Origin of the sequence: Pseudomonas sp. GL-R-26, from assembly GCF_019947365.1 — a bacterium.
GTDB lineage: Bacteria > Pseudomonadota > Gammaproteobacteria > Pseudomonadales > Pseudomonadaceae > Aquipseudomonas.
The window spans coordinates 114,484-171,938 of the sequence record NZ_JAGYGI010000001.1 but is presented as its reverse complement, the minus strand read 5'-3'; the positions used below and the strand labels follow the sequence as shown (position 1 = coordinate 171,938).

Genomic DNA, 57,455 nt, shown 5'->3' with positions numbered 1-57,455 from the left:
GTAGTTCCACGCGCCGATACCGGCCACGACGCCCAGCGGCTCGCGACGGGTGTAGACGAACGAAGTGGTGCGCAGCGGAATCTGCTCGCCTTCGATGGCCGGTACCAGGCCTGCGTAGTACTCCAGCACGTCAGCGCCGGTGACGATGTCGACGTAGCGGGTTTCGGAGTAGGCCTTGCCGGTGTCCAGGGTTTCCAGGGCGGCCAGTTCGTCGTTGCGCTCGCGCAGGATTTCCACGGCGCGACGCAGGATGCGCGAACGCTCCATGGCGGTCATGGCGGCCCAGATCTTCTGGCCCTTTTCGGCGCTCACCACAGCGCGTTCGACGTCTTCCTTGGTCGCACGTTGCACTTTTGCGAGGACTTCACCGTTAGCCGGGTTGATGGCTTCGAAAGTGGCGTCGCTGCTGGCGTCGCTGTACGCGCCATCGATGTAGAGTTTTTGCAGTTCGAAACGGGCCATAAAGTCCTCGCAAGAGCATTAAGTGGCTGGCGCGTTCGGTGGTTGAGCGTTTATGTGTGCTCTAACTCACCCGCTTGGCCAGTTGGGTATCCATGTATTCGTAAGCAATCTGTTGCGCCTGCTCGGTGTCGAAAGCATCTCCCGACAGCGCGCCGCGCAACCACAACCCGTCGATCAACGCTGCCAGGCCTCGGGCGGCACTGCGCGCATCATTGAGCGGCAGCACGCGGCGGAACTGGCAGCACAGGTTGGAATACAGACGGTGATCGTTGATCCGCTGCAACCTGTGCAAAGACGGCTGGTGCATGCTGGTGGCCCAGAAGGCCAGCCAGGTTTTCATTGCCGGGCCATTGACCTGGCTGGCGTCGAAGTTGCCTTCGATGATCACCTGCAGATGCGCCCGCGGGCTGTCATCTCTCAGCGCCTGTCGGCGCAGGGTGACGTTCTCGCTCAGGACGGTCATCAGGTACCCCATGGTGGCGGCAATCAGGCCGTTCTTGTCCCGAAAGTAGTGACTGATGATGCCATTCGAGACACCGGCCAAACGGGCGATCAGCGCAATGCTGGCGTCCCCCATTCCGACCTGATCGACGGCCTGCAAAGTGGCTTCGATCAATTGCTGGCGGCGGATGGGTTGCATACCGACCTTGGGCATCTTGCACATCTCCTTAGGCCTTCCGGTGGACGTGGAACGGCTACCGGGTTGAAGGCCAGTCTATTTTGTTTTGATTGAACGTTCAATCAACAAAGAATAAGATCTGCGACAAATCGTCGCTGCCTGTGAATTTTCCTACGTGCAGTGGCGGAAAAAACGACAACTGAAACGGCTCGAAACCTACGCGCTGCGGCGCTCCAGGGGTTTCGGGCTTTTTTCGGGGTGTCTTTATATCACCCGCCGGTCGGCTGCCCACTAATCGATTGGTCGGGTAACACGTTTGTCTTGCGTTCTTCTCTCGCACTGCCCGGAGCATCTGTGCCATGAGTTCTGCCTCGCTAATAAAGACCCCACCCGAGAAGGTGACGGTCAACGGTTGGGTGTTCTACACCTCTACCGCGTTGATTCTGTTGTTGACCGCCATTCTGATCATCGCCCCGCAAGAGGCCGGCAGAATGCTGGGTACGGCGCAAGCCTGGTTGTCCCGCAGCTTCGGCTGGTACTACATGGTGGTGATTGCCGCCTACCTGATCTTTGTCGTCGGCCTGGCGTTTTCGTCCTACGGCAAACTGAAACTGGGCAGCAAGGACGACACCCCGGACTTCAGCTACGGCGCCTGGGCGGGGATGCTGTTCTCCTCAGGTATCGGCATCTCGTTGCTGTACTTCGGTGCGTCGGAGCCCCTGGACCACTACTTCAACCCACCGGAAGGCGTGGCCGGCAGCAACCTTGCCGCCCGTCAGGCGGTTCAGCTGACATTCCTGCACTGGGGCCTGCATGGCTGGGCGATCTACGCGCTGGTGGGGTTGGCCGTGGCGTACTTTGCCTACCGGCATAACCAGCCGCTGGCGTTGCGTTCGGCGTTGTATCCGCTAGTGGGCGAGCGTTGGGTCAAGGGCGCTGCCGGGCATGCGGTGGACGGCTTCGGCATGTTCGTGACCCTGCTGGGGCTGGTGACGAACCTGGGGATCGGTTCGCTGCAAGTGTCGTCGGGGCTGGAAAACCTGTTCGGCATGGAACACAGCAACACCAACCTGCTGATCGTGATCATCGTGATGAGCACCGTGGCGACCATCGCTGCCGTGTCGGGTGTGGAAAACGGCATCCGCCGTCTGTCCAACCTCAACATCGTGCTGTTCAGCGGCCTGCTGATTTTCGTGCTGTTGTTCGGCCCGACCCTGCACCTGCTCAACGGCTTCGTACAGAACGTCGGTGACTACCTGAACGGCGTGGTGCTGAAGACTTTCGACCTCTATGTGTACGAAGGCGACAGTGAGAAATCCGACCGCTGGTTGGGCCTGTGGACCCTGTTCTACTGGGCCTGGTGGATTTCCTGGGCGCCATTCGTGGGCATGTTCATCGCGCGTATTTCCCGTGGCCGCACCGTGCGTGAACTGGTAGCCGGCGTTCTGCTGATTCCGCTGGGCTTCACCCTGGCGTGGCTGTCGATCTTCGGTAACTCGGCTTTGGACCTGGTGATGAACCATGGGGCGGTGGAGCTCGGGAAGACGGCGCTGGAACAGCCGTCCATGGCGATCTACCAGCTGCTTGAGCATTACCCGGCGTCGAAGGTTGTGATCGGCGTGTCGATCTTTGTCGGTTTCGTGCTATTCCTGACCCCGGCGGATTCCGGCGCGGTGATGATGGCCAACCTTTCGTGCAAGGGCGGCAATGTCGACGAAGACGCGCCGCACTGGCTGCGGATCTTCTGGTCGGCGGTGATCACCCTGGTGACCATCGGCCTGCTGTTCGCCGGCAACTTCGAAGCCATGCAAACCATGGTGGTGCTGGCCGGTCTGCCGTTCTCGGTGGTGCTGGTCTTCTTCATGTTCGGCTTGCACAAGGCCATGCGCCAGGACGTGCAGATCGAACAGGAGCAGGCGGAACTGGCGGCACGCGGTCGCCGTGGTTTCAGCGAGCGTTTGACCCAACTGGACCTGCAGCCGAGCCAATCGGTGGTGCAACGTTTCATGGACAAGCAAGTGAGCCCGGCGCTGGAAGATGCGACGGCGCAAATGCGTGCTCAAGGCCTGCAAGTGCAGACACTTCTGGGCAAGTCCAAGCGCTGCATGGGCGTACGGGTTGAGATGGAAGAGGGCAACCCTTTCGTCTACGAAGTGAGCCTGGACGGGTATCTGGCGACGCCAACCGAGTCGGCGCAGGTCGATGAAGCGCGTCAGCGTTTCTATCGCGCCGAGGTGTACCTGCACAACGGCAGCCAGGACTACGACTTGATGGGCTTCACCCAGGATCAGATCACCCGTGACGTGCTCGATCAGTTTGAAAGCCATCGGCAGCTCCTTGGCCGGGTTTATAGCTAAGGTGTGAAGGGGTTGCGGTGCAGTGATTGCACCGCAGTTCTAATTGTGGTGAGGGGGCTTTCCCCCGTTGGGTTGCGCAGCGACCCTAAACCCATACACCGCAGTAGTTCAGATAAACCGCATTATCCGGATTTACGACGGCGGCGCCGCCGAACGGGGGCAAGCCCCCTCGCCACAGGGTTCTCTGTTTACAGCTGAATATCTGCACAAACAAAAACGCCGCGATTCTCTCGCGGCGTTTTTGTGTCTGTTGCCTTACCCCAGGTTCTTGCCGAGCAGTGCGTGATACAGCTCGCTGTCGCCAAGAATCCCCACCACATGGTTGTTATCGTGCAGCACCAGTTTGTTGCCGGTCTGATAACGAATCTGCAGCGCATCGCGCATGCCGATGTTCGAGTCCACCAGGGTTGGTCGACGACCCAGGCCTTCAACGGCCTGACCCGGTACCCAGTTCTGCAAGTCCAGCGCAGACCCGTTCTGGCGAGCGCCCTTGATGGTGTTGCCTTCGGCCAGGTCCAGCCACGAATCGCCACCCGGATCGAGGCATACCGAACCGTTGATGCGTTTGCAGTTGTCCAGGCTGCGCATCAGGCTGCGGCCGCACAACACGTTCAGTGGGTTGGTGTGGGCTACGAAGGTCCGCACGTAGTCGTCCGCCGGGTTGAGGACGATTTCTTCCGGTTTGCTGTACTGGATGATCCGGCCGTCCTTCATGATCGCGATACGGCTGCCGAGTTTCAGCGCTTCATCAAGGTCGTGGCTCACGAAGACGATGGTCTTGTGCAACTTGCGTTGCAGTTCCAGCAGCTCGTCTTGCAGGCCTTGGCGGATCAGTGGATCGAGGGCCGAGAACGGTTCGTCCATCAGCAAAATGTCGGCGTCCATCGCCAGTGCGCGAGCCAGGCCCACGCGTTGTTGCATACCACCGGACAGCTCGTTGGGTTTCTTGTTGCGCCACTGGGTCAGGCCCACCAGCTCAAGCTTGTCGTCCACCAGTTTGCGGCGTTCTTTCTCGGGACGACCCTGCATTTCCAGACCGAAGCTGATGTTTTCGCGAACGGTCAACCAAGGCATCAGGGCGAACTTCTGGAACACCATCGCGATGCGCTTGGTGCGCATCATTTTCAGTTCTGCCGGCGTGCACGAGGCAATGTCGATCTGCTTGCCTTCGTGCTCGACGAACAACTTGCCACGGCTGACGGTGTTGAGGCCGTTGATACAGCGCAGCAGGCTGGACTTGCCGGAGCCGGACAGTCCCATCAGTACGCAGATTTCACCTTTTTCGATGTCCAGGCTGGCTTTTTCAACGCCGACAATCTGCCCGGTCTTTTTCAGGATTTCGTTGCGGGTCATGCCCTGGTCCAACAGCTTGAGGGCCTCGCGTGGATCCTTGGAGAAGATAACGTCAACGTTATCAAAGCGAATAATGCTCATGCATCACCCCCTACTTTGGCGTCGGGTTGTTTGCAGATACGGTCGAGCATGATCGCCAGCAGTACGATCGCCAGGCCTGCTTCGAAGCCCAGGGCGATATCAGCAGTGTTCAGTGCGTTGACCACCGGTTTGCCCAGGCCATCGGCGCCCACCAGTGCCGCAATCACCACCATCGAAAGGGACAGCATGATGCACTGGGTGATGCCGGCCGCGATGCTTGGCATGGCGTGGGGCAGTTCGATTCGTGAAAGCAACTGACGGCGCGAGCAGCCAAAGGCCTTGCCGGCGTCCATCAATTCTTCCGGAACATCGCGGATACCCAGGTAAGTCAGGCGGATGGGCGCGGCAATCGCGAACACCACCGTGGAGATCAGGCCCGGGACCACACCCAGCCCGAAGAGGGTGAGGGTAGGAATGAGGTATACGAAGGTCGGTACGGTCTGCATCAGATCGAGTACCGGACGCATTAAAGTATAGAACATCGGCTTGTGCGCGGCGACGATGCCCAGCGGCACGCCGATGACCACACAGACCAGGGTGGCGAACAGCACCTGGGCGAGGGTTTCCATGGTTTCCTGCCAGTACCCCAGATTGAGGATCAGCAGGAAGGAGGCAACGACAAAGGCGGTCAGGCCCCATTTGCGCTGGATGTAGTGGGCGAGCAGTGCGATCAGGCCGATCAATGCCAGCGGGTTGAACCAGGTCAGCGCAAACGTCACGCCGTGGATCATCGTTTCCAGTGTCACGGCGATTGCGTCGAAGGTGCTGGCGCCGTGTTGCGTCAACCATTCAACGAAGCTCGCGATGTACTGGCCTAGGGGTATTTTCTGATCAATCAGCATGGTAGTGAACGTCCGCATGCAAGGAAATAAACAGCCCGGGCAGGCGAACCTGCCCGGCATAAGCGATTACTGCAGTTTGGCTTTCACGGCCTCCAGGCCAGGTTTACCGTCAATGGTGGTCACGCCAGCGAGCCAGGTATCGAGCACCTGTGGATTCTTTTTCAACCAGGCCTTGGCGGCCGCGTCAGGCTTCATCTTGTCGTCCAGGATGTTGCCCATCAGTTCACTTTCCATGTCGACGGTGAACTCCAGGTTCTTCAGCAACTGACCAACGTTGCCGCACTCCTGCGCGTAACCCTTGCGGGTGTTGGTCGCTACGGTGGCGGCACCGAAGTCCGGGCCGAAGAAGTCATCACCACCGGTCAGGTATTGAATCTTGAAGCGCTTGTTCATCGGGTGCGGCGCCCAGCCCAGGAACACCACGGCGGTGTCGCGTTTCTGCGCGCGGTCGACCTGCGACAGCATGCCGGCTTCGGAGGATTCGACGACTTTGAAGCCGGCGGCCTTCAAGCCGAAGGCATCTTTGTCGATCATGCTCTGGATCAGACGATTGCCGTCGTTGCCAGGCTCGATGCCGTAGATCTTGCCGTCGAGCTCCTTCTTGAATTTGGCGATGTCGGCGAAGTCATGCAGGCCCTTGTCGTACAGCGCCTGAGGGACGGCGAGGGTGTACTTGGCGCCCTTGAGGTTGGTGCGCAGGGTTTCCACGGTGCCGGCATCGCGGTAGGCCTTGATGTCGTTTTCCATGGTCGGCATCCAGTTGCCCAGGAACACGTCCATGTTCTTGCCGTCGGCCAGGGACTTGTAGGTCACGGGCACGGAAATCATGGTGGTCTTGGTCTTGTAGCCGAGGGCGTTGAGCACAACGCTGGTGGTCGCGGTAGTCGCGGTGATGTCGGTCCAGCCGACATCGGAGAAGTTTACGGTACTGCATTGCGCCGGTTCTGCGGCTTGCGCCAGAACCGGCAGACTAAGCATGGCGGCCAACAACAACGACGGGGAACCTTTCATGGATGGACTCCTTGGTGTTTTTTTTGGCAGTGTTCCGACTGGACCACCGCACTTATAGGTTGCGGTTGGATGGCGTTCTGGAGACAGCTCTACCACGTCGCCTTGCAATCGAGTCGATATGATCATGTACCAGTGAAAATCTGACGCCTACAGGGTGCGTCGTATCCAGTACAGGGATGGTCGCATCCAGTGTCGGTGACGTCGTTTACAGATTTTTTCAGCCCGATTTCCCCCTCTGAACCGCAAAAAAACGGCGAAAACACAGCGTAAAAGACACGCGGCGCTGGTGGGCATGAGTGCGTCGGTTAGAGACGTCGAACAACTGGATAAAAGCTTGATGATGCGGTCATCTCGGCGGATTGCAGCTTGAGCGTAGCAGCTCCGTCACCGTGCGCTTTCGCGTGCGCAGTGGGCCCATCCAGGAGTTCGGCAGTAATGGCTATCAGTGTTTTCGACCTGTTCAAAATCGGCATCGGCCCTTCCAGTTCACACACCGTGGGGCCCATGCGGGCGGCGGCGTTGTTTGTGCAGGGCCTGCGCGAGCGCGGGCTGCTTGAGCAGGTGCGGCGTGTCGAAGTCCAGCTGTTCGGCTCGTTGTCGGCCACCGGCATCGGCCACGGCAGCGACAATGCGGTGATCATGGGCCTGATGGGCGAGTGGCCGGATGCGATCGATCCGTCGCAAATCGGCATTCGTATCGCCACCCTGCGTGAGACCGATACTCTGCTGTTCGACGGTCGCCTGCCAGTGCCCTTCATCTGGGCCCGGGACATGCGCCTGATCGACGAGAACCTGCCATTCCACCCCAACGCCATGACCCTGATTGTCGAAGGTGATGACGGCGAGTTGTATCGCGACACCTACTATTCGGTTGGCGGCGGATTTGTCGTCGATGAGGCGCAGGCCTCCAGCGGTGTCGTCGACCTCGACCGCACCGTGTTGCCTTATGACTTTTCCAGTGCGGCCGAGCTGCTGGAGCTGTGTAAAAAGCACAACTTGCGCGTGGCTGAGTTAATGATGGCTAACGAGAGGGTGTGGCGCAGCGAGGAGGAAATCCGCAGCGGCCTGATGAAGCTCTGGCGCGCCATGCAGGATTGCGTCGAACAAGGCCTCAAGCACGAAGGCATCCTGCCCGGCGGGCTGAACGTGCGCCGCCGCGCGGCCAAGCTGCATCGCAGCCTGCAGGAGCTGAACAAACCCAACGTGATCGGCTCAACCTTGAGCGCCATGGAATGGGTCAACCTGTTCGCCCTGGCGGTCAACGAAGAAAACGCCGCCGGCGGGCGTATGGTCACGGCACCGACCAACGGCGCGGCGGGGATCATTCCGGCAGTGCTGCACTACTTCATGAAATTCAGCGAGGTGGTGACCGACGCCAATGTCGTCGATTATTTCCTCGGCGCGGCGGCGGTGGGGATCCTGTGCAAGAAGAACGCCTCGATCTCCGGTGCCGAAGTCGGCTGCCAGGGCGAAGTCGGTTCGGCCTGCGCCATGGCGGCGGCCGGGCTGGCGGAAATCCTTGGCGCCACGCCAGAGCAACTGTGCAACGCGGCGGAAATCGGTCTGGAGCACAACCTAGGCCTGACCTGCGACCCGGTGGGTGGACTGGTCCAGGTGCCGTGCATCGAGCGCAACGCGATTGCCGCGGTGAAGGCGATCAACGCCGCGCAGATGGCTTTGCGCGGTGATGGTCAGCACTTCATTTCGCTGGATCGGGTGATCCGCACCATGCGCGATACCGGTGCCGACATGCATGACAAATACAAGGAGACATCGCGGGGTGGGTTGGCGGTTAGCGCGGTGGAGTGCTGAGACCGTATTGACCCTGTGGCGAGGGGGCTTGTCGGACCGCCGCACCGCCCCGTTGGGTCGCGAAGCGGCCCTAAAACTTTTACGACTGCTTCGCAGCCGAACGGGGGCAAGCCCCCTCGCCACGGACCAGTCAAAACTGCGCGCTAAGTGAACACCCGCTCGAAAACGCGCCACCTTTTAGCGCGTCGCTCACAGATAAATCGTCTTGCCACTGATCGAGGGCCAACCGGCCTTCGACCGCCCGTCACCCGTGCCTGCGGTGACACTCCTTTCCATCGCGGCGCAACGCCGTTCCCACAAGTGCTACCGAATTGCTCACGGCTTGTGGGCCGGGGCGCTTGCCAGTCCTGATGGCCATTTAAATCCCCCCGCCTTGCAAGACATATATAGACACATTCCGACGTCGTTTTTAGGAGTTATTGAACGCGCATTCAAATTTAGGCATGGCAATTGCTCTGTCATTACAAAGCCCGTCTCCCACGCGAGAACGATGGCAATAAAAAGAGCCTCCGCCTGAGGCCATCACCCGCTTTGTGTGAGGAGATACCGCGATGACGACGTTCAACTCCGGGGCCCAACCCCAGAACCGTGCGCCTCAATCCATCGGCTTTCTGCTGCTGGACAATTTCACGCTGATTTCTCTGGCCTCCGCAGTGGAACCCCTGCGCATGGCCAACCAGTTGTCCGGTCGCGAGCTGTATCGCTGGACCACCCTCACCGTCGACGGCGGCCAGGTCTGGGCCAGTGACGGCCTGCAGATCACCCCCGACGCCTCCATGCACAAAGCCCCGCCAATGGATACCGTGATTGTTTGCGGCGGCATCGGCATCCAACGCACTGTTACCCGCGAACACGTGTCATGGCTGCAAAGCCAGGCTCGCCAGTCCCGCCGCCTTGGCGCGGTGTGCACCGGCAGTTGGGCCCTGGCCTGCGCCGGCCTGCTCGACGGGTTTGATTGCAGCGTGCACTGGGAATGCCTGGCGGCGATGCAGGAAGCTTTCCCCCGTGTAGCGATGAGTACCCGCTTATTCACCCTCGACCGTAACCGTTTCACCAGCTCCGGCGGTACCGCGCCGCTGGACATGATGCTGCACTTGATCAGCCGCGATCACGGTCGTGAGCTGTCGGCGGCCATTTCGGAAATGTTCGTCTACGAGCGCATCCGCAACGAGCAGGATCACCAGCGAGTGCCGCTCAAGCACATGCTCGGCACCAACCAGCCGAAGTTGCAGGAAATCGTCGCGTTGATGGAAGCCAACCTCGAAGAGCCGATCGACCTGGACGAACTGGCGGTGTATGTCGCGGTGTCCCGTCGTCAGCTCGAGCGGTTGTTCCAGAAGTACCTGCACTGCTCGCCGTCGCGTTACTACCTGAAACTGCGCCTGATCCGCGCGCGCCAGCTGCTCAAGCAAACGCCGATGTCGATCATCGAAGTGGCGTCGGTCTGTGGCTTCGTGTCCACGCCGCACTTCTCCAAGTGCTACCGCGAATACTTCGGCATTCCGCCGCGTGACGAGCGCGTAGGGTCCAACACCACCCAGCAAGTGGCGATGATGCCGTTGCCACAAGCGCTGGTGCTGTCACCGTTGTCCGGGCCGTTGTCGGCGCTGAGCCAGGCGCGCAATGAGTCGACGTTTGCCAGTGTAAGGCTCTAGACCGGGGCGACTTCATTCGCGAGCAGGCTCGCTCCCACATTTGATCTGTGTTGTTCACAGAACCAATGTGGGAGCGAGCCTGCTCGCGAAGGCGTTTTATCGGGTGGTGTGGTTTTGCTGATACTCCGCCAACGCCGGCAGCAATTGTTTGTCGATGGCCTGGCGCACTGCCGGCAGGATCGTCGCGCTGCTGGTGTACATCTCCTTGACCATCTTGCGAAGTTCATACGCCCGGGCATCGTCCAGGCCCCTTACCACGCACTCGCAAGCCTGCTCGGCAGTGGCTCCATTGGGCACGTTGAATCCCAACGACTTGAGCTGGCCCAACAGGTCTTCCTGGTCTATCAAATCGGCGTGCATCATGACGCAATCCTTCTTCAGGGAACGGTGTCGTGGTTCGATTCTGGTAGGGGTGCCGGGTGTCGGCAAGGACGAATTGTCGCAATGGCTCAATTGGTTATGAACATGTCGTTTTCGGCTAACCTGGCCCGCGGGGGAGTGGGCACACTGGACTCAGCTCGCTTCACGAAGGTTTGGTCACCCTCGCACGGCAGCTCCTCAACAGTACCCTCTGCCTCGATCCTGTCACGGCTTGATCGGGGTTTTTTTTGCCTGTGATTCAGTGGGTTTTGTGTTGATTGATATACCGCCTTCGCGAGCAAGCCCGCTCCCACATTCAGCCGCGTTCCTATGGGAGAATCCGATCAACTGTGGGAGCGAGCCTGCTCGCGAAGAACGATGACGCGGTCTAGCGCTGTAACACCAGAATCCGCGACAACAACTCATCCCGGTCCACATAGCAGCCCTGGAAGTGCCGCGCCCCGGTGGCGGGGTCGAAGGCGTTGCGGGCATGCAGGGTGCGGCGGTTGTCGAAGCACCACAGTTCACCGGGATTGAGCCGCTGCATCAACCTGAACCGAGGCTCGCGGGTCATCGCGATAAAGCGCCGGTAGGCCTGATACAGCTTGGGCATCTGCTCCACCGAGGCATCGAACGGCCCGCGCAGAAAGTTCGCCATGCGGATCTCAGACACCTGCCCCAACGCATCCAGTGCAATGATCGGCGCCAGACAGCGGTAGTCGCTGTGACGGTCCTTGTTGCGAAACTCCACGGGGATTTCGCAGAGGCTTTTGAAGGATTCGGGGGCCTCTCGGCGCAAGGCGTCGGCAATGGCAAAACCGTCGACAAAAATGCTTTCGCCACCCTCGGCGTCATTGACCAGGCAATGCAAAAATTGCAGCCCCGGTTGCAACTCTCGGGTCGGCAAGTCGCTGTGCAGCGGCAGGTTGAAGGCGGTGTAGGCGTTGCTGTCGGCGTCGGCCTTGGATTGCACGTTGAACAGCACGCCGAAATTGCTCTCGCGGATGAAGGAAATTCGTTGGGCGATCAGCTTCAACGAGCCGGGCTCGGTGGGCACGCCACGGACCTGGGTCAATCCCACATCCCGCACCGCCAGCAGCCATTGCAGTAACGCTTGCGAGTCGTTCATCAGCGCCTGGTATTCGAACACTGGCAACTGCAAATCGCTGTGCCAGAGCCTGGCTTTAGGCTTGTGCTGCTGACGCTCGGCGCGGGATTCGTCGTCATAGGCATGGGCGCGCAGCCAGCCAGGGTCGAAACGGCTTGAGTGGCCGTCCTGCCAATCAACCGACAAACAGCCATCGCCGTCGATACTGGCGTTATCGGGCATCAGATCTTGAGCCACGTCGACGATTTCCAGTACTTGCTCGCGGGTCACGGTGTAGACGCATTGCGGGCACGGGCAGTTATCCCGCAGCCATTGATGGTGGAAAGGGCTGACGCGATCGTCGGCCCACTTCACCAGAACACTGTCCGCCAGGGTCTGCACGCCAGCCAGCGCGCTGATCAACGGATAGGTACGGAAGTCGGCAAGTGCAGCGGCGGTATTCATGGCGATCTCCTTGTTATTTTTTTGGGGGTAATGCAATCACTCGGCCAATGTACCCGGGTGTTGGCAGGTCCGCCTGTTCGGCGACGATGGCTTGCAAGCGGCCCAACGACTGTTCGCTGAACGGCGCCGAACGCGGCCCGGCGAGATCCACGTGCAGCAGCATCTGTTCGTTGCCTGCGAGCTCCTGGGCTTCACCGACCAGATGCAGGCTGTGATAGAGGTGCACGCGCTTGCTGTCGTGGGCGATGATTTGGGTGTGCACTTCGACCTGGGTGTCGAGCTTCACTTCGTGCAGGTAATTGAGGTGCAGTTCGAGGGTGAACAGCGAGTTGCCGCTGGCCTCGCGGCTGTTGCTGTCCAGGCCCAGGCGATCCATCAGGGCATCGGTGGCGTAGCTGAAGATCAGCAGGTAGAAGGCGTCGCGCAGGTGGCCGTTGTAGTCGACCCAGTCGGGGATGATTTTGGTTTGGTAAGTTGTCAGGGTGGGCATGGTTCTGGTTCCGAGATTTGTGGTGACTGTACCGGCGCTTTCGCGAGCAGGCTCGCCCCTACATTGGGATGCATTCCCCCTGTAGGAGCGAGCCTGCTCGCGATGGGGCCAGTGCTGCTGGCCCCACAGCCTGGGCTTACTCGCTGAAAGCCATCCCATGCTTCTCTTTGGTGGTCTTCACCGCTTCCAGCACCGCCAGCAGGCAGTCATCACGATAGCGCTCCAGCGCCGAAATGCTGTGTTTGCCCAGTTGATCGCTGGTGCCATCGACCACGTCGTCGATCAGTTTGTCGGTCAGCTCCGGTGCCGGCAGGTAGGTCCACGGCAATTGCAACGCTGGGCCGAACTGCGCCATGAAGTGGCGCATGCCGGCATCGCCACCGGCCAGGGTGTAGGTCAGGAAGGTGCCCATGAACGACCAGCGCAAGCCCGCGCCGAAGCGGATGGCATCGTCGATTTCGCCGGTGGTCGCCACGCCGTCGTTGACCAGGTGCAACGCTTCACGCCAAAGCGCTTCGAGCAGGCGGTCGGCGATGAAACCCGGTACTTCCTTGCGCACGTGCAGCGGGCGCATCCCCAGGGATTCATAGACCTTCATGGCCGCTTGCACAGCTTCCGGGGCGGTGTTTTTGCCACCGACCACTTCCACCAACGGCAGCAGGTAAACCGGGTTGAACGGGTGACCGACCACGCAGCGTTCCGGGTGCGTGGCACTCTCGTAGAACTCGCTCGGCAGCAGGCCGGAGGTGCTGGAGCCGATCAACGCATTAGGCTTGGCCGCCGCGCTGATTTTGCTGTGCAGGTCCAGTTTAAGCTCCAGCCGTTCCGGGGCGCTCTCCTGGATGAAATCGGCATCGCGAACGCACTCTTCGATGGTCGCGACAAAGCGCAGGCGATCCTGCGATGCACCCGGCGCCAGGCCTTGTTTCTCCAGCGCACCCCAGGCATTGGCGACGCGTTTGCGCAAGGCGGCTTCGGCACCGGGGGCCGGGTCCCAGGCCACTACATCCAGACCATGGGCGAGGGCGCGGGACACCCAGCCGCTGCCGATGACACCGCTGCCCAGCGCTGCGAAGGTTTTGATTTCGGTGATGAAGGTCATGGCAATTTCCTGAATTTGGCTCGGAAAAAAAACTGTGGGAGCGAACTCTGTGGCGAGGGGGGCTTGTCGGAATGCCGCACCACCCCGTTCGACTGCGAAGCAGTCGTAAACCATTGAGCTTGGTGTGTCTGAAACACAGCAGTTTCTGGTTTTAGGGCCGCTTCGCGACCCAACGGGGGCAAGCCCCCTCGCCACAAAAGCTCGCTCCCACAGGGGGAAAGTGTGTAAGGGTCAACCGCGCTTGGTCAGGCCCATTTTTGCCCGGCCTTCAGCCGGGGTCAGGACGCGGGCACCGAGGCGGCTGAGGATTTCACCGGCGCGCTCGACCAGTTGGCCGTTGGTCGCCAGCACGCCCTTGTCCAGCCACAGGTTGTCTTCCAGTCCGACCCGTACGTTGCCGCCGAGCAACACCGCTTGCGCCGCCATCGGCATCTGCATGCGACCGATACCGAAGCCCGCCCAGACCGCGTCGGCCGGCAGGTTGTCGACCATGGCTTTCATGGTGGTGGTGTCTGCCGGCGCGCCCCAAGGGATGCCCAGGCACAGCTGGAACAACGGGTTGTCGAGCAGGCCCTCCTTGATCATCTGCTTGGCGAACCACAGGTGGCCGGTGTCGAAGATTTCCAGCTCGGCTTTCACGCCCAGCTCTTGAATGCGTTTGGCGCCAGCGCGCAGCTGGGCCGGGGTGGAGACGTAAATGGTGTCGCCGTCGCCGAAGTTCAGGGTGCCACAGTCGAGGGTGCAGATTTCCGGCAGCAGTTCTTCGACGTGGGCCAGGCGGGTCAGCGGGCCGACCAGGTCGGTGTTCGGGCCGAATTCCATCGGGTTTTCGCCGGCACCGATTTCCAGGTCGCCGCCCATGCCGGCGGTGAGGTTGACGATGATGTCGACGTCCGCCTCGCGGATGCGCTCCATCACTTCGCGGTACAGCGCCACGTCACGGCTGAACTTGCCGGTTTGCGGGTCACGCACATGGCAGTGAACCACGGTGGCGCCGGCCTTGGCGGCTTCCACGGCGGCAGCGGCGATTTGTTTCGGGGTGACCGGCACGTGTGGGCTCTTGGCGGTCGTGTCGCCAGCACCGGTGAGTGCGCAGGTGATGATGACGTCGTGGTTCATTTGGGCGGTTCCTTACAGGCGAGTTTTTGGTTTTGGCCAGGCGTGGTGGTCCCGTTCGCAGCCCGTCGGGGCTGCGAGTCGGTGGTTCTATCGGGTTTATTTACTGGTCAGTTGCAGGTTTTCAGCGGCCGGTTTGCCATCGAAGGTGGTGACGCCTTCAAGCCAGCGCTTTTTGTCCTGCGGGTGATCCTTGATCCATTGCTTGGCCGACTCGAAAGCGTCCTTGTGATCCAGCAGCGGCTGCATCATCCGGCTCTCGTCTTCGGCGGTGAACGTCAGGTTGCTCAGCAGGCGACCGATGTTCGGGCATTGCTCGGCGTATGTCGGTGCAGTGACGGTCCACACCGTGGCCTTTCCTTCGTCCGGCCCAAGGGCGTTTTCACTGCCGGTGAGGTAGGTCATTTTCACGTTGACGTTCATCGGGTGCGGCGCCCAGCCGAAGAACACCACGGCTTCGTTGCGACGTACGGCGCGATCCACGGCGGCGAGCATGCCGGCTTCACTGGACTCGACCAGCTGGAACTTGCCGAGGCCAAACTGGTTCTTGGAGATCATCGCCTTGATCTGGGTGTTGGCGCCCGAGCCAGGCTCGATGCCGTAGATCTTGCCGCCCAGTTCTTTTTCGAATTTGGTGATGTCAGCGAAGGTTTTCAGGCCCTTGTCGGCGAGGTAGGTCGGCACGGCTAGGGTCGCGCGGGCGTCCTGCAGGCTTGGCGCTTCAAGCACCTTGACCTGTTTGGCGTCGACGAACGGGGTGATGGTCTGGGTCATCAGCGGGTTCCAGTAGCCGAGGAACAGGTCCAGACGCTGGTCGCGGATCCCGGCGAAGATGATTTGCTGGGAGGCGCTGGTTTGTTTGGTGCTGTAGCCGAGGCCATCGAGCAATACCTGGGTCATGGCGCTGGTGGCGATCACGTCGGTCCAGTTCACTACACCCATGCGCACGTTCTGGCACGCGGCGGGTTCGGCTGCCATGACACTGGCGCTCAGCAAAGCGGTACCACTGAGTGCAAGAACACAGCTGCTGATCAGTCGTTTCATCTCAGGTTCCTCGGCAGTTCGTTTATTGTGAGTTCCGGTGTCTGATGCGCCGGTGATGCCAAGTTACGCAGCAAAGCACCGATGAAAGCGCACTGCGGCGACCAGCTCTTGCACTGCAGCGACCTGTGCTCTTGAATGCCGCTCGCAACTGGCGTATCAACATCCCTACGCTGCCCGCCCTCTCGTTACCTGGCCTCTTGTTACCTGCTAAGCGAGTGCGCTCCATGTCCCAGGATTTCTACTTCTTGTTGATGCCGGGTTTCTCGGCCATCGGATTTATCTCGGCCATCGAGCCGTTGCGGGTCGCTAATCGATTTCGTGGCGAGCTGTATCGCTGGCATGTGCTGAGCGCTGATGGCGGGGCGGTGCTGGCCAGTAACGGCATGTCGGTCAACGCCGACGCGGCGCTGGAACCGCTCAAGAAAGGCGCGACGCTGCTGGTGGTCGCCGGCTTCGAGCCCCTGAAGTTCACCACCCCGGCGCTGGAGCACTGGCTGCGCCGCCTGGACCACGAAGGGGTGACCCTAGGCGCCATCGACACCGGCAGCTTCATCCTCGCCGAGGCGGGTTTGCTCGACGGTCATCGCCTGACCTTGCACTGGGAAGCCATCGACGCCTTCAAGGAATCTTATCCACAGCTCAGCGTCACCCAGGAACTGTTCGAGATCGACCGCCGGCGCATCACCTCTGCCGGCGGCACCGCTTCCATTGACCTGATGCTGGATTTGATCGCCCAGGCCCACGGTCCGGAATTGGCTATTCAGGTCAGCGAGCAATTTGTGCTCGGCCGCATCCGCCCACGCAAAGACCACCAGCGCATGGAAGTAGCCACGCGCTATGGCATCAGCAACAAGAAACTGGTGCACGTGATCGGCGAGATGGAGCAGCACAGCGAACCGCCGCTGAGCACGCTGGAACTGGCGGAATCGATCAAGGTGACGCGGCGACAACTGGAGCGCCTGTTTCGCCTGCATCTGAACGACACGCCGAGCAATTTCTACCTGCGGTTAAGGCTGGAAAAGGCCCGGCAGTTGCTACGGCAGACGGATATGAGCGTGCTTGAAGTGAGCATTGCCTGCGGGTTTGAATCGCCGTCGTATTTCACCCGCAGTTATCGGGCGAAGTATGAGCGCTGTCCGCGGGAGGACCGGCGTACCGCGAAAGCATAAACACCCGAAAACCCTGTAGGAGTGAGCCTGCTCGCGAAGGCAGTCTGTCAGACACATTCATGTCGACTGATGCACCGCTATCGCGAGCAGGCTCACTCCTACAGTTGTACAGCGGTGCCTGAGATTACTTCTTCACCAACGCCGAACACGCCGCTTTGTAAGCCTCATGCTGATATTTGTTCAGCGTCCCTGGCAGTTCGAAATTGTGCTTCTTGGCCTGGGCATTGATGGTCTGCGGCGACAGCAGGGCTACCTCGCAATTCTCCAGTAACTGGAAAACCCCTTCGATCTTGAAGGTGGTCGGCCCGCCAGCGAACTCGCCTTTCTTGCTGCGCTTCTTGATCGCGATGCGGTCGATGGAATTCTCGCGGACAAACGAGGCGACCTGAGCGGCGAACACTTTGACGTTGGCGGCTTCGTCGTCATCGTCCAGGGCAATTTTCTTGGTGGCGAGCGCGACATGGCCCAGCGCCTGACCGTCCAGCGTGGCCACGGCGATGATCGCTTCGCTGCCTTTGATTTCGATGCCGCAGACTTTCATGTTCAATCCCATTAGTGACAGAGGGTGTGTAGCTTACAGCTCAAGCTGACTGGCGGTGATGCCAAAAGCCGCAGCGATCTTCTCGCGGGTGGCCTTGCGAGGCTTGGCGACAGTCTCTTGCTGGGCGAAGGCCGGTTGAGTGATGCCCATGCGTTTGGCCACTTCTTCCTGGGTAAGGTTCAAGTGTTCGCGCCAGGCGCGGATGGGAGTAGCGCCATCGACGATTCGGCTCACCACCTCATGGGGGATCAAGTCGGGTTCGATTTTCTGCGCCACGTATTGTGCATAGGGAATGACCACGAAGGCTGGATTACCTTCGGCGTCATTGATGATTTGGATGTCAGTAGGTGCGTTCATCTCGGAAAAATATAAGTCTTTTATAAGAATTGCGAATCTTTGCTTATATTTTTATGGTTGGCCATCAACAACATTTGTCGGCATGTTGCGTGAAAAGTCCACAGAACAGCGGCTTTGGACAGAAGCTGTAGGTCAGATCAGAGTACTTTGTGGGAAAAGGGTTTTTGGGCGATTGAAAGCTGGTGGTAGTCCCAGCTTTCACCGGAATTTTCAGGACTACTCCTGCCCAATCGACTCCAAAAACTCCGACCGTTCATCACTCATCCGCGCCACACAATCGTTCTGGGCAATGGTGAACGCCTTGCTGCCAGCGGTAGTCGGGAAGGCTTCGACGGCGCAGTCTGCGTCGCGGGTCTTCAGCCATTGCTGTTGGGCGGCCTTGATCTTGGCGGTGATGTCGGCCAGTTGCGACGGGGTTTTGCCGTACTGCGACTGCATGCGCTCGGCCAGGCCCTGGAGGTTTTCCTTGAGCAGGTCTTCGGCGGTGGTTTTGCTGAAGGCCGAGCATTCCAGGGTCTGGACGTCGTTTTCGACTTTGTCGCACGGGTTGTCGTCGGACACCTCCGCTGCGTGTACGCCGGTCGCAATCAGTGCCATTGCCAGAATGATCGATTTCATTATCGTTGCCGCTCTTGTCCAGTGAAGCATCCAGTGATGCGGCGAATTCTGGCCCAAGCAGGCGGCCTTGAACAGGTCGGTGATTGTGCCTGGCGACGACCCTTTGTCGCGGATTGACGCTTTCGGCAATTCCCCTGTCGTTTTTGCACCCGGCTGCTTAGGCACCGAGGCATATGCTGGCCCCAAAGCGCCGGCAGACGATTCGGCGCATGAATCGCCAACAAGGGGACAGCCTGATGAGCCCAGCCGAATTACACGCCGACAGCATCGTTATCGACGGTCTGATCATTGCCAAATGGAACCGCGAGCTGTTCGAAGACATGCGCAAGGGCGGTCTGACGGCAGCCAACTGCACCGTGTCGGTGTGGGAGGGCTTTCAGGCCACCGTCAACAACATCGCCGCCAGCCAGAAGCTGATCCGCGAGAACAGCGACCTGGTGATTCCGGTCCGCACCACCGCCGACATCCGTAAAGCCAAGGAGCAGGGCAAGACCGGCATCCTTTTTGGCTTCCAGAATGCCCACGCCTTTGAAGACCAGATCGGCTATGTCGAAGTCTTCAAGCAGCTTGGCGTCGGTATCGTGCAGATGTGCTACAACACCCAGAACCTGGTGGGCACCGGTTGCTACGAGCGTGACGGCGGCCTGTCGGGCTTCGGTCGCGAAATCGTCGCCGAGATGAACCGGGCAGGCGTGATGTGCGACCTGTCCCACGTCGGTTCCAAGACTTCCGAAGAAGTCATCCTCGAATCGAAGAAACCGGTCTGCTACTCCCACTGCCTGCCGTCGGGGCTCAAGGAGCACCCGCGCAACAAGTCCGATGAAGAACTCAAGTTCATTGCCGACCACGGCGGCTTTGTCGGCGTGACCATGTTCGCGCCGTTCCTGGCCAAGGGCATCGATTCGACCATCGACGACTACGCCGAAGCCATCGAGTACGTAATGAACATCGTCGGCGAAGACGCCATCGGTATCGGCACCGACTTCACCCAGGGCCACGGCCAGGACTTCTTCGAATACCTGACCCACGACAAGGGCTACGCCCGCCGTCTGACCAGCTTCGGCAAGATCATCAACCCGCTGGGCATCCGCACCGTGGGCGAGTTCCCGAACCTGACCGAGACCCTGCTCAAGCGCGGCCACTCCGAGCGCGTGGTACGCAAGATCATGGGCGAGAACTGGGTCAACGTCTTGAAAGATGTCTGGGGCGAATAAGCCGCCGCACTTCTGAATCCTTTCCCGCTGCCGTCCGTGCAGCGGGCAACACAACAATTTTTCTGGAGTTAAGTTTCCATGGCCAAGATCGCCCCGCAATTGCCAATCGAAGTCGACAGCGAAACCGGTGTCTGGACCTCCGACGCCCTGCCGATGCTGTACGTGCCACGTCATTTCTTCGTCAACAACCACATGGGCATCGAGGAAGTGCTGGGCGCTGAAGCCTACGCCGAAATCCTCTACAAGGCCGGCTACAAGTCCGCCTGGCACTGGTGTGAAAAAGAAGCCGAATGCCACGGCCTGGAAGGCGTCGCAGTGTTCGAACACTACATGAAGCGCCTGTCGCAGCGTGGCTGGGGCCTGTTCAAGATCCAGGACATCGACCTCGACAAAGGCACCGCCAGCGTCAAGCTCGAACACTCGGCGTTCGTCTACGTGTACGGCAAGGTCGGGCGCAAGGTCGACTACATGTTCACCGGCTGGTTTGCAGGGGCGATGGATCAGATCCTCGCCGCTCGCGGCAGCAAGATCCGCACCGTGGCCGAACAAGTCTACGGTGGCTCCGAAGAGGGCCACGAAGACGGCTTGTTCACCGTCAAGCCGTTGTAAGTCGAGGAACCCGCCATGGCTTTCGAAGCAATGTTCCAGCCGATCCAGATCGGCAAACTGACCATCCGCAACCGCGTGCTCAGCACCGCGCACGCCGAGGTCTATGCCACCGACGGCGGCATGACCACCGACCGGTACGTCAAGTATTACGAAGAGAAAGCCAAGGGCGGGATCGGCCTGGCGATTTGCGGCGGCTCCTCCAGCGTGGCCATCGACAGCCCGCAAGGCTGGTGGAAGTCGGTGAACCTGGCGGACGACCGGATCATTCCGCACTTCCAGAACCTGGCCGATGCCATGCACAAGCATGGCGCCAAGATCATGATCCAGATTACCCACATGGGCCGTCGTTCCCGTTGGGACGGCGAGCACTGGCCAACCCTGCTGTCGCCGTCGGGCATCCGTGAGCCGGTGCACCGTGCGACCTGCAAGACCATCGAGCCGGAAGAAATCTGGCGGGTGATCGGCAACTACGCCACTGCTGCGGCGCGGGCCAAGGCCGGTGGCCTGGACGGCGTCGAACTGTCGGCCGTGCACCAGCACATGATTGACCAGTTCTGGAGCCCGCGGGTCAACAAGCGTACCGATGAATGGGGCGGCAGCTTCGAGAACCGCATGCGTTTCGGCCTGGAAGTGATCAAGGCTGTGCGCAAGGAAGTCGGTCCGGATTTCTGCGTCGGCATCCGTCTGTGCGGTGATGAATTCCACCCGGATGGCTTGTCCCATGAGGACATGAAGCAGATCGCCAAGTACTACGACGACACCGGCATGATCGACTTCATCGGTGTGGTCGGCTCGGGTTGCGACACCCACAACACCCTGGCCAACGTTATCCCCAACATGAGTTATCCACCGGAGCCGTTCCTGCATCTGGCGGCCGGTATCAAGGAAGTGGTCAAGGCACCTGTACTGCACGCGCAGAACATCAAGGACCCGAACCAGGCGACCCGTATTCTGGAGGGCGGCTACGTCGACATGGTCGGCATGACCCGCGCCCACATCGCCGACCCGCACCTGATCGCCAAGATCAAGATGGGCCAGGTCGACCAGATCAAACAGTGCGTCGGCGCCAACTACTGCATCGACCGTCAGTACCAAGGCCTGGACGTACTTTGCATCCAGAACGCCGCGACCTCCCGTGAATACATGGGCGTGCCGCACATCATCGAGAAGTCGACCGGTGTGAAGCGCAAAGTTGTGGTGGTCGGTGCCGGTCCTGCCGGGATGGAAGCCGCTCGCGTGTCGGCCGAACGTGGCCACGACGTGACCCTGTTCGAGAAGAAAGAATTCATCGGTGGCCAGATCACGACCGCATCGAAAGCCCCGCAACGGGACCAGATCGCCGGTATTACCCGCTGGTTCCAACTGGAATTGGCGCGTTTGAAAGTTGACCTGCGCCTGGGCGTGGCGGCCGATGCGGCAACCATTCTCGACTTGCGTCCAGACGTGGTGGTGCTCGCCGTCGGCGGCCATCCATTCCTGGAGCAGAACGAACACTGGGGCGCGGCTGAAGGCCTGGTGGTCAGCAGTTGGGACATCCTTGATGGCAAGGTTGCACCGGGCAAGAACGTACTGGTCTACGACACCATTTGCGAGTTCACCGGGATGTCGACGGCCGACTTCCTCGCCGACAAGGGCAGCCAGGTCGAGATCGTCACCGACGACATCAAACCGGGCGTGGCCATCGGCGGTACGTCGTTCCCGACTTACTACCGCAGCATGTACCCCAAAGAAGTGATCATGACCGGGGACATGATGCTGGAGAAGGTCTACCGCGAAGGCGACAAGCTGGTGGCGGTGCTGGAAAACGAATACACCGGCGCCAAAGAGGAGCGGGTGGTCGACCAGGTGGTGGTGGAAAACGGCGTGCGTCCGGACGAAGAAATCTACTACTCGCTGAAGGAAGGCTCGCGCAACAAAGGCCAGATGGACATCGAAGCCTTGTTCGCGATCAAGCCGCAGCCATCGCTGAGCACCACGGGTGACGGCTACTTGCTGTTCCGTATCGGCGACTGCGTGGCTCAGCGTAATACACACGCTGCGATCTATGACGCGCTGCGGTTGTGCAAGGATTTCTAACAGTATCACCATCATCACTGTGGCGAGGGGGCTTGCCCCCGTTGGGCTGCGACGCGGCCCCAAAATCAGTCAATGCGGTCTGTCAGTAAAAAATGCATTTGACCGATTTACGACTGCTTCGCAGCCGAACGGGGGCAAGCCCCCTCGCCACAGGTCGGTGTCAGGCCTTTAACGGCAAGCACATGAACCCTTGCAAGACCCGAGGTCTTTGGGAGCTTCACCATGTTGAACACCCTTCTTCCAATCCTGTTGTTCGCAGCCCTGGGCCTTGGTGTCCTGGGCGCGTTGCGGCGGGTGGCCATGTGGCGCCGGGGCCGGGCTTCGAAAGTCGACCTGATCGGCGGCCTGTTCGCCATGCCCAAGCGCTACATGGTCGACTTGCACCATGTGGTCGCGCGGGACAAATACATTGCCAACACCCACGTCGCCACGGCCGGCGGTGCGGTGGCGTCCATCGTGCTGGCGATCCTGGTGCATGGTTTCGGCCTGCATAACCGCTTCCTCGGCTATGCGTTGCTGCTGATGACAGCGGTGATGTTCGTTGGTGCGATCTTTGTTTACCTGCGTCGGCGCAACCCGCCGTCCCGTCTGTCGAAAGGCCCGTGGATGCGCCTGCCGAAAAGCCTGCTGGCGTTCTCGGTCTCGTTCTTCCTGTTGACCCTGCCGGTGGCAGGGATCCTCCCGGAAAACTTCGGTGGCTGGCTGTTGGCGGCGATTCTCGGGGTTGGCGTGTTGTGGGGCGTGTCGGAGCTGTTCTTCGGCATGACCTGGGGCGGGCCGATGAAACACGCCTTCGCCGGTGCGCTGCACCTGGCCTGGCACCGTCGCGCAGAACGCTTCGGTGGCGGTCGTTCCACGGGCCTCAAGCCTCTGGACTTGAATGACCCGACCGCGCCACTGGGCGTGGAAAAACCCAAGGATTTCACCTGGAACCAATTGCTCGGCTTCGACGCCTGCGTGCAGTGCGGTAAATGCGAAGCGGCGTGCCCGGCGTTCGCCGCCGGCCAGCCGTTGAACCCGAAAAAACTGATTCAGGACATGGTCGTCGGCCTGGCCGGTGGCACTGACGCCAAGTTCGCCGGCAGCCCGTATCCGGGCAAGCCGATTGGCGAACACGCGGGTAATCCGCATCAACCGATCGTCAACGGCCTGGTGGATGCCGAGACCCTGTGGTCGTGCACCACCTGCCGCGCCTGTGTCGAGGAGTGCCCGATGATGATCGAGCACGTCGATGCCATCGTCGACATGCGTCGCCATCTGACCCTGGAAAAAGGCGCCACCCCGAACAAGGGCGCCGAGGTGCTGGAAAACCTGATCGCCACCGACAACCCGGGCGGTTTCGCGCCGGGAGGGCGGATGAACTGGGCAGCAGACTTGAACCTCAATCTGCTCAGCGAAAAGAAATCCACCGACGTGCTGTTCTGGGTTGGCGACGGTGCCTTCGACATGCGTAACCAGCGCACCCTGCGTGCGTTCGTCAAAGTGCTGAAAGCGGCGAAAATCGACTTCGCGGTGCTCGGCCTCGAAGAACGCGACAGCGGTGACGTGGCTCGGCGCCTGGGCGACGAAGCGACCTTCCAGCTGTTGGCCAAGCGCAACATCCAGACTCTGGCCAAATACAGTTTCAACCGCATCGTCACCTGCGATCCGCACAGTTTCCACGTGCTGAAAAACGAGTATGGCGCTTTCGATGGCAACTACCTGGTGCAGCACCACAGCACCTACATGGCGGAAATCATCGATGCTGGCGCGCTCAATCTCGGTCAGCACAAAGGCGACAGCGTGACCTACCACGACCCGTGCTACCTCGGCCGCTACAACGGCGAATACGAGGCACCGCGTCAGGTGTTACGCGCCCTAGGGATCGAAGTGAAAGAGATGCAACGTTCCGGCTTCCGCTCGCGCTGCTGCGGCGGTGGTGGCGGCGCGCCGATCACCGACATTCCCGGCAAGCAACGCATTCCCGACATGCGCATGGAAGACATCCGCGAAACCGGCGCCGAACTGGTGGCCGTGGGTTGTCCACAATGCACCGCGATGCTCGAAGGCGTGGTCGAACCCCGGCCGATGATCAAGGACATTGCCGAGCTGGTGGCCGACGCGTTGCTGGAAGAAGCCGCCTCCAAACCCTCTACGCCGGCCCAACGTGAACCAGCGGAGGCCCACTGATGAGCGACATTATCCGCCGCGACCCGCGGGCCGAATGGATTGCCCGCAACCGTCTGCACCCGCTGCACGCAGCCATGCAGCCGGCGCAACACAGCTGGATGGGGCCTAACGGCGTCATCCGCAAGAATCCCCATGGAGTCGGTTTCATCGGCCCCAACGGTATCAAACGCATCGACCGCAGCGGCGCTCAGCAGGGCGGGGCGACCAAGCGCTCGGCTGCCGTGGAAGTACAATTGCCGCTGCATCAGGTGACCGCGCCTGCGTTTTACATCAGCGTGGTGCCGGACATGGTCGGTGGTCGCTTGAGCAGTCACGACCGCGACCTGCTGGGCCTGGCCCATCAACTGGCCGGCAAGGACGGCGCAGTGCTGGCCGTGGTGTTCGGCGAACACAAGGAAAACGCTTTCGCCACGGCGGGCGTCGACCGCCTGCTGGTGCTGGAAGGCGAAGAATTCAACGGTTATGCACCGGAGCAACGGGTCCAGGGCCTGCGGGCTGTGGATAACCAGTTCAGCCCGCGTCACTGGTTGCTGCCGGACAGCCGCAGTGGCGGTGGCGAACTCGGCCGTCGTTTTGCTGCGGCACTGGGCGAGCGCCCGGCCACGCGGGTCTGGCAGGTCAAGGATCAGGAGTGCATCGGCCGTGCTGGCGCAGGTCTGCAAGACCTTGCCCGGCCGCTGGCGCGATTGATTCTGGCGGCTGCCGAGTGCGCCGAACCGGTCAGCGAAACCCGTCACGAAGCCTTGGCCGTGGAGTTATCCACAACTGTGGCGCGCAGCCTGTCGCGGATCGAAGATCTGGGCGCGGTGGCCGTCGATCCGGCGGCAATTCCAATGGCCGAAGCCGAGTTCATTTTCTCCGGTGGCAACGGGGTCAAGGACTGGGGACTTTTCCACAGGACCGCCGAAGCCCTCGGCGCGACCGAAGGCGCATCGCGGGTGGCGGTGGACGACGGCTTCATGGCCCGCGACCGCCAGGTCGGCGCGTCCGGCACCTGGGTCACTGCACGGGTCTATGTGGCGGTGGGGATTTCCGGGGCGATCCAGCACCTGCAAGGCATTGGTGCCTGCGACAAGGTGGTGGCGATCAACCTCGACCCGGGCTGCGACATGATCAAGCGTGCGGACCTCTCGGTGATTGGCGAGAGCGCGGAGATTCTTCAAGCCTTGATCGAGGCGGTAGAGGCTTACCGCAACGACGCCAAGCGCGATGCGGCTTAAGGGAAGGAAAGGGTTATGAGCACGAAAATCATCAGCCTGGTGTCCATCGGCGCCCACCCGACATCCGGTCGGCCGCGTCGCGCGGAGCAGGATGCGCGGGCGGTTGAACTGGGCCTGCAATTGGCTGGGGATAACTTGCAGGTGCTGCATGCCGGCGACATTTCCGAGCCTGCATTGCGCGCCTACCTGGGCATGGGGCTTGAGCAACTGCATGTGCTGGAACAACCGCAAGGCGCCGACGCGCTACCGGCGCTGACCGACTATTTGCGCGATGCCGGGGCGCAGGTGGTGTTGACCGGTAGCCAGGCGGAAACCGGTGAAGGCTCGGGCATGTTGCCCTTCCTGCTGGCCGAAAGCCTGGGCTGGCCGCTGGTGGTGGGACTGGCGCAGGTCGAGTCCATCGATGGCGGTTCGGCGCTGGTGCTGCAAGCCTTGCCCCGCGGTCAACGTCGTCGGCTGAAGGTACGCCTGCCGTTTCTGGCGACGGTGGATAACGCTGCACCCAAGCCTCGGCAGAGCGCTTACGGCCCGGCCCGACGCGGCGTGCTGCAAGCGCAGGACGTCGAGGTCATCGACGATGAACTGCTCGCGGTCGCAACCCTGCAACCGGCCAAGCCAAGGCCCAAGCGTCTGAAGGTGATCAAGGCCAAGAGCGGTGCCGACCGAATGAAAGCCGCGACGGCCAAGGCCAGTGGTGGAGGCGGGCAGGTACTCAAGGGCGTGACGGCGCAAGCCGGGGCCGAGGCCATCCTCAAATTGCTGATTGAAGAAGGTGTGGTTCGCTAACAAACACTGTGGGGGCGGCTTGTTCGCGAAAGCGTGGTATCAGGCGGCATTGATGTTGACTGATACTCCGTCATCGCGAGCAAGCTCGCTCCCACAGGATCTCTTCGTCCCGCACCACACCCGTCAGCCCGGTGAGCTACAGTTTTCCATGCGCTGATCAAGGGTGCGGCACGTTTTCGGGAGCTTTCAGACATTCAGCGCTGACTCATAAAACCCTGTTTTTATGACTGGCCTGAATATGAAGACTTTCGCTCTTCTGGCGCTCTGTGCATCGGCCATGTGGTTATCCACAGGCTTGATCTCTGCCGCCCAGACAAAGGCGTCCGAGGCTGATCAGGATTTTTACCGCTGGATAGACTCCGAACAAGGCCGCAACGCGTCCCTGGCGCAACTGCGGCAACAGTGCGACAAGGTACTGGATGCCGACAGACACCTCAGCTGCTCGGTGACGGTCTTCGCCAGATTGCTCGAAGCCAAGGCCGCCAATCAAATCCCCGAGTACTACCTGGCGATCAAGGCCAGGCATGCCCGGGCGATTGCGGCCAGCGCCGATCTGAAGCCGCTGTTCTCCACGTTTGGCAGCAAATCACTGGCTGTCCTGGCGGCGACCGGCGATTTCACGGTCAACGGTTCGACGCGGTATGAGGTGCTGCCGCTCTATCCGTATGCCGACGACTTCTACAACGCTGAACAAGTGCTGCCATTTATCGAGGTCGGCGCGGCCAATGGTGTCTCGGCGCGTTTTGTTCTGGACACGGGCGCACCGCAAACCCGGGTCAACATCGACACTGCGAAACAGTTGGGCATCAGGTTGTTGCCCGATGCTTTTTATCGCTACAGCACGTTTTATGGCGAAAAAGGCTTGGCCGCGAGGCTGGGAGTTCTCGGGTCGCTGAAAGTCGGCACCCGCGAGTTCAGGAATGTCCTGGTCTTTGTCAGCGACCGGGACAATCTGTTGGGGCTGGATCTGATCAGCAAGCTGGGGCGCTTGAAGATCACCAGCAGAACACTGGAGCTGAATCCGCCGCCGGCCACACGCTGTGATGCGCCGATTGCCATTAGCCGCCTGGATCTCAATCAACGGTTGGTGGTGGCCGCACAGCTGGATCGCCGGGCAACGCAGGCCATCATCGATACCGGAAATGTCGACTACTTGACGGCCTCGTCGCCCGGCAGGCAAGTCAGCGTTGTGCAGGCGCTGACACCGGGAGGCTCGAACGTTTACACCGGCAACAACAAACGCTTCCAACGCTTCGACGGCGTATTGGCCCTGCAAGGCAACACCATGGCGGTCACCTACAAATACTACCCGGGCTTTACCATCCCGCCGTCGCTGATAGGCGGGCAATACGTCCCGTCAATATTGCTCGGATGGCACGCGTTCAAAGACTTTGAATTGAACCTGGATCTGGATTCAGGTCGCTCATGTCTCAATAAAATCTGAACAACTTCGGTGTTTACCCACAATCCCTGTTGGTGGTTCTGTGGATAACATGTTCGCCCATGGCTACACCCCATATAAATCAGGCCCTGCAAGCCTCAGGTCAAAAAACAACCAGTCCTGTCCGTGGTTTTTCCAAGCTTTTTCAACGGGATAAGTGCTGTTGTGGGTGCAGACTTGCCCCCAATCTCTGTTGGCGCTTCTGTGGATAAGATGTTTGCTTTCGGCTGTAGGCCTTATAAACAGCGGCTTTCATGGTTGCGATCAAAAAGTGATCAATTGATGGTTGTGAGCCGTAGAATTCCACGCAAACACCGGTTTCTTGCGGGTTATAGCGGTTTTCCACAGTGTCTTCGAAGTTAACCCCAAAGTCTGTTGGCGCTTCTGTGGATAAGGTGTTCGCCATCCTCTGAAAGCTACGCAGTCCGTGCCTTTCAGGCTTCTGATCAAAAAATGATCAGACCGCTCGTGGAAGCATGCTTCTGGATAAGTCACGATTTTTCTTTGGGTTTTGTGGAGAAATTTTGCGGTCTTTCCACAGTTGTCCCCAATAGCTGTGGGTGGAGGTGTGGATAACTTGTTCGCGGAAGGCTGGGAGGTGCGGCGGGCATAGGCCTGAACGAGATAGGTCATATTTCGTGCAGTTCTAATGAGGAGAGGAATTACCGAGAGGATTGTGTTGATGCAGAGGGTGCCATCGCGAGCAGGCTCGCTCCTACAGTGGATCTGTGAACGACACAGATCGAGTGTGGGAGCGAGCCTGCTCGCGATGCTTTTGATGTTTAGCCGCTAACCGGGACACCCTTGAGGTACGGCGCAGGCTCGGCCCCCAGGTTGCTCAGCAGACGCTCGCTGTACCAGTCCACGAAGTTCACCACACCAAACTCATAAGTCTTGGAGTAAGGCCCAGGCTGGTACGCAGTGGAGTTGATGCCGCGCTGGTTCTCTTCGGCCAGACGACGGTCCTGGTCGTTGGTGGCGTCCCAGACCTGGCGCATGCGCTCCACGTCGTAGTCCACGCCTTCGACCGCGTCCTTGTGCACGATCCACTTGGTGGTGACCATGGTTTCCTGGGCGCTGATCGGCCACACGGTGAACACGATGATGTGGTCGCCCATGCAGTGGTTCCACGAGTGCGGCAGGTGCAGGATGCGCATCGAGCCCAGGTCCGGGTTCTGGATGCGGCCCATCAACTTGGCGCAGCCCTGCTTGCCGTCCATGGTCATCGACACGGTGCCCTTGAGCAGCGGCATGCGCACGATGCGGTTACGCAGGCCGAAGCTGGCGTGGGCGTAAGGGATCTTCTCGGCTTCCCAGGCAGCGGCGGAGGCGGCGACGTGGTCCTTGAAGGCCTGGTCGGCGCGCGGGTCGGTGACGTCGTCCCACTCCAGCAGGGTTTTCAGCAGTTCCGGGTGCGACGCGTTGCAGTGGTAGCACTCGCGGTTGTTTTCCAGCACCAGTTTCCAGTTGGCCTTTTCCATCAAGGTGGTTTGCACCGCCACCTTGGTGTTCTCCATGTCGTACGGTTCCATGTAATGGTTCAGTGTCGACAGGAAGTCATCGATGGCCGGCGGATTCTCCGCCAGGCTGATGAAGATGTAGCCGCCGGCGGTCTTCACGTTCACCGGCTTGAGGCCGTACTCTTTCATGTCGAAGTCGGCGCCCATTTCGGTGCCGGCGAACAGCAGGCGGCCGTCCAGTTCGTAGGTCCACTGGTGGTAGTGGCAAACCAGCTTGGCGACCTTGCCCTTGTCGCTGGTGCACAGGCGCGAGCCACGGTGGCGGCAGACGTTGTGGAACGCATGCACCACGCCTTCGGCGCCACGGATCACGATGATCGGGTTCTTGCCGATCTGCAGGGTCAGGTAGTTGCCCTTGGTAGGGATCTCGCACGTCATGCCGGCGATCAACCACTCTTTCTGAAAGATTTCCTGCATGTCGATATCAAACAGGCGCTCGTCGGAGTAAAACGGCTGCGGCAGCGAGAACGTGCGCTCGCGCTCTTGCAGCATCTGTGCGGTGGCCTTGCGTGCGGGTTCCAGCGGATCGCCCAGGCTCAGGGTAGTAGTGACGTCCATCGTTTAATCCTCAAGGCCATTCTGTGTGGCCGGCGAAAGTGGCTAATCAGGGTTGCTACGCAAGGTGTAAAGAATGTGTCTTGGTATGGGGCGAGTGTGGGGCCGGCGCTGGCCAGAACCTTATCCATGGGCGACATGGTGCAATCTGTTCCCGACGCGCAAGCCCCGGTCGTTGGGGGCTGGTCGCGATAAGCATGTCAATGTCGCAGATAGGTAAATGGATGGTTCGCGCTATACGCAGAATCGCCAACATGAAGGCCGACAGTCGGCCGTGGAGATCAGCATGTCCAACAGCTTCCTGAACCCGGTAACCACCCAGACCTGGGCCAATGGTCGACACATCGTCCGTTGCGTCAAAGTCATCCAGGAAACCTGGGATGTGCGCACCTTTTGCTTCATGGCCGACCAGCCGATCCTGTTCTTCTTCAAACCGGGGCAGTTTGTCACCCTGGAGCTGGAGATTGAAGGCCAGCCGATCATGCGTTCGTACACCATTTCCAGCTCGCCATCGGTGCCGTACAGCTTTTCGGTGACCATCAAGCGCGTGCCGGGCGGCAAGGTGTCCAACTGGCTGCACGACACCCTGCACGAAGGCCAGGAGCTGGCGGTGCACGGGCCGGTCGGGCTGTTCAATGCCATGGACTTCACCGCGCCGAAGGTGCTCTACCTCAGCGGCGGCGTTGGTATCACGCCGGTCATGTCCATGGCGCGCTGGTTCTACGACACCAACGGCAATGTCGACATGGTATTTATCCACAGCGCCCGTTCGCCTAAAGACATCATTTACCACCGTGAGCTGGAACACATGGCGTCGCGGATCGAGAACTTCAGCCTGCACCTGATCTGCGAGAAGCACGGCATGGGTGAGCCATGGGCCGGTTATCGCGGTTACCTGAACCACAGAATGCTTGAATTGATGACGCCTGACTTCCTTGAGCGCGAAGTATTCTGCTGCGGCCCGACACCGTATATGAATGCGGTCAAGCGCTTGCTGGAAGCCGCTGGCTTCGACATGTCGCGTTATCACGAAGAATCCTTCGGTGCGACCCCGCCAGAGGCGCGCGCTGACGCCGTGGAACACGCTGAACAAGCGGCCGAGGCACCGGAAGTCGACGCCGCGGACTTGCATCAAGTGGAATTCACCACCTCCGGCAAGAGCATCCGCGTGGCCCCAGGCGAGACCGTGCATGCGGCGGCGGCCAAGGTCGGCCTGATGATTCCGAAAGCTTGCGGCATGGGGATTTGCGGGACGTGCAAGGTGCTGAAGTTGGGCGGCGAAGTGGAGATGGAACACAACGGCGGGATCACCGAGGAAGACGAAGCCGAAGGGTTCATCCTGTCGTGCTGCAGCGTGCCGAAAGGCGATGTGCGGATCGAGTATTGATTCGGGTGGGAATATATCTCTGAAAGCAGTGGTGTTCCCTTGTGGGAGCGAGCAGGCTCGCTCCCACAGGTTTTTAGTCAATAAACAGATCCGTCATCAGCTTGTCGCTGCTGTCCGGCGCGAACCGATAGTGTTCGAACTCCGTCACACCGCTTTCTCGCAGAATCTCCTCATCAATCAACAAACGCCCGGTCAGGCTGCGCCCGCTGCTGCTCAGAATCACATGGGCGGCATCGGCCATGATCGCAGGCAGGCGCGCATGTTTGAACGACTCGCGCGACCCCAGCTGAAACTCGATCGCGGCGGTGGCAATCATCGTCTGTGGCCATAGCGAGTTGACGCTGATCCCGTAGTTCTTGAATTCCTCACTCATGCCCAGGGTCAGCATGCTCATGCCGTACTTGGTGACGGTGTAGGGGCTGTATTGGGCGAACCACTTGGTGGCAAGGTTCAGCGGCGGGGACAGATTGAGGATGTGGCCGCCGGATTTTTTCAGGTAAGGCAACGCAGCCTGGCTGCACAGTAAGACGGCGCGGGTGTTGATCTGATGCATCAGATCAAAGCGCTTGAGTTCGAGGTGCTGGACCCCAGTCAGCTTGATCGCCCCGGCATTGTTGATCAGCGCATCGATACTGCCGAAATGTTCGTTGGCCTGGGCCAGCGCCGCACGTACGGCATCCTCTTCACGCACATCCACCTGCAAGGCCAGCGCCTTGCCGCCTGTGGCTTCCACCTCCTGGGCCACGCTGAAAATCGTGCCCGGCAGCTTGGCGTGGGGTTCGGCGCTTTTGGCGGCAATCACAATGTTGGCGCCGTCACGTGCGGCCCGCAGCGCGATCTCGCGGCCGATGCCGCGGCTGGCGCCGGTGATGAACAGGGTTTTGCCTTGCAATGACATGCTGACGCTCCTGATTATTGTTATGTGAGCACAGGCTCGACAAACAATGTAGACGAAGTCTTTCAGGAGCAGTGGCGGGGGAACGGACGAACGCGAACTTGTGGCGAGGGGGCTTGCCCCCGTTCGGCGGCGCAGCCGTCGTAAAACCTGCTGTCGCGGTCTGACTGACAAACCACGGACTCAGACTTTGGGCCTGCTGCGCAGTCCGACGGGGGCAAGCCCACTCGCCACAGGGGATCGTGGTTATGCCATGACTTCACGGATATCCCGCGCCAATTCACGCACGCGCTCTTCCTCGGTGTCCCACGAGCACATGAAGCGTGCGCCGCCGTTGCCGATGAAGGTGTAGAAGCGCCAGCCCTTGGCGGTCAGTGCGGCGATGGCCGGTTCCGACAGTTGCAGGAACACGCCGTTGGCCTGTACCGGGAACATCAGTTCCACGCCGGGGATGTCGCTGACCAGTTCGGCCAGCAATTGCGCGCAGTGGTTGGCGTGGTTGGCGTATTTGAGCCAGGCGTCGTTTTCCAGGATCCCGACCCACGGTGCCGACAGGAAGCGCATTTTCGACGCCAACTGCCCGGCCTGCTTGCAGCGGTAATCGAAGTCTTCAGCCAGTTTGTGGTTGAAGAACAGAATCGCCTCGCCCACTGCCATGCCGTTTTTCGTGCCGCCAAAGCACAGCACGTCGACGCCGGCCTTCCAGGTCAGGTCGGCCGGGGTGCAGCCGAGGAAGGCGCAGGCGTTGGAGAAGCGCGCGCCGTCCATGTGCAGGTTCAGGCCCAGTTCCTTGCAGGTGGCGCTGATGGCGCGGATTTCGTCCGGGGTGTAGACGCTGCCGACTTCGGTGGCCTGGGTCAGGGTCACGACGCGGGGTTTCGGGTAGTGGATGTCCTGGCGCTTGAGCGCGACCTCACGGATCGATTCCGGGGTCAGCTTGCCGTTTTCAGTGCGGGCGATCAGCAGTTTGGAGCCGTTGGAGAAGAATTCCGGGGCGCCGCATTCGTCGGTTTCGACGTGGGCGGTTTCCGAGCAGATCACACTGTGGTAACTCTGGCACAACGACGACAGCGCCAGCGAGTTGGCGGCGGTGCCGTTGAAGGCGAAAAACACTTCGCAGTCGGTTTCGAACAGCTTGCGGAAATCGTCGGACGCGCGGGCGGTCCACTCGTCGTCGCCGTATGCGCGCTGGTGGCCGTGGTTGGCCTGTTCCATGGCAGCCCAGGCTTCAGGGCAGATGCCGGAATAGTTGTCGCTGGCGAATTGTTGGCTCTTGTCGGTCATGGCCTGCTTCCGTGGTCGAGATGCCTATGGTGAAGCGTCCCGTGGTCAATGAGGGTGCGCACTGTACCCAAGATCGTCAGGTGGAGCGCACAGGATGTCGCTGTCGGGAAAATACAGTGTCGAAGGGCAATTATGCACGTGACTATGTACAAGAGCATGCACAAGACCATGCACAAGGCCATGCACTTAAAGCAGCGCGACGGGGCACTGGATCTGCTCAAGTGGCTGGCGCTGCTGTGCATGGTGCTCGATCACCTGCGATATGTCGGTTATTCCGCCGATCTGTTGTATGTGCCGGGGCGCCTGGCGTTTCCATGGTTCTGTTTGGCGATGGCGGCCAATCTGGCGCGCACGCGGACTGCGACGACCGGTGGCCAGTGGCGCTATCTGGGGTGGTTGTTGCTGTTTAGCGCGGTGAGTGAAATTCCTTACCGGATGTACATTCCCAATCCCGACACCTTGAACGTGCTGCCCACCCTTGCCTTGGGCTTGCTGGTGATTCGTGGCTGGCAGCAGCCGGTGCTTGCCTCGCGGCTGCTGGCGGTGGGCGCGTTGATGCTGGCAGGGTTTTTCTCCCAGCGGTTGATGTTCGGTTTCTTTGGAGTGCTGTTGCCGCTGGCGATGTTGCTGGTACTGCAACGGCCCTGGTATTTCGCGCTGTTGGCGGGGGTGGTGTGCCTGGCGGCCAATCAGTGGCAGTTGCTGTATCACGCCGCTCGCCTGGGCAATGTCGCGGCGATTCCGGCCATCGTCACGTGCCTGATCGCGCCATGGCTCGGGCTGTTCTTGTTGCGACATGCAAAGGGCGCAAAACCACCGCCGATGCGGCGCTGGGCGTATGCGCTCTATCCCCTGCATTTCCTTGTGTTGCTCGCAGTGCGACAGGCCATCGCCTGACCTGTGGGAGCGAGCTCGCTCGCGATGGCGGCGGGTCAGTCGACATCAATGTTGAATGTGATGCCGCTATCGCGAGCAAGCTCGCTCCCACAGGGGATCTGCGCTGGATCGACGGTCGTGTTTGGCCTGCCATTTCTTCCCATGTCGTAAACGCACCTTTGCGTGGCGCCCGTAGGCATTTGACGACTCCAAGCCAGTCATACCATCGCTACCAAAGGGCACTGCCGAAACGCCAGTGCCTCACCGAGACGAATGGCGCACCGCCGCCGCTGGGAGAGACGCGATGTTCAGCAAGCAAGACCAGATCCAGGGTTACGACGATGCACTGCTGGCGGCGATGAATGCCGAAGAGCAACGTCAGGAAGATCACATCGAGCTGATCGCGTCGGAGAACTACACCAGCAAGCGCGTGATGGAAGCGCAAGGCAGCGGCCTGACTAACAAATATGCCGAAGGTTATCCGGGCAAGCGCTACTACGGTGGCTGCGAACACGTCGACAAGGTTGAGGCACTGGCCATTGAGCGCGCCAAGCAACTGTTCGGCGCCGATTACGCCAACGTTCAGCCGCACTCCGGTTCCTCCGCCAATAGCGCCGTATACCTGGCCCTGCTGCAAGCCGGCGACACCATCCTCGGCATGAGCCTGGCCCACGGCGGTCACCTGACCCACGGCGCCAAAGTGTCGTCCTCGGGCAAGCTGTACAACGCCGTGCAGTACGGCATCGATACCAAGACCGGTCTGATCGATTACGACGAAGTCGAGCGCCTGGCCGTCGAGTGCAAGCCGAAGATGATCGTTGCCGGCTTCTCGGCCTATTCCAAGACCCTCGACTTCCCGCGCTTCCGCCAGATCGCCGACAAGGTCGGTGCGCTGCTGTTCGTCGACATGGCCCACGTGGCCGGTCTGGTCGCTGCCGGCCTGTACCCGAACCCGCTGCCTTACGCCGATGTGGTCACCACCACTACCCACAAGACCCTGCGCGGTCCACGTGGCGGCCTGATCCTGGCCAAGTCCAACGAAGAAATCGAGAAGAAGCTCAACGCGGCAGTTTTCCCGGGTGCCCAGGGCGGCCCGCTGATGCACGTGATCGCCGGTAAGGCAGTGTGCTTCAAGGAAGCGCTGGAACCTGGCTTCAAGGTTTACCAGCAGCAAGTGATCGACAACGCCCAGGCCATGGCCGGCGTGTTTATCAAACGCGGCTACGATGTAGTGTCCGGCGGTACCGACAACCACCTGTTCCTGGTCAGCCTGATCCGTCAGGGCCTGACCGGTAAAGAGGCGGACGCAGCCCTCGGTCGCGCCCACATCACTGTGAACAAGAACGCTGTCCCGAACGATCCACAGTCGCCGTTCGTGACCTCCGGCCTGCGCATCGGCACCCCGGCGGTCACCACTCGCGGCTTCAAGGTGACCCAGTGCGTCACGCTGGCCGGCTGGATCTGCGACATCCTCGACAACCTCGGCGACGCCGATGTCGAGGCCAATGTCGCCGAGCAAGTGGCAGCCCTGTGCGCGGACTTCCCGGTTTATCGCTGAGTGCGGTTTTGGAGTAAATGACTATGCAACGCTACTCGGGCTTCGGCCTCTTCAAACACTCTCTCAGCCATCATGAAAACTGGCAGAAAATGTGGCGCACGCCGACCCCTAAAAAGGTCTACGACGTGGTCATCGTCGGTGGTGGCGGGCATGGTCTCGCAACGGCCTACTACCTGGCCAAGGAACACGGCATCACCAACGTGGCCGTGGTCGAGAAAGGCTGGCTGGGCGGCGGTAACACCGCGCGCAACACCACCATCGTGCGCTCCAACTACCTGTGGGACGAGTCGGCGCACCTGTACGAACACGCGATGAAACTGTGGGAAGGCCTGTCCCAGGACCTGAACTACAACGTGATGTTCTCCCAGCGCGGCGTCTACAACCTGTGCCACACCCTGCAGGACATCCGTGATTCCGAGCGTCGGGTCAGCGCCAACCGCCTCAACGGCGTCGACGGTGAACTGCTCGATGCCAAACAGGTTGCCGACGAGATTCCGTACCTCGACTGCTCCAAGAACACCCGCTACCCGGTGATGGGCGCGACCGTCCAGCGTCGCGGCGGCGTGGCCCGTCACGATGCCGTGGCCTGGGGCTTTGCCCGGGCTGCCGACGCCCTCGGCGTGGACCTGATCCAGCAGACCGAAGTGATCGGTTTCCGTAAGGAAAACGGCGTGTGCATCGGCGTTGAAACCAACAAGGGCTTCATCGGCGCCAAGCGCGTCGGCGTAGTGACCGCCGGTAACTCCGGGCACATGGCCAAGCTCGCCGGTTTCCGCCTGCCGATCGAATCCCACCCGTTGCAAGCGCTGGTGTCCGAGCCGATCAAGCCGATTATCGACAGCGTGATCATGTCCAACGCCGTGCACGGCTACATCAGCCAGTCCGACAAGGGCGACCTGGTGATCGGTGCCGGTATCGACGGCTACAACGGCTACGGCCAGCGTGGTTCGTACCCGGTGATCGAGCACACCATCCAGGCCATCGTCGAGATGTTCCCGGTGCTGTCGCGGGTACGCATGAACCGTCAGTGGGGCGGCATCGTCGACACCACGCCGGATGCCTGTCCGATCATTTCGAAAACCCCGGTACCGAACATGTTCTTCAACTGCGGTTGGGGCACCGGCGGCTTCAAGGCCACACCTGGCTCGGGCAACGTGTTTGCCGCGAGCCTGGCCAAGGGTGAAATGCACCCATTGGCCGCACCTTTCTCCATCGACCGTTTCCACAACGGTGCGTTGATCGATGAACACGGCGCTGCTGCGGTTGCCCACTAACAGGAGAAATCCCCATGTTGCATATCTTCTGTCCTCACTGCGGCGAACTGCGCTCCGAAGAGGAATTCCATGCATCCGGCCAGGCGCACATCCCGCGTCCACTGGATCCGAACACCTGCACCGACGAGGAGTGGGGCGACTACATGTTCTTCCGCGATAACCCTCGCGGTCTGCACCACGAGCTGTGGGATCACGTCGCCGGTTGCCGTCAGTACTTCAACGTCACCCGCGACACCGTGACCTACGAGATTCTCGAAACCTACAAGATCGGCGCCAAGCCACAATTCACCGACAAGACCGATAGCCCGAAAGCGGCCAGCACGGCTCTGGGAGAGAAGGTATGAGCCAGATCAATCGCCTGTCCAACGGCGGACGGATCGACCGCAACAAAGTCTTGACCTTCACCTTCAACGGCCAGAACTACAAAGGCTTCGAAGGCGATTCCCTGGCCGCTGCACTGCTGGCCAACGGCGTCGACATCATCGGTCGCAGCTTCAAGTATTCCCGTCCGCGCGGCATCTTCGCTGCCGGCGCTGAAGAGCCGAACGCGGTGCTGCAGATCGGCGCCACCGAAGCCACGCAGATCCCGAACGTGCGCGCCACGCAACAGGCGCTGTACCAAGGCCTGGTCGCTACCAGCACCAACGGCTGGCCGAGCGTGAACAACGACATGATGGGGATTCTCGGCAAGGTCGGCGGCAAGCTGATGCCACCGGGCTTCTACTACAAAACCTTCATGTACCCGCAATCGTTCTGGATGACCTACGAGAAGTACATCCGCAAGGCTGCCGGCCTGGGCCGCTCGCCGACCGAGAACGATCCGGACACCTACGACTACATGAACCAGCACTGCGACGTGCTGATCGTTGGTGGCGGCCCTGCTGGTCTGGCCGCTGCACTGGCGGCTGCGCGCAGCGGTGCCCGTGTGATTCTGGCTGACGAACAGGAAGAGTTCGGCGGCAGCCTGCTCGACTCCCGCGAAAGCCTCGACGGCAAGCCGGCGATGGAGTGGGTGGCCAGCGTCATCGATGAGCTGAAGAACACCCCGGACGTACTGCTGTTGCCGCGCGCCACCGTCAACGGCTACCACGACCATAACTTCTTGACCATTCACGAGCGCCTGACCGATCACCTCGGCGACCGCGCACCGATCGGCCAGGTGCGTCAGCGCATCCACCGGGTCCGCGCCACTCGCGTGGTGCTGGCAACCGGCGCTCACGAGCGTCCACTGGTCTACGGCAACAACGACGTGCCGGGCAACATGCTCGCCGGCGCCATCTCGACCTACGTGCGTCGTTATGGTGTGGCACCGGGCAAGAAACTGGTGCTGTCGACCAACAACGACCACGCCTACCGCGTTGCCCTGGATTGGCTCGATGCCAGCCTGCAAGTGGTGGCCATCGCCGACGCTCGCAGCAATCCCCGTGGTGCGCTGGTGGAAGAAGCCCGCGCCAAAGGCATCCGCATCCTCACCGGCAGCGCCGTGATCGAGGCCCGTGGTAGCAAGCACGTGACCGCTGCCCGTGTGGCCGCCATCGATGTCAAAGCCCACACCGTGACGAGCCCAGGCGAATGGCTCGACTGCGACGTGGTCGCCAGCTCCGGTGGCTACAGCCCGGTGGTTCACCTGGCTTCGCACCTGGGCGGCAAGCCGATCTGGCGCGAAGACATCCTCGGTTTCGTACCGGGTGAAGCACCGCAGAAACGCGTGTGTGTCGGTGGCATCAACGGCGTCTACGGCCTCGGCGATTCCCTGGCCGATGGTTTTGAAGGTGGCGTTCGCGCTGCTGCCGAAGCCGGCTTCCAGTCGGTTGAAGGCGTGTTGCCAAAAGCCCTGAGCCGTCTCGAAGAGCCGACCCTGGCGCTGTTCCAGGTGCCCCATGAAAAGAACACCGCACGGGCGCCGAAGCAATTCGTCGACCTGCAAAACGACGTCACCGCCGCCGCCATCGAACTGGCGACCCGCGAGGGCTTCGAGTCGGTCGAGCACGTCAAGCGCTACACCGCGCTGGGCTTCGGTACCGATCAGGGCAAGCTCGGCAACGTCAACGGCCTGGCCATCGCTGCCCGTTCGCTGAACGTGACCATCCCGCAGATGGGCACCACCATGTTCCGTCCGAACTACACGCCGGTGACTTTCGGCGCCGTGGCCGGTCGTCACTGTGGGCACATCTTCGAGCCGGTGCGCTACACCGCGCTGCATCAATGGCACCTGAAAAATGGCGCCGAGTTCGAAGACGTCGGCCAGTGGAAACGTCCTTGGTACTTCCCTAAATCCGGTGAAGACCTGCATGCCGCGGTGAAGCGCGAATGCAAAGCCGTGCGCGACAGCGTCGGCCTGCTGGATGCTTCGACCCTGGGCAAGATCGACATCCAGGGCCCGGATACGCGTGAGTTCCTCAACCGCGTCTACACCAACGCCTGGACCAAGCTCGACGTGGGCAAGGCGCGTTACGGCCTGATGTGCAAAGAAGACGGCATGGTCTTCGACGACGGCGTGACAGCTTGCCTGGCCGACAACCATTTCGTCATGACCACCACCACGGGCGGCGCGGCTCGCGTACTTCAGTGGCTGGAGCTGTACCACCAGACCGAATGGCCGGACATGAAGGTGTACTTCACCTCCGTCACCGACCACTGGGCGACCATGACCCTGTCCGGGCCGAACAGCCGCAAGCTGCTCGCTGAAGTCACCGACATCGACCTGAGCAACGAAGCCTTCCCGTTCATGACCTGGAAAGAAGGTCTGGTGGGTGGTGTGCCAGCGCGGGTATTCCGGATTTCGTTTACCGGTGAACTGTCGTACGAAGTCAACGTGCAAGCCGACTACGCCATGGGCGTGCTGGAAAAAATCGTCGACGCCGGCAAGAAGTACAACCTGACCCCGTACGGCACTGAAACCATGCACGTGCTGCGGGCGGAGAAGGGCTTCATCATCGTCGGCCAGGACACTGACAGTTCGATGACCCCGGACGACTTGAACATGGGCTGGTGTGTCGGTCGCACCAAACCGTTCTCGTGGATCGGCTGGCGTGGCATGAACCGTGAAGACTGCGTGCGTGATCAGCGCAAGCAATTGGTTGGCCTGAAGCCGATCGATCCGAACAAATGGCTGCCGGAAGGCGCGCAACTGGTGTTCAACACCAAGCAAGCCATTCCGATGACCATGGTGGGTCACGTGACTTCCAGTTACCTGCACAACTCCCTGGGCTATTCGTTCGCCATGGGCGTGGTCAAGGGCGGCTTGCAGCGGATGGGCGAGCGAGTGTTTGCACCGCTAGCCGACGGCAGTGTGATCGAGGCGGAAATCGTTTCTTCGGTGTTCTTTGATCCGAAGGGCGAGCGCCAGAACGTTTAAGGCTCGGGTCCTGTGGGGGGCCGGCAGCCGCTTTCGCGAGCAGGCTCGCTCCCACAGGAGATCGCGTACCCCTTGTGGGAGCGAGCCTGCTCGCGAAAGCGGCAGAACAGTCTCCACAGGGCTAACAGAATTCAGGAAAGGTGCTTTATGACCGCAGCCAATGTTTACCAACAACGCCCAACCTCCGGGGCCAAGGCCGAGTCGTCGCTGCATCACGCCGACCTCGCCAGCCTGGTGGGCAAGGGCCGCAAGAACGCCGGTGTGACTGTGCGTGAAAAGAAACTCCTCGGTCACCTGACCATCCGTGGTGATGGCCACGACGCCGCATTCGCCGCTGGCGTGCACAAGGCCCTAGGCATCGAATTGCCCGGCGCACTGAGCGTCATAGTCAAAGGTGAAACCAGCCTGCAATGGATGGGGCCGGATGAGTGGCTGCTGATCGTGCCGACCGGTGAAGAACTGGCCGCCGAGCAAAAACTGCGCAAAGCGCTGGGCGATTTGCACATTGCGATCGTCAACGTCAGCGGCGGCCAGCAACTCCTCGAACTGAGCGGCCCGAACGTGCGCCAGGTGCTGATGAAGTCCACCAGCTACGACGTGCACCCGAACAACTTCCCGGTGGGCAAAGCCGTCGGCACGGTGTTCGCCAAGTCGCAACTGATGATCCGTCACACCGCAGAAGACACCTGGGAACTGCTGATTCGTCGCAGCTTCTCGGATTACTGGTGGTTGTGGTTGCAGGACGCTTCTGCCGAGTACGGCCTGAGCGTACAGGCCTGACACGGTATGTGAGTGTGGCTGCTTTTGTGGCGAGGGGGCTTGCCCCCGTTCGGCTGCGAAGCAGTCGTAAAACCAGTGAATGCGGTCTACCTGTTAGATCGCACACTCCGGATTTGGGGCCGCTGCGCAGCCCAACGGGGGCAAGCCCCCTCGCCACAGGCAAGCTCAACACAGAATTCTCTGTGATCACAGAATTTGCTACAGGAGTCACCGCACTATGAGCCGCGCCCCAGACACATGGATTCTGACCGCCGACTGCCCCAGCGTGCTCGGCACCGTGGACGCGGTGACCCGCTTTCTGTTCGAGCAGGGCTGCTACGTCACCGAGCACCATTCCTTCGATGACCGACTCTCGGGCCGTTTCTTCATTCGTGTGGAATTCCGCCAGCCTGACGGTTTCGACGAGCAGTCCTTCCGCGCGGGCCTGGCCGAGCGCGGTGAAGCCTTCGGCATGATCTTCGAACTGACCGCGCCAAACTATCGGCCGAAAGTGGTGATCATGGTTTCCAAGGCTGATCACTGCCTCAACGACTTGCTCTATCGCCAGCGCATCGGCCAGTTGTCGATGGACGTCGCTGCTGTGGTCTCCAACCACCCGGACCTCAAGCCACTGGCCGACTGGCACCAGATTCCGTACTACCACTTCCCGCTGGACCCGAACGACAAGCCGTCGCAAGAGCGCCAGGTGTGGCAGGTGATCGAAGAATCCGGTGCGGAACTGGTGATCCTTGCGCGCTACATGCAAGTGCTGTCGCCAGAGCTGTGCCGCAAGCTCGATGGCAAGGCGATCAACATTCACCACTCCCTGCTGCCGGGTTTCAAGGGCGCCAAGCCCTATCACCAGGCCTACAACAAGGGCGTGAAACTGGTAGGCGCCACGGCGCATTACATCAACAACGATCTCGATGAAGGCCCGATCATTGCCCAGGGCGTCGAGGCAGTGGATCACAGCCATTACCCGGAAGACCTGATCGCCAAGGGGCGGGATATCGAAGGCCTGACCCTGGCCCGGGCGGTGGGGTATCACATTGAAAGACGCGTGTTTTTGAACGCGAACAGAACAGTCGTTCTTTAGATTGCCATCGCGAGCAGGCTCACTCCTACAGGGGTTTGTGGTTACCCACAAATCTCAGTCACACCAAAGATCCACTGTAGGAGCGAGCCTGCTCGCGATAGCGGCATAACGGACAACACAAGACACACAGGCAATAACCCGAGCACTTAACGCGCTGCCTGCCTGGGCAACGCGGTTCCATAAAAACAACAGCGAGGTGAAAGCATGTCTGGCAATCGTGGTGTGGTGTATCTCGGCGCTGGCAAGGTCGAAGTGCAGAGTATTGATTATCCGAAAATGCAGGACCCGCGTGGCAGGAAGATTAACCACGCCGTCATCCTGCGTGTGGTTTCCACCAACATCTGTGGTTCCGACCAGCACATGGTGCGCGGTCGTACCACCGCTCAAACCGGCCTGGTGCTGGGCCACGAAATCACCGGCGAAGTGATCGAGAAGGGCAGCGACGTCGAGAACCTGCAAATCGGCGACCTGGTATCCGTACCGTTCAACGTCGCTTGCGGGCGCTGCCGTTCCTGCAAAGAGATGCATACCGGTGTCTGCCTGAGCGTCAACCCGGCGCGTCCGGGCGGTGCTTATGGTTATGTCGACATGGGCGACTGGACCGGTGGCCAGGCCGAATACGCCATGGTGCCGTACGCCGACTTCAACCTGCTGAAACTGCCGGATCGCGACCGGGCCATGGAAAAAATCCGTGACCTGACTTGTCTCTCCGACATCCTGCCGACCGGCTATCACGGCGCCGTGACTGCCGGCGTTGGCCCGGGCAGCACTGTGTACATCGCCGGTGCCGGTCCGGTCGGTCTGGCGGCGGCCGCATCCGCTCGCCTGCTGGGTGCGGCGGTGGTGATCGTCGGTGATGTCAACACCGTTCGCCTGGCTCACGCCAAGGCCCAGGGTTTCGAAATCGCCGATCTGTCACTCGATACCCCGCTGCACGAACAGATCGCTGCACTGCTGGGTGAACCGGAAGTGGATTGCGCCATCGACGCCGTCGGCTTCGAAGCCCGAGGCCACGGCCATGACGGCGTGAAACACGAAGCGCCGGCCACCGTGCTCAACTCGCTGATGGGCGTGGTGCGTGTGGCAGGCAAGATCGGCATCCCCGGCCTCTACGTGACCGAAGACCCGGGCGCCGTGGACGCTGCCGCGAAAATGGGCAGCCTGAGCATCCGCTTCGGCCTGGGCTGGGCTAAATCCCACAGCTTCCACACCGGCCAGACCCCGGTGATGAAGTACAACCGCCAGCTGATGCAGGCGATCATGTGGGACCGCATCAACATCGCCGAAGTGGTGGGGGTGCAGGTGATCAGCCTGGATCAGGCGCCGCAGGGGTATGGCGAGTTCGATGCGGGTGTGCCGAAGAAGTTTGTGATTGATCCGCATAAGATGTTTAGTGCGGCGTAAAGGCTTAGGGTAAACAAAGAGGGTGAAATGATGTCACCCTCTTTTGTTATCCCTTGGTAGAATTCAGAACGGTGCCTCGGAGGCTCTGGGAAGTACCTGGGGCCTTCTGATCTCCGTAGCATGAATTGAAACTCGTCTATAAATACGCTCATGCAAAACTATTTCCATTTCGTTTAACGATCTGTAAATCAAGCCTCCCTCGCCCATTGTTCCATACCGGTAATGGCGACCAGGAATCATGGAACTAAAGTCACTGACATATACTTCATAAACGTGGGGTGTGCCATTGTTGGAGTAACTGGCCGCGATCTCCGAAAAATCTACTGCTGTTCTTCGAGTAGGGGATACATAGAAGCCTGGACCGCTGCTGAGACCGCTAGCGCTATTCATGAAGTTGGAGTGTAGCCCGGCTGTTAAACTATTATGGTGTGCTGTCGTGGATCCATGGGTGCCAATATAATCTAACGTACTTAAATCTACTTTTGGTTGCGGCGGTGGCTCAGAAACACCTCTAGTCGTATTTGATGGTGGTTCAAAATGAGTCGGATTTTTTATAATCTGTAGGTCAGGCGTTTTTATGTAGGCAGTGCGTGCTCGCGTGTTCTTAGGTGCTACGTGTCGAGGCAACTTGAGTGATGAGCCTTTCAAAAGTGCGTTCTTGACGAATTGTGAAATATGTCCCGACGGATCGGTCCGATTTACCGGATCCCCCACGCAATACACATACGCATTCAACCCACCCTCCCCAAACGGACTCCAACTGTCCGGACTGTTAAACCGCATCAACACCGAGTTAAACGCCCGATAGCCATTTCCCAACAGATACCACCCTGTCACTGGATCCGGCCGTTCGCCATTGAAGCCGAGCAGGCTGAGTAAGCTGCTTTCCGCAGGGCGATGACCATAGGGTGAGTAGGCGAGGGGATGTGGCCGAGCCACATCAAGTACATTCAAAACCGAACGCTGTTGATCAGTGACAAGCAAGCGCGCTTCCACGACCCCGCTCTGACGCTGTTGCTGAGCCAGCAGTTGATCGTCGTGCTGCATGATCGAACGCTGCACCGCGTCTTGAATCTCGGTGGCCAGACGATCTTTCAGGTAAAAGCGTTGGGCGGGGGCTTGCGCAGAGGGAGTGCAATCAACCAGACGATCCAGCGGGTCGTAGTGGTAACGGCAGAGCAGCGTTTCTCGATTTGGGAGCATGGCCGGGTTCCTGAATGAGTTTGTCGATTCAGGGTTTTACTGTGGTGCATTCGAACAGAGTCGCCTACTAGCAGATCTGATAGTGCCGCAGGCTTCGGGGCTGCTTTGTGACGAGTGGATGGGAAATGGATGGAAGCCCGAGGAACATGCCCGCGTTTGCCCGGTCAAAACGGCAGCTTTGCGCCCGTAAGCCGGGCGTTTTCTTGAAACAAGAGGATGTCTGAATGAAGATTTCACGCGGTTTTGCACTGGCATCACTCCTGACCCTGGCAGCCAGCCCGGCCTTCGCACAGTTCAGCCTGGGCGATGCGGCCAATGCCATTGCCGGCATGAAGGGCGGTGACGCAGCCGCGACCGCCGCGCCGACGCCACAGACAGCCGACCTGCTGAGCACTCTCAGTGAACTGGACATCACCCCAGAGCAAGCCATTGGCGGTGCCGGGGCGATGCTGGGCCTGGCGAAGAACCAGTTGAGTTCGACCGACTACTCGCAACTGGCCAAAAGCGTGCCGGGCATCGACATGCTCTCGGGCGGCGGTGAGTTGGGCGCACTGGCCGGTCTGCTCGGCTCCAGCGGCAAAGCTGCAGGGCTGGACAATGCCCTGGGCAACGTCAAGAACACCAACGACCTGAACAACGCCTTCAGCGCGCTGGGCATGGACAGCGGCATGATCGGGCAGTTTGCCCCGGTGCTCCTGCAATACCTCGGTCAGCAGGGCGTCGGCGGTACACTGCTGAGCAGCCTGGGCGGGATCTGGGGCGCTGGCGCCGGTAGCTGATTCAGCGGCGCCCGGCGCGCAAGTCGTCGATGCGCCGGTCCTTCTCGATCCAGAGCTGGTTGACCCAGTTCTGGACCTTCTCGCGAAACACCGGGTCGTTTTCGTAATCGCCCTGCCACAGCGCCGGGTCGAGTTCGCGGGTCTGGATATCGATGATGACCCTCGGCACATTGCCGCTGATCAGGTCCCAGAACCCCGGAATCTCCTGCTGCGGGTAAACCACCGTCACATCGAGAATCGCGTCCAGCTGTTCGCCCATCGCCGCCAGCACAAAGGCCACCCCGCCGGCCTTGGGCTTGAGCAGGTGATTGAACGGTGACTGTTGCTGGGCACATTTAGCCGCCGTGAAGCGGGTGCCTTCCAGATAATTGACCACTGTCACCGATTGGCGCTTGAACAGTTCGCAGGCCTGCCTGGTGATTTCCAGATCCTTGCCCGCCAGTTCCGGGTATTTGACCAGGAAGGCTTTGCTGTAGCGCTTCATGAACGGGTAATCCAGCGCCCACCACGCCAGGCCCAGGAAGGGCACCCAGATCAGCTCTTTCTTGAGGAAGAATTTGAAGAACGGCGTGCGCCGGTTCAGCGTCTGGATCAGCGCCGGGATGTCGACCCAGGATTGATGGTTGCTGATCACCAGATATGAAGTGTCGCGGCGCAGATCGTCACCACCACGGATGTCCCATTGGGTAGGGATGCAGACACGGAAGATCAGCTTGTCGATCTCGGACCAGGTCTCGGCGATCCACATCACCGACCAGGAGGCGTAATCGCGAAAACGGCCGGGCAGGATCAATTTGAGCAGGGCAAACACCATCAACGGTCCGATCAGGACCAGGGTGTTGAGCAGAAGCAGCAGGGTCACGAAACAGCCGGTGAGCAGGCGGCGCATAAGTCACTCGTGGAAGCGGTTGGGCGCGCCATGATAAGCAGCTTCGGGCGACAGGCCAAATCGGTGCTGACAAATGTTTCACTTTTGGGTCGGTAACCTTATGGGAACGATCAAGCGAACGACGGTCTAAAATCCGACTGCTCACTCTCATGGAAACCCATTACGTGAAATCCCTCCTTGCAGTGCTCTCCCTCATTGCCCTACCGGTCATGGCCGCCGAGCCGACTCTCTATGGTCGTTACGAATACATCGCCCTGCCGGAAATCGGCGGGAAGGTCCTCAAGGCGAAAATGGACACCGGCGCCCTGACCGCGTCGCTGTCGGCCAAGGATATCGAAACCTTCAAGCGTGACGGCGAAGACTGGGTGCGTTTTCGCCTCGGCACCAAGGATGCGGGCAACCAGGTCTACGAACACAAGATCGCGCGCATCAGCAAGATCAAGACCCGCTCCGAAGAGGAAGAGGATGACAGCGAAGTGATCGCACCTACCAAGCGCCCGGTGGTCGACCTGGAGCTGTGCCTGGGTAACGTCAAGCGCACGGTCGAGGTCAACCTGACTGATCGCAGTAGCTTTAACTACCCGTTGCTGATTGGGGCTAAGGCGTTGCGTGAGTTTGGCGCGGCGGTGAATCCGGCGAGAAGGTTTACGGCGGATAAGCCGGATTGTTGATTGATCGACTTATTGGGTTCCTTTCCTTATCGCTGCCTGGGTCCACGTCTCTACATTGAAGTCCGTGGTGTCTGGACCTGGGCTTCTGAATTGCAGTGAGTATTTTATGCTGTGGGAGAGTTCATTTTTTACATCTCTTTGATTGAGTTTTAGGTTGTCGAGTTCTCGGGTGCTTAGATGTTGAAGGTATTCTGGGTTTTTTAGCAGTTCTCGGTTGGTATTTCTCTGTGCGGTAAGTTTAGAAATGTGAGCGCTTAGTTTTCCAGATATTCATTGGCATCTTCGCCTTTGTTGAACGAGGCAAGTCGGGATGGTTTACCCTTTTCGACCAAAACCTTGGCAATTATTGCATCAGGTTCGGTTTTGGTTGATTCGGCTAGAAGTTTAAGTTTTTTACCGCCTCCGAAGCTTTTTATGGCTTCTTTTCTTGCTGTTGAAAAGTGTGAAAATCTATAGGTTTTTCTGTTGGTGACGAATTCGTGTGCGTTTTTAAAAATATTATCGAAAATCAATGTGGGTACTTTGTAGTGTCCGGTTGGATCGTTTTGATTTGCAGGATCCCCCGAACAATATCCATAAGCATTCAACCCACCTTTGCCAAACGGACTCCAACTATCCGGGCTGTTAAACCGCATCAACACCGGATTGAACTGGCGATAACCATTGCCCAAATGATAATGCCCGGTCACCGGGTCCGGCCGTTCGCCGTTGAAGCAGAGCAGGCTGAGCAATCCGTTTTCCGCCGGGCGATGGCCGTAGGGTGTGTAGGCGAGGGGATTAGGTTGAGTCGCGTCCAGAGCGTTGAGCACCGAACGTTGTAGGTCGGTGGCCAGCAGTGTGGTGTTCACCTTGGAATCGAGGTGATTTTGCTGGGCCAGTAACTGGTCGTCGTGCTGAAGGATGCTCCAGCGAGCGGCGCCCTGGATTTCAGTGACCAATCGTTCTTTGCAATTAAAGCGCTGGATGGAGGGTTGCTGAAGTACTGTGCAGCCATTTTGGCGATCCAGTGGATCGTAGTGATAGCGACACAGTACGGTATTACGGGATGTGTTGGACATGGGTTGAACTCCGTTCAAGGTCCGGATCGCATAACCTTGAGCATCGGAGTTTTTGCAGCTATTGCCTACTACCAGAACTGCTAGGTACTACAGACCTGACCGCCAATCAGCTCAGCCGGATTGACGCCGATTCCCCCTTGAGTCACCGTTCGCCCACTCAACCAGCGGGCTCGGACGCCATGCCTCATATCCTGATTGTCGAAGACGAAGCGGCCATTGCCGACACCCTGGTTTTCGCCCTGCAAGGCGAGGGTTTCACCACTACATGGCTGAGCCTCGGCGCGGTGGCGCTGGAGCATCAGCGCCAGACCCCGGCGGATCTGATCATTCTCGATATCGGCCTGCCGGACATCAGCGGCTTCGAAACCTGCAAGCAACTGCGGCGCTTCAGCGAAGTGCCGGTGATGTTCCTCAGCGCCCGGGATGGCGAAATCGATCGCGTCGTGGGCCTGGAAATCGGCGCTGACGATTACGTGGTCAAGCCGTTCAGCCCTCGGGAGGTGGCGGCGCGGGTCCGGGCGATTCTCAAGCGCATAGCGCCCCGCACGGTGAGCGAACCGTCGACGACGCTGTTTCGCATCGATAGCGAACGTGTGCAAATCAGTTATCGCGGTCAACTGCTGACCCTGACTCGCCATGAATTCCGCCTGCTGCAATGCCTGCTGGAGCAGCCCGAGCGCGTCTTCAGTCGAGAGCAGTTGCTCGATGCCTTGGGCGTGGCCGCCGACGCTGGTTACGAGCGCAGCATCGACAGCCACATCAAGAGCGTGCGCGCCAAGTTGCGACGGGTGAAGGCTGACGCCGAGCCGATCCAGACCCACCGCGGCCTCGGCTACAGCTACAACCCGGGACAAAGCTGATGCCGCTGGGAATCCGGATTTTCCTGGTCTACGCCCTGTTCATTGGCCTGACCGGCTACTTTGTGCTCAACACGGTCATGCAAGAGATCCGCCCCGGCGTTCGCCAGTCCACCGAAGAAACCCTGGTCGATACCGCCAACCTGATGGCCGAGATCCTGCGCGACGATTTCAAGGCCGGCAGCCTCAACCAGAACCGTTGGCCGGAACTGCTCAAGGCCTATGGTGAGCGACAGCCGGCGGCGAAAATCTGGGGTTTGCCAAAGAATCAGGTCAACCACCGCATCTACGTCACCGACGCCAAGGGCATCGTCGTGCTGGATTCCAGTGGGGCGGCGGTGGGGCAGGACTACTCCCGCTGGAATGACGTCTACCTGACCCTGCGCGGCGAATACGGCGCTCGCTCCACGCGCATTGATCCGAACGATCCGGGGTCTTCGGTGATGCACGTCGGCGCGCCGATTCGCGACGACGGCCAGATCATCGGCGTGGTTACCGTGGCCAAGCCCAACAGCTCGTTGCAGCCTTATGTGGATCGCACCGAACGCCGGTTGCTGGCGTATGGAGCCGGGTTGATCGGCCTCGGTCTGCTGTTCGGCGCGTTGTTGTCCTGGTGGCTGAGCCGTGCCCTGCGAAGATTGACGGCGTACGCCCAAGGCGTCAGTGAAGGCCGGCGGGTTGAAGTGCCGCATTATCGCGGCGGTGAACTCGATCAGTTGGCCACGGCGGTGGAGCAGATGCGCACGCAGCTTGAAGGCAAGGCCTACGTCGAGCGATACGTGCACACCTTGACCCATGAGCTGAAGAGTCCGCTGGCGGCGATTCGTGGTGCGGCGGAGCTGTTGCAGGGCGAGATGCCTCTGGCGCAGCGGCAACGTTTCGTCGGCAATATCGACAGCGAAAGTGCGCGCATGCAGCAGTTGATCGAGCGGCTTTTGAACCTGGCGCAGGTCGAGCAACGCCAAGGCCTGGAAGAGCGCGTCGATGTGCCGTTGGGCGCATTGGTGACTGAGTTGCTGAATGCTCAGGCGGCGCGAATCGAAGGTCGTCAATTGCAGGTTGAACAAGCCATTGCAGCGGATCTGATGCTGACTGGCGAGGCATTTTTATTGCGCCAGGCGCTGGGCAACCTGTTGGAAAACGCGCTGGATTTCACTCCGGTCCAAGGCCTGCTGCGCCTCAGTGCCAGGCGAATCGGCGAGCAGGTCGAGTTCAAACTGTTCAACCAGGCCGAGGCCATTCCAGACTATGCGTTGCCACGGTTGAGCGAGCGGTTCTACTCGTTGCCGAGACCGGACAGCGGGCGAAAAAGCACCGGGCTCGGGCTCAACTTTGTCGAGGAAGTGGTCAAGCTGCATGGCGGCACCCTGAGCATCGGCAATGTCGACGGTGGTGTGCAAGTGACAGTGCACCTGCCATAGGGCCGGTCCAGTCTCCACAAAGTCTCCACATTCCCTCCATTCATTCCTCACACTGCCAACCCAGACTTTCCCCATCCAAAACAGGGAGAGTCCCATGAACCGTAGCCTGACCCTAAAACTCGGGGCAATTGCCCTGTTGATTCTGTTGTTGCTGGTTCCACTGCTGATGATCAACGGCGTGATCCAGGACCGGCAGCAACTGCGCGACGGTGTGCTCGACGACATCGCCCGCAGTTCCAGCTTCAGCCAGCAAGTGAGCGGTCCGTTGATGGTGGTGCCGTATCGCAAGGTAGTGCGCACCTGGAAGACCCGTGAAAAAACCAACGAGCGTTATCAGGAGATCGGCGAAGAGCGCGGTCGTCTGTATTTCCTGCCGGAACGCTTCGAACTGGACGGCCAGGTGCAGACCGAGTTGCGCTCCCGGGGGATTTACCAGGCGCGGCTGTTTCATGCCGACAATCGCATCAGCGGGCATTTTTCGCTGCCGGCGCGGCTCGGTATCAAGGAAGACTTTGCCGATTACCGGTTCGACCAGCCGTTTCTCGCCGTTGGCATCAGCGACATCCGTGGTATCGAAAATGCCTTGAAACTCGAACTCGACGGCCAGAGTCTGGACTTCATTCCTGGAAGCCAGGTCGGTTGGCTGGGGGAGGGCGTGCACGTGGCGCTACCGACGCTGAATACAGAGAAGGCCACGGAGCTGGACTTCGGTTTTGACCTGCGCCTGCAAGGCACGGGTGTGTTGCAGGTCTTACCGGTGGGTAAAACCAGCACAGTCTCGCTGAGCGCCGACTGGCCTCACCCAAGCTTCATCGGCAACTATTTGCCGGCCCAGCGTAAAGTCACCGATCAGGGATTCTCCGCCAACTGGCAGGCGTCATTCTTCTCCACCAACTTGCAGGAGGCCTTGAACAGTTGCGTCACCGGCGGTGACTGCACAGCCTTTAGCGGCCGCAGCTTCGGGGTGAGCTTCATCGACCCGGTTGACCAGTACCTGAAAAGCGACCGGGCGATCAAATACGCGCTGCTGTTCATCGTCCTGACCTTCGCCGGGTTCTTCCTGTTCGAAGTGCTGAAAAGCCTGGCCGTGCACCCGGTGCAATACGCGCTGGTGGGGGTGGCCCTGGCAATCTTCTATCTGCTGTTGCTGTCGCTGTCCGAGCACATCGGTTTCGGGCTGGCATACCTGTTGTCGGCGGCTGGCTGTGTGTTGTTGATCGGATTTTATGTGTGCCATGTCCTGCGCAGTGTCGTAAACGGATTGAGTTTCTCCGCGGGGCTGGCGGGGTTGTACGGCCTGCTTTATGGCGTGTTGAGCGCCGAGGATTACGCGCTGCTGATGGGCTCGTTGTTGCTGTTCGGTTTGTTAGGCGTGTTCATGGTGCTGACACGCAAGCTGGATTGGTACGGGGTTGGGCAAAAACCGCCGCAACCTTTGGACTTCGATATTGGTGCGGTGCAATGAACCGGTCGGTGGGGTTGCGCGAGGATCAGCGCTGGAGCGAGGTGTTAGTGACGCGGATTTTGCAGTGGTTGCCTGATGAACCGCGTTGGTATTTTCGCGAGCAGGCTCGCTCCCACAAGGGTTCTCCAGTGAATACAAAATTTGTACGCACCGACGATCTGCTGTGGGAGCGGGCCTGTTCGCGAAGCGGACAGTACAGCCAGCGAAGTTCTAAGCCTTCGGCATCGTCACAATCATCGAAGGCCGCTGACTCACCTCGAAATACCACGCCGCCAACTGCGGATTCGCTGTGCGCCAATCCAGATCCGGATGGCGCAGGTCCAGGTAACCCAGTGCACAGGCCACGCTGATCGCGGCCACGTCGAAGTGGCAGGTCAGCTCGGCAATCGCGTCCTTTTCCAGCAAGGCCAGGGCGCGACGGATTTTGGCGCGCTGGCCGTCGAGCCATTCGTCCCAGTGTTTTTCCGGGGCGCGCAGGGCGGTTTCGTAGCGCACCAGCACGGCCGCGTCCATGATTCCGTCGGCCAGTGAGGCGAGGGTCAGGCGGCGCCAACGGGCCGAGCCTTCGCGGGGGATCAGCGGGTTGCCGACGTGCTGGTGGTCGAGGTAGTCGAGGATGACCCGGCTGTCGTGGATGATGTTGCCGTCGGCCAAGCGCAGGGCCGGGATTTTGCTCAGGGGGTTGTCTTCGATCAGGGTCAGGTCCGGGTTGACCGGGGTGAGCACGCTGGCCTGCAACGCCACACGGTTCTGCTGGCCGGTTTCGTGCAGCAGCACCATGACTTTGCGAACGAAGGGAGAGAGCGGGTTGTGGTACAGGGTCATGCTCGGGGCGGACATGGCAGCGTCTCGATCGGTGGCAGTGTCGGGCAGCATAGCGCGTTGGCCTGATAGCTCAAGATGGCAAACACCCTTGTAGGAGCGAGCCTGCTCGCGATGGCGGCCTGACATTCAACATCAATGCTGGCTTACAGACCGCTATCGCGAGCAGGCTCGCTCCTACAGGGCTTGTGTCTTAGCTGGCTGGAACTGCAGTTTGAAGATTTGGGGCGGCCACCTGAGGCTTGATCTCACGGGCAACGGTCCAGACGATGAACGCGGCAACGATGTCGAAAATCGCCAGCACCACGAACAGCGGGCTGTAGCCGATCTTGGTCACCATCACGCCAAACACCAGGGTGAACGCGGCTGCGCCCAGGTAGCCGAACATGCCGCCCATGCCGGTGGCGGTGGCCACTTCGTTTTTGCCGAACGAGTCGGAGGTGATCGCATACAGCGCACCGGACAGGGTCTGGTGCGCGAAGCCGCCAATGCACAACAGTGCGATGGCTGTGTACGGGCTGGCCACCAGGCCGATGCAGGCCGGGCCGATCATGCACGAGGCGCCGAACAGCAGGACCATTTTGCGCGAGGTGAACAACGACACGTTGCAGTACTTGTGGAAGAACGGGCTCAGGTAGCCGCCGAGCACGCAGCCGAGGTCGGCGGCCAGGAACGGCAGCCAGGCGAACATCGCGATCTCTTTGATGTTCATGTGCCGTTCGGTCATCAGGTACAGCGGAATCCACGCGTTGAAGGTCTGCCAGGCCGGCTCGGAGAGCATGCGTGCGCTGGCGATGGCGTAGAAGTTGCGGTTGCCGATGATCTTTTTCCAGCTGCCTTTTTTTGTCGCCGGGTCTTTGAAGTGCGCTTCCTGACCGCTGAGGATGTAATCGCGTTCTTCATCGCTCAGGCGCTTCTGGTCCCGTGGGTGCTTGTAGAGAATCATCCACAGGAACGTCCAGGCCACGCCCAAGCCGCCCACGATCAGGAACGCCAGTTCCCAGCCGCTGTGCAGAATCGCCCAGACCACCAGCGGCGGCGCCAGCACGGCACCAATCGACGAACCGATGTTGAACCAGCCGATGGCCACCGAGCGTTCTTTGGCCGGGAACCATTCAGTGGAAGTCTTGACCGCCGCCGGCAAGCCCGCCGCTTCGGTCAGGCCAAGCAGGCCGCGGACAAAGGCCAGGCCCTGCCAACCGGTCGCCAGGGCCGCCAGTGCGCAGGCAATCGACCAGGCGAAGGCGAAAATCGCGAAACCCATTTTGGTGCCGATGGCATCGATGATGTAGCCGGCCACCGGTTGCATCAGCGCATAGCACACCTGCCACGCGACGACGATGTGCGAGTACTGCTCGGTGGAGATGTTCATTTCGCTCATCAGGGTCGGAGCGGCCACTGACAGGGTATTGCGAGCCAGGTAGTTGACCATCAGGCCGGCCGTCACCAGGCCGACCATCCACCAGCGGATGCCTTTGACTTTCATCACTTCACCATGATTTTTTTGGATTTATTTTTGGTGCTGCATTTGTTGTAGGTTGTCGTACAACATGCGTCTTTATAGGAGCGCAAGGGTAAAACTGTCAACAGATATGTCAGAGGATTTGCAGGGGGAGGCGACAGGCGGGGGATGGTGTTGTCGTATGACTGGCGAGTATTTGAGACTTATCGTTGAACCTGTAGGAGTGAGCCTGCTCGCGAAGGCGGTGTGTCAGCCAATTCAATATCGACTGATACGGCCCCATCGCGAGCAGGCTCGCTCCCACAGGGATCAGCGGCGTTGCAGGAGGCCGTGCAGGGCCAGCACAGCTGGGATGCCCAGCCCCACCCAGCTCAACGAATCCCAAACACCATCCCCGAGCAACGCGGCAAACAACCCAGCCGCGCTGAGCATCGCGATGACGGTCGGGATGGCAAACACTTTCCAGAAGTTCGACTGCCGGGGCTTCATGCCACGCTCTCCGCTTTTTCCAGCACCGGCCTGGCAGCCTTGCGCCGTACCACCCACAGGTAGACCCCGCTGCCGAGCACGATGATGGTCAGCACATCCAGGGTCGCCCAGAGGATTTTCATCGGCATGCCGCCGTAGTCACCGAAGTGCAGCGGTTGCGACATGCCCATGGCGTCCATGTACCACGGTCGTTCGGCCACGGCGGTGACTTGCAGGGTGCTGGCGTCGATCAGTACCGGCGTCAGCAGGTGCGAGGTCAGGTGCGTGCTGCCTTTCATGAACACCGCGTAATGGTGCTCACTTGAAAAACGCGTGCCTGGGAAGGCGATGAAGTCCGGCTGCATGCCCGGCGCGACATCCTTGGCGATATCGAGCAAACGGGTCGCGGGCGCTCGTTGCGTCAGCGGTGGCGCATCGCGGTACGGCGCGACCATCGCGCTCAGGCTGTCGTTGCGCCAGGCGGCGATGATCAGGTCGGCGCAGGCACTGATCACACCTGTCACGCCGACCACCAAGGCCCAGGTCAGCGTCACCACGCCGATCAGGTTATGCAGGTCGAGCCAGCGCAGGCGGGTGGATTTGTCCTGACGCACGGTGGCGAATTTCAAGCGACGCGTGAACGGCAGGTACAGCACCGTGCCGGAAACGATCGCTACTACGAACAGAATCCCCATGAACGCCAGCAACAACTTGCCCGGCAGCCCGGCAAACATGTCCACGTGCAGGCGCAGCATGACCATCATGAAACCGCCGTTGGCCGATGGCGTCTCCAGCGCTTCGCCGGTACGGGCGTCGAGCATGAAGGTGTGGGACGAGTTCGGCTCCGTGCCCGCGGTCGCGGCCATGATGGTCAGCACCGCGTTGGGCTCATCGTCCTCAAAGCCAAAATACTGCATGACTTCACCGGGGCGATGCTTCTCGGCGGCTTCCACCAACTGCTGCAAATTCAGGCGCGGGGTGTCTGCCGGCATTGCCTTCACTTCAGGCGCATCGCCCAGCAAGTGGTCGATCTCGTGGTGAAAGATCAACGGCAGGCCAGTCAGTGCCAGCAGCAACAGGAACACGGTACAAATCAGGCTGGTCCAGGTATGAACAGCGGACCAGCGGCGAATTGTTTTACTTTTCATTTCATAGCCTTCAGAAAAACCAAAGCCGCCCACGAAGGACGGCCTGGTCATTGGGCGTGTCAGCTCAGAGCGTTACCACTTGTAGGTTGCACTTGCGACGACACTGCGCTGGTCGCCGTAGTAGCAGTAGAAGCTGTCGCAAGTCGAGATGTAGTCCTTGTCGAACAGGTTGGTGGCGTTAACGGCCAGCGAAGCGCCTTTGAGGCTGTTGTCCAGGCGACCGAGGTCGTAGTGAACCACTGCGTCGAACACCGTGTAGGCGCCGGCCTTGCCCAGCCAGGTGTTGGCCTGGTCGCCATAGGTATTGCCGGTATAGCGCGCACCAGCACCGATGCCAAACCCATCCAGCACGCCGTTGTGCCAGGTGTAGTCGCCCCACACCGACGCTTGCTGGTTTGGCATCAGTTGCAGGCGATTGCCCTTGTAGATGCCCTCTTGCACTTCGGATTTGGCCAGGGTGTAGGCGGCGGTGACCTTGAGGTTTTCGGTCACGTCGGAAACGGCTTCCAGTTCCAGGCCTTTGACTTTCACTTCGCCGGTCTGGCTGGTGACTGTCACATTGCCCACGTTGTTGGTGACGGAAACGTTTTTCTGGGTCAGGTCATACACAGCCGCCGTCAGCAGGGTGTTGCTGCCCGGTGGCTGGTACTTGATCCCCAGTTCCCACTGCTTGCCTTCGGTCGGCTTGAACGACTCGGTCGGCGAGGCGACGGCATTGCTGGTCGGCTGGAACGATTCGGCGTAGGACAGGTAGGGCACGAAGCCCGAGTCGAACACGTAGCTGATCGCCGCGTTGCCGCTGAAGTTCTTGTCGCGTTCAGTGTTGGTGGCATCGCCCTTGTTGAAGAACTTGGTACCGGTGTGGACCCAGTCTTCACGGCCGCCGAGGGTCAGGCGCCATTGGTCGAGGGCCATCTGGTCCTGGATGTACAGGCCGGTCTGCTGGGTCTTCTGTTCGTAGTCATAGAAGGCTGTGGAGCGTGCCGGACGGGTGATCGGCAAGCCATAGACCGGGTCGTTGACATTGATGCCCGGCGCAGTGCCGAAGATCGAGAGGTAGTTGGTGGTGTTGCGTTGGTGGTCCAGGCCGATCAGCAGGGTGTGACTGACGTCGCCTGTGACGAAGTCGCCCTGGAAGTTGTTGTCCACGGCGAATTGGGCGATGTCTTCGTCGACATTGGTGGTGCCAC

General features: G+C 60.2%; 50 protein-coding genes (2 of these 50 only partly in view). 25 read left to right on the top strand and 25 right to left on the bottom strand.

The genetic code is table 11. The features are described 5' to 3' along the window. Positions 1-462 carry the 5' end (the start) of a betaine-aldehyde dehydrogenase gene (gene betB / locus KGA96_RS00740; protein ID WP_223465286.1) on the bottom strand. The gene continues 1,011 nt to the left of window position 1, outside the view, so 462 of the gene's 1,473 nt are visible here — the first part of the coding sequence; its start codon is at positions 460-462; its stop codon lies beyond the left edge, outside the window. A 61-nt stretch (positions 463-523) separates the two neighbouring features. Next, the gene (betI, locus tag KGA96_RS00735) at positions 524-1,117 is read right to left on the bottom strand and encodes a transcriptional regulator BetI (RefSeq protein WP_046039336.1); all 594 of its coding nucleotides are present in this window, start codon (positions 1,115-1,117) and stop codon (positions 524-526) included. Between the two features lie 380 nt (positions 1,118-1,497). On the opposite strand from betI, the gene KGA96_RS00730 reads away from it, so the two are divergent. Further along, complete coding sequence (locus tag KGA96_RS00730) at positions 1,498-3,438, top strand: BCCT family transporter (RefSeq protein WP_223465367.1); 1,941 nt, start codon at positions 1,498-1,500, stop codon at positions 3,436-3,438. Between the two features lie 255 nt (positions 3,439-3,693). On the opposite strand, the gene choV is transcribed toward KGA96_RS00730, so the two are convergent. The 3 genes from choV to KGA96_RS00715 all read right to left on the bottom strand — a co-directional run bounded on the left by choV (position 3,694) and on the right by KGA96_RS00715 (position 6,725). Continuing rightward, complete coding sequence (gene choV, locus KGA96_RS00725; protein ID WP_046039341.1) at positions 3,694-4,872, bottom strand: choline ABC transporter ATP-binding protein; 1,179 nt, start codon at positions 4,870-4,872, stop codon at positions 3,694-3,696. Continuing rightward, entirely contained in the window at positions 4,869-5,714 is an 846-nt protein-coding gene (choW, locus tag KGA96_RS00720) for a choline ABC transporter permease subunit (protein ID WP_046039343.1), read from the bottom strand. Before choW ends, choV begins: the two co-directional genes overlap by 4 nt. 66 nt (positions 5,715-5,780) lie before the next feature. Further along, the gene (locus KGA96_RS00715) at positions 5,781-6,725 is read right to left on the bottom strand and encodes a choline ABC transporter substrate-binding protein (protein WP_046039346.1); all 945 of its coding nucleotides are present in this window, start codon (positions 6,723-6,725) and stop codon (positions 5,781-5,783) included. 435 nt (positions 6,726-7,160) lie between these two features. Between KGA96_RS00715 and KGA96_RS00710 the strand changes: the two genes are divergently transcribed. Continuing rightward, positions 7,161-8,537, top strand: a complete 1,377-nt coding sequence (locus KGA96_RS00710; protein WP_223511316.1) for an L-serine ammonia-lyase — start codon at positions 7,161-7,163, stop codon at positions 8,535-8,537. Between the two features lie 551 nt (positions 8,538-9,088). Further along, a complete protein-coding gene (locus KGA96_RS00705) occupies positions 9,089-10,192 on the top strand; it encodes a GlxA family transcriptional regulator (protein ID WP_007975492.1) in 1,104 nt (367 codons plus the stop codon). Between the two features lie 96 nt (positions 10,193-10,288). Here KGA96_RS00705 and KGA96_RS00700 read toward each other — a convergent pair whose 3' ends face one another. The 6 genes from KGA96_RS00700 to choX all read right to left on the bottom strand — a co-directional run bounded on the left by KGA96_RS00700 (position 10,289) and on the right by choX (position 15,856). Continuing rightward, entirely contained in the window at positions 10,289-10,555 is a 267-nt protein-coding gene (locus KGA96_RS00700) for a hypothetical protein (protein WP_046039350.1), read from the bottom strand. A gap of 385 nt (positions 10,556-10,940) precedes the next feature. Then, entirely contained in the window at positions 10,941-12,104 is a 1,164-nt protein-coding gene (locus KGA96_RS00695; RefSeq protein WP_046039353.1) for a gamma-butyrobetaine dioxygenase, read from the bottom strand. A 13-nt stretch (positions 12,105-12,117) separates the two neighbouring features. Next, positions 12,118-12,594 carry a thioesterase family protein gene (locus KGA96_RS00690; RefSeq protein ID WP_046039355.1) on the bottom strand — a complete coding sequence of 159 codons (477 nt, stop codon included), beginning with the start codon at positions 12,592-12,594 and terminating at the stop codon, positions 12,118-12,120. A 136-nt stretch (positions 12,595-12,730) separates the two neighbouring features. Continuing rightward, positions 12,731-13,696: an L-carnitine dehydrogenase gene (locus KGA96_RS00685; protein ID WP_046039357.1), complete on the bottom strand. Its 966-nt coding sequence runs from the start codon at positions 13,694-13,696 to the stop codon at positions 12,731-12,733. 231 nt (positions 13,697-13,927) lie between these two features. Further along, positions 13,928-14,815: a 3-keto-5-aminohexanoate cleavage protein gene (locus KGA96_RS00680; protein ID WP_008048151.1), complete on the bottom strand. Its 888-nt coding sequence runs from the start codon at positions 14,813-14,815 to the stop codon at positions 13,928-13,930. 96 nt (positions 14,816-14,911) lie between these two features. Further along, a complete protein-coding gene (gene choX, locus KGA96_RS00675; protein WP_046039360.1) occupies positions 14,912-15,856 on the bottom strand; it encodes a choline ABC transporter substrate-binding protein in 945 nt (314 codons plus the stop codon). Positions 15,857-16,080: 224 nt separating this feature from the next. On the opposite strand from choX, the gene KGA96_RS00670 reads away from it, so the two are divergent. Then, on the top strand, positions 16,081-17,025 hold the full coding sequence (locus KGA96_RS00670; RefSeq protein ID WP_046039362.1) for a GlxA family transcriptional regulator: 945 nt from the start codon (positions 16,081-16,083) through the stop codon (positions 17,023-17,025). Positions 17,026-17,149: 124 nt separating this feature from the next. On the opposite strand, the gene KGA96_RS00665 is transcribed toward KGA96_RS00670, so the two are convergent. The 3 genes from KGA96_RS00665 to KGA96_RS00655 form a co-directional block, all read right to left on the bottom strand. Next, on the bottom strand, positions 17,150-17,566 hold the full coding sequence (locus tag KGA96_RS00665) for a DUF3010 family protein (protein ID WP_046039547.1): 417 nt from the start codon (positions 17,564-17,566) through the stop codon (positions 17,150-17,152). Between the two features lie 33 nt (positions 17,567-17,599). After that, positions 17,600-17,923 carry a helix-turn-helix domain-containing protein gene (locus KGA96_RS00660; RefSeq protein ID WP_046039364.1) on the bottom strand — a complete coding sequence of 108 codons (324 nt, stop codon included), beginning with the start codon at positions 17,921-17,923 and terminating at the stop codon, positions 17,600-17,602. Positions 17,924-18,139: 216 nt separating this feature from the next. After that, positions 18,140-18,541, bottom strand: a complete 402-nt coding sequence (locus KGA96_RS00655; RefSeq protein WP_046039366.1) for a lysozyme inhibitor LprI family protein — start codon at positions 18,539-18,541, stop codon at positions 18,140-18,142. Positions 18,542-18,777: 236 nt separating this feature from the next. Here KGA96_RS00655 and KGA96_RS00650 point away from each other — a divergent pair, with 236 nt between their 5' ends. The 7 genes from KGA96_RS00650 to KGA96_RS00620 all read left to right on the top strand — a co-directional run bounded on the left by KGA96_RS00650 (position 18,778) and on the right by KGA96_RS00620 (position 28,059). Continuing rightward, entirely contained in the window at positions 18,778-19,755 is a 978-nt protein-coding gene (locus KGA96_RS00650; protein WP_046039549.1) for a dipeptidase, read from the top strand. Positions 19,756-19,833: 78 nt separating this feature from the next. Continuing rightward, positions 19,834-20,364, top strand: coding sequence for a DUF5943 domain-containing protein (locus KGA96_RS00645; protein ID WP_008048169.1), 531 nt, complete (start codon positions 19,834-19,836; stop codon positions 20,362-20,364). 15 nt (positions 20,365-20,379) lie between these two features. Continuing rightward, positions 20,380-22,440: a dimethylglycine demethylation protein DgcA gene (gene dgcA, locus KGA96_RS00640; protein WP_046039367.1), complete on the top strand. Its 2,061-nt coding sequence runs from the start codon at positions 20,380-20,382 to the stop codon at positions 22,438-22,440. Positions 22,441-22,662: 222 nt separating this feature from the next. Then, complete coding sequence (dgcB, locus tag KGA96_RS00635; RefSeq protein ID WP_046039368.1) at positions 22,663-24,609, top strand: dimethylglycine demethylation protein DgcB; 1,947 nt, start codon at positions 22,663-22,665, stop codon at positions 24,607-24,609. Then, entirely contained in the window at positions 24,609-25,829 is a 1,221-nt protein-coding gene (locus KGA96_RS00630) for an electron transfer flavoprotein subunit alpha/FixB family protein (RefSeq protein WP_046039370.1), read from the top strand. The genes dgcB and KGA96_RS00630 overlap by 1 nt, the downstream gene beginning before the upstream one ends. A 15-nt stretch (positions 25,830-25,844) precedes the next feature. Continuing rightward, entirely contained in the window at positions 25,845-26,615 is a 771-nt protein-coding gene (locus tag KGA96_RS00625) for an electron transfer flavoprotein subunit beta (RefSeq protein ID WP_046039371.1), read from the top strand. A gap of 277 nt (positions 26,616-26,892) precedes the next feature. Then, positions 26,893-28,059, top strand: a complete 1,167-nt coding sequence (locus KGA96_RS00620; RefSeq protein WP_046039373.1) for a retropepsin-like aspartic protease — start codon at positions 26,893-26,895, stop codon at positions 28,057-28,059. Positions 28,060-28,838: 779 nt separating this feature from the next. On the opposite strand, the gene gbcA is transcribed toward KGA96_RS00620, so the two are convergent. After that, positions 28,839-30,134 (bottom strand): glycine-betaine demethylase subunit GbcA, encoded by a 1,296-nt coding sequence (gene gbcA / locus KGA96_RS00615; protein WP_046039375.1) that lies wholly within the window; start codon positions 30,132-30,134, stop codon positions 28,839-28,841. Positions 30,135-30,417: 283 nt separating this feature from the next. Here gbcA and gbcB point away from each other — a divergent pair, with 283 nt between their 5' ends. Continuing rightward, a complete protein-coding gene (gene gbcB / locus KGA96_RS00610; protein WP_046039551.1) occupies positions 30,418-31,518 on the top strand; it encodes a glycine-betaine demethylase subunit GbcB in 1,101 nt (366 codons plus the stop codon). A gap of 73 nt (positions 31,519-31,591) precedes the next feature. Here gbcB and KGA96_RS00605 read toward each other — a convergent pair whose 3' ends face one another. Both KGA96_RS00605 and KGA96_RS00600 read right to left on the bottom strand, forming a co-directional pair. Further along, positions 31,592-32,416, bottom strand: a complete 825-nt coding sequence (locus KGA96_RS00605) for an SDR family oxidoreductase (protein WP_223511293.1) — start codon at positions 32,414-32,416, stop codon at positions 31,592-31,594. Between the two features lie 243 nt (positions 32,417-32,659). Then, complete coding sequence (locus KGA96_RS00600; RefSeq protein WP_046039378.1) at positions 32,660-33,697, bottom strand: low specificity L-threonine aldolase; 1,038 nt, start codon at positions 33,695-33,697, stop codon at positions 32,660-32,662. A gap of 132 nt (positions 33,698-33,829) precedes the next feature. Here KGA96_RS00600 and KGA96_RS00595 point away from each other — a divergent pair, with 132 nt between their 5' ends. The 8 genes from KGA96_RS00595 to fdhA all read left to right on the top strand — a co-directional run bounded on the left by KGA96_RS00595 (position 33,830) and on the right by fdhA (position 44,022). Beyond that, the gene (locus tag KGA96_RS00595; protein WP_046039379.1) at positions 33,830-34,594 is read left to right on the top strand and encodes a TraX family protein; all 765 of its coding nucleotides are present in this window, start codon (positions 33,830-33,832) and stop codon (positions 34,592-34,594) included. A 283-nt stretch (positions 34,595-34,877) separates the two neighbouring features. Further along, on the top strand, positions 34,878-36,131 hold the full coding sequence (gene glyA, locus KGA96_RS00590) for a serine hydroxymethyltransferase (RefSeq protein WP_046039380.1): 1,254 nt from the start codon (positions 34,878-34,880) through the stop codon (positions 36,129-36,131). Positions 36,132-36,154: 23 nt separating this feature from the next. After that, positions 36,155-37,405 (top strand): sarcosine oxidase subunit beta, encoded by a 1,251-nt coding sequence (locus tag KGA96_RS00585; protein ID WP_007947735.1) that lies wholly within the window; start codon positions 36,155-36,157, stop codon positions 37,403-37,405. A gap of 14 nt (positions 37,406-37,419) precedes the next feature. Beyond that, positions 37,420-37,749, top strand: coding sequence for a sarcosine oxidase subunit delta (locus KGA96_RS00580; RefSeq protein WP_056726580.1), 330 nt, complete (start codon positions 37,420-37,422; stop codon positions 37,747-37,749). After that, positions 37,746-40,763, top strand: a complete 3,018-nt coding sequence (locus KGA96_RS00575; protein WP_223511291.1) for a sarcosine oxidase subunit alpha — start codon at positions 37,746-37,748, stop codon at positions 40,761-40,763. The genes KGA96_RS00580 and KGA96_RS00575 overlap by 4 nt, the downstream gene beginning before the upstream one ends. A 147-nt stretch (positions 40,764-40,910) precedes the next feature. Continuing rightward, on the top strand, positions 40,911-41,543 hold the full coding sequence (locus tag KGA96_RS00570; RefSeq protein ID WP_007980412.1) for a sarcosine oxidase subunit gamma: 633 nt from the start codon (positions 40,911-40,913) through the stop codon (positions 41,541-41,543). 217 nt (positions 41,544-41,760) lie between these two features. Beyond that, positions 41,761-42,618 carry a formyltetrahydrofolate deformylase gene (gene purU / locus KGA96_RS00565; protein ID WP_007981374.1) on the top strand — a complete coding sequence of 286 codons (858 nt, stop codon included), beginning with the start codon at positions 41,761-41,763 and terminating at the stop codon, positions 42,616-42,618. 204 nt (positions 42,619-42,822) lie between these two features. Continuing rightward, entirely contained in the window at positions 42,823-44,022 is a 1,200-nt protein-coding gene (fdhA, locus tag KGA96_RS00560) for a formaldehyde dehydrogenase, glutathione-independent (protein WP_046039387.1), read from the top strand. Between the two features lie 63 nt (positions 44,023-44,085). Here fdhA and KGA96_RS00555 read toward each other — a convergent pair whose 3' ends face one another. Beyond that, entirely contained in the window at positions 44,086-45,225 is a 1,140-nt protein-coding gene (locus KGA96_RS00555) for an RHS repeat-associated core domain-containing protein (protein ID WP_223511288.1), read from the bottom strand. 224 nt (positions 45,226-45,449) lie between these two features. Here KGA96_RS00555 and KGA96_RS00550 point away from each other — a divergent pair, with 224 nt between their 5' ends. Further along, a complete protein-coding gene (locus KGA96_RS00550; RefSeq protein ID WP_223511286.1) occupies positions 45,450-46,004 on the top strand; it encodes a DUF2780 domain-containing protein in 555 nt (184 codons plus the stop codon). 1 nt (position 46,005) lies between these two features. On the opposite strand, the gene KGA96_RS00545 is transcribed toward KGA96_RS00550, so the two are convergent. Then, the gene (locus KGA96_RS00545; protein WP_223511270.1) at positions 46,006-46,893 is read right to left on the bottom strand and encodes an acyltransferase; all 888 of its coding nucleotides are present in this window, start codon (positions 46,891-46,893) and stop codon (positions 46,006-46,008) included. 164 nt (positions 46,894-47,057) lie between these two features. Between KGA96_RS00545 and KGA96_RS00540 the strand changes: the two genes are divergently transcribed. Continuing rightward, entirely contained in the window at positions 47,058-47,564 is a 507-nt protein-coding gene (locus KGA96_RS00540) for an ATP-dependent zinc protease (protein ID WP_046039553.1), read from the top strand. Between the two features lie 254 nt (positions 47,565-47,818). On the opposite strand, the gene KGA96_RS00535 is transcribed toward KGA96_RS00540, so the two are convergent. Further along, positions 47,819-48,622 carry an RHS repeat-associated core domain-containing protein gene (locus KGA96_RS00535; protein WP_080925286.1) on the bottom strand — a complete coding sequence of 268 codons (804 nt, stop codon included), beginning with the start codon at positions 48,620-48,622 and terminating at the stop codon, positions 47,819-47,821. Between the two features lie 179 nt (positions 48,623-48,801). On the opposite strand from KGA96_RS00535, the gene creB reads away from it, so the two are divergent. From creB to creD, 3 genes are all read left to right on the top strand, one after another. Beyond that, a complete protein-coding gene (gene creB, locus KGA96_RS00530) occupies positions 48,802-49,482 on the top strand; it encodes a two-component system response regulator CreB (RefSeq protein WP_223465293.1) in 681 nt (226 codons plus the stop codon). Continuing rightward, the gene (gene creC, locus KGA96_RS00525) at positions 49,482-50,900 is read left to right on the top strand and encodes a two-component system sensor histidine kinase CreC (RefSeq protein WP_046039394.1); all 1,419 of its coding nucleotides are present in this window, start codon (positions 49,482-49,484) and stop codon (positions 50,898-50,900) included. The genes creB and creC overlap by 1 nt, the downstream gene beginning before the upstream one ends. Positions 50,901-50,994: 94 nt before the next feature. Further along, positions 50,995-52,365, top strand: a complete 1,371-nt coding sequence (creD, locus tag KGA96_RS00520; RefSeq protein ID WP_046039396.1) for a cell envelope integrity protein CreD — start codon at positions 50,995-50,997, stop codon at positions 52,363-52,365. A gap of 210 nt (positions 52,366-52,575) precedes the next feature. Here creD and KGA96_RS00515 read toward each other — a convergent pair whose 3' ends face one another. The 5 genes from KGA96_RS00515 to KGA96_RS00495 form a co-directional block, all read right to left on the bottom strand. Further along, positions 52,576-53,205, bottom strand: a complete 630-nt coding sequence (locus KGA96_RS00515; protein ID WP_223465295.1) for a glutathione S-transferase family protein — start codon at positions 53,203-53,205, stop codon at positions 52,576-52,578. Positions 53,206-53,380: 175 nt separating this feature from the next. Beyond that, on the bottom strand, positions 53,381-54,673 hold the full coding sequence (locus tag KGA96_RS00510) for an MFS transporter (RefSeq protein ID WP_223511267.1): 1,293 nt from the start codon (positions 54,671-54,673) through the stop codon (positions 53,381-53,383). A 285-nt stretch (positions 54,674-54,958) separates the two neighbouring features. Further along, a complete protein-coding gene (locus tag KGA96_RS00505) occupies positions 54,959-55,138 on the bottom strand; it encodes a hypothetical protein (RefSeq protein WP_046039401.1) in 180 nt (59 codons plus the stop codon). Next, positions 55,135-56,265 carry a PepSY-associated TM helix domain-containing protein gene (locus tag KGA96_RS00500; protein ID WP_223511265.1) on the bottom strand — a complete coding sequence of 377 codons (1,131 nt, stop codon included), beginning with the start codon at positions 56,263-56,265 and terminating at the stop codon, positions 55,135-55,137. The genes KGA96_RS00505 and KGA96_RS00500 overlap by 4 nt, the downstream gene beginning before the upstream one ends. Positions 56,266-56,337: 72 nt before the next feature. Continuing rightward, positions 56,338-57,455, bottom strand: partial view of a TonB-dependent siderophore receptor gene (locus KGA96_RS00495; protein WP_223511262.1) — the final stretch only. The gene runs 1,327 nt beyond the window's last position; the window shows 1,118 of its 2,445 coding nt (coding positions 1,328-2,445); its start codon lies beyond the right edge, outside the window — the gene reads right to left on this strand; it ends in the stop codon at positions 56,338-56,340.

Bases quoted from the DNA above. Each gene is read 5' to 3' on its own strand.
- KGA96_RS00510 (WP_223511267.1), bottom strand. From the start codon at position 54,673: ATGAAAGTCAAAGGCATCCGCTGGTGGATGGTCGGCCTGGTGACGGCC.
- KGA96_RS00670 (WP_046039362.1), top strand. From the start codon at position 16,081: ATGTCCCAGGATTTCTACTTCTTGTTGATGCCGGGTTTCTCGGCCATC.
- KGA96_RS00545 (WP_223511270.1), bottom strand. From the start codon at position 46,893: ATGCGCCGCCTGCTCACCGGCTGTTTCGTGACCCTGCTGCTTCTGCTC.
- choX (WP_046039360.1), bottom strand. From the start codon at position 15,856: ATGAAACGACTGATCAGCAGCTGTGTTCTTGCACTCAGTGGTACCGCT.
- KGA96_RS00505 (WP_046039401.1), bottom strand. From the start codon at position 55,138: ATGAAGCCCCGGCAGTCGAACTTCTGGAAAGTGTTTGCCATCCCGACC.
- KGA96_RS00700 (WP_046039350.1), bottom strand. From the start codon at position 10,555: ATGATGCACGCCGATTTGATAGACCAGGAAGACCTGTTGGGCCAGCTC.
- dgcA (WP_046039367.1), top strand. From the start codon at position 20,380: ATGGCTTTCGAAGCAATGTTCCAGCCGATCCAGATCGGCAAACTGACC.
- gbcA (WP_046039375.1), bottom strand. From the start codon at position 30,134: ATGGACGTCACTACTACCCTGAGCCTGGGCGATCCGCTGGAACCCGCA.
- dgcB (WP_046039368.1), top strand. From the start codon at position 22,663: ATGTTGAACACCCTTCTTCCAATCCTGTTGTTCGCAGCCCTGGGCCTT.
- KGA96_RS00660 (WP_046039364.1), bottom strand. From the start codon at position 17,923: ATGAACGCACCTACTGACATCCAAATCATCAATGACGCCGAAGGTAAT.
- creC (WP_046039394.1), top strand. From the start codon at position 49,482: ATGCCGCTGGGAATCCGGATTTTCCTGGTCTACGCCCTGTTCATTGGC.
- KGA96_RS00555 (WP_223511288.1), bottom strand. From the start codon at position 45,225: ATGCTCCCAAATCGAGAAACGCTGCTCTGCCGTTACCACTACGACCCG.
- KGA96_RS00655 (WP_046039366.1), bottom strand. From the start codon at position 18,541: ATGAAATCGATCATTCTGGCAATGGCACTGATTGCGACCGGCGTACAC.
- creB (WP_223465293.1), top strand. From the start codon at position 48,802: ATGCCTCATATCCTGATTGTCGAAGACGAAGCGGCCATTGCCGACACC.
- purU (WP_007981374.1), top strand. From the start codon at position 41,761: ATGAGCCGCGCCCCAGACACATGGATTCTGACCGCCGACTGCCCCAGC.
- KGA96_RS00550 (WP_223511286.1), top strand. From the start codon at position 45,450: ATGAAGATTTCACGCGGTTTTGCACTGGCATCACTCCTGACCCTGGCA.
- KGA96_RS00705 (WP_007975492.1), top strand. From the start codon at position 9,089: ATGACGACGTTCAACTCCGGGGCCCAACCCCAGAACCGTGCGCCTCAA.
- KGA96_RS00680 (WP_008048151.1), bottom strand. From the start codon at position 14,815: ATGAACCACGACGTCATCATCACCTGCGCACTCACCGGTGCTGGCGAC.
- KGA96_RS00690 (WP_046039355.1), bottom strand. From the start codon at position 12,594: ATGCCCACCCTGACAACTTACCAAACCAAAATCATCCCCGACTGGGTC.
- choW (WP_046039343.1), bottom strand. From the start codon at position 5,714: ATGCTGATTGATCAGAAAATACCCCTAGGCCAGTACATCGCGAGCTTC.
- KGA96_RS00695 (WP_046039353.1), bottom strand. From the start codon at position 12,104: ATGAATACCGCCGCTGCACTTGCCGACTTCCGTACCTATCCGTTGATC.
- KGA96_RS00650 (WP_046039549.1), top strand. From the start codon at position 18,778: ATGAGCCCAGCCGAATTACACGCCGACAGCATCGTTATCGACGGTCTG.
- choV (WP_046039341.1), bottom strand. From the start codon at position 4,872: ATGAGCATTATTCGCTTTGATAACGTTGACGTTATCTTCTCCAAGGAT.
- KGA96_RS00620 (WP_046039373.1), top strand. From the start codon at position 26,893: ATGTGGTTATCCACAGGCTTGATCTCTGCCGCCCAGACAAAGGCGTCC.
- KGA96_RS00500 (WP_223511265.1), bottom strand. From the start codon at position 56,265: ATGAAAAGTAAAACAATTCGCCGCTGGTCCGCTGTTCATACCTGGACC.
- betI (WP_046039336.1), bottom strand. From the start codon at position 1,117: ATGCCCAAGGTCGGTATGCAACCCATCCGCCGCCAGCAATTGATCGAA.
- creD (WP_046039396.1), top strand. From the start codon at position 50,995: ATGAACCGTAGCCTGACCCTAAAACTCGGGGCAATTGCCCTGTTGATT.
- KGA96_RS00645 (WP_008048169.1), top strand. From the start codon at position 19,834: ATGGCCAAGATCGCCCCGCAATTGCCAATCGAAGTCGACAGCGAAACC.
- KGA96_RS00630 (WP_046039370.1), top strand. From the start codon at position 24,609: ATGAGCGACATTATCCGCCGCGACCCGCGGGCCGAATGGATTGCCCGC.
- KGA96_RS00515 (WP_223465295.1), bottom strand. From the start codon at position 53,205: ATGTCCGCCCCGAGCATGACCCTGTACCACAACCCGCTCTCTCCCTTC.
- KGA96_RS00595 (WP_046039379.1), top strand. From the start codon at position 33,830: ATGCACGTGACTATGTACAAGAGCATGCACAAGACCATGCACAAGGCC.
- KGA96_RS00685 (WP_046039357.1), bottom strand. From the start codon at position 13,696: ATGACCTTCATCACCGAAATCAAAACCTTCGCAGCGCTGGGCAGCGGT.
- KGA96_RS00570 (WP_007980412.1), top strand. From the start codon at position 40,911: ATGACCGCAGCCAATGTTTACCAACAACGCCCAACCTCCGGGGCCAAG.
- KGA96_RS00665 (WP_046039547.1), bottom strand. From the start codon at position 17,566: ATGAAAGTCTGCGGCATCGAAATCAAAGGCAGCGAAGCGATCATCGCC.
- KGA96_RS00625 (WP_046039371.1), top strand. From the start codon at position 25,845: ATGAGCACGAAAATCATCAGCCTGGTGTCCATCGGCGCCCACCCGACA.
- KGA96_RS00600 (WP_046039378.1), bottom strand. From the start codon at position 33,697: ATGACCGACAAGAGCCAACAATTCGCCAGCGACAACTATTCCGGCATC.
- KGA96_RS00580 (WP_056726580.1), top strand. From the start codon at position 37,420: ATGTTGCATATCTTCTGTCCTCACTGCGGCGAACTGCGCTCCGAAGAG.
- KGA96_RS00715 (WP_046039346.1), bottom strand. From the start codon at position 6,725: ATGAAAGGTTCCCCGTCGTTGTTGTTGGCCGCCATGCTTAGTCTGCCG.
- glyA (WP_046039380.1), top strand. From the start codon at position 34,878: ATGTTCAGCAAGCAAGACCAGATCCAGGGTTACGACGATGCACTGCTG.
- KGA96_RS00710 (WP_223511316.1), top strand. From the start codon at position 7,161: ATGGCTATCAGTGTTTTCGACCTGTTCAAAATCGGCATCGGCCCTTCC.
- fdhA (WP_046039387.1), top strand. From the start codon at position 42,823: ATGTCTGGCAATCGTGGTGTGGTGTATCTCGGCGCTGGCAAGGTCGAA.
- KGA96_RS00585 (WP_007947735.1), top strand. From the start codon at position 36,155: ATGCAACGCTACTCGGGCTTCGGCCTCTTCAAACACTCTCTCAGCCAT.
- gbcB (WP_046039551.1), top strand. From the start codon at position 30,418: ATGTCCAACAGCTTCCTGAACCCGGTAACCACCCAGACCTGGGCCAAT.
- KGA96_RS00575 (WP_223511291.1), top strand. From the start codon at position 37,746: ATGAGCCAGATCAATCGCCTGTCCAACGGCGGACGGATCGACCGCAAC.
- KGA96_RS00605 (WP_223511293.1), bottom strand. From the start codon at position 32,416: ATGTCATTGCAAGGCAAAACCCTGTTCATCACCGGCGCCAGCCGCGGC.
- KGA96_RS00535 (WP_080925286.1), bottom strand. From the start codon at position 48,622: ATGTCCAACACATCCCGTAATACCGTACTGTGTCGCTATCACTACGAT.